Raw genomic sequence first — 57,671 nt, forward strand, 5'->3', positions numbered from 1 at the left:
AAGGTAATGATTAACTTACATCTTCGAGAAAACGAAGTAAAAAAACGACCTGAAATACCAACGCATGCAACGCTATGCATGTGTAACCGGATCCCATTCCCGTGGGAGAAGGGAGTTGGTTATGCTAGAAAGAGCGCAGGGTGGATGCCTTGGCACTAAGAGCCGATGAAAGACGTGATAAGCTGCGAAAAGCTTCGGGGAGGAGCAAATATCCGATGATCCGGAGATATCTGAATGGGGAAACCCGGCTGGACAGACTCCAGTCATCCATACGCCAATCCATAACGTATGGAAGGGAACCCGGTGAACTGAAACATCTAAGTAGCCGGAGGAAGAGAAAACAACAAGTGATTCTGTGAGTAGCGGCGAGCGAAAACGGAAGAGCCCAAACCGGAATGCGTGCATTCCGGGGTTCGGACCGCGTAATTGATCTGATAAGTTTAGCAGAATGGTTTTGGGAAAGCCAGCCAGAGAGGGTGAAAGCCCCGTAAGCGAAAGACGAGTCAGCAAGGCGGGATCCAGAGTACCACGAGACACGAGAAACCTTGTGGGAATGAGCGGGGACCACCCCGTAAGGCTAAATACTCCTTAGTGACCGATAGCGCATAGTACTGTGAAGGAAAGGTGAAAAGGACCCCGGGAGGGGAGTGAAAGAGAACCTGAAACCCTGTGTTTACAAGCTGTGGAACATCTTTAAATGATGAACCGCGTACTTTTTGTAGAACGGTCCGGCGAGTTACGCCATCTGGCGAGGTTAAGTTCTTAAGGAATGGAGCCGAAGTGAAAACAAGTCTTAATAGGGCGTGAAGTCAGATGGAGTAGACCCGAAACCGGGTGATCTATCCATGTCCAGGATGAAGTTGCCGTAAAAGGCAATGGAGGTCCGAACCCACATCCGTTGAAAAGGGTGGGGATGAGGTGTGGATAGGGGAGAAATTCCAATCGAACCCGGAGATAGCTGGTTCTCCTCGAAATAGCTTTAGGGCTAGCCTCATGAGAGTCTTTTGGAGGTAGAGCACTGAATTCCCGCGGGGGCGTCAAAGCTTACCAAAGGATATCAAACTCCGAATGCCAGTAAGATGATTCATGGGAGTCAGACTACACGAGATAAGTTGGGTAGTCAAAAGGGAAAGAGCCCAGACCTGCAGCTAAGGTCCCAAAATGTGTGTTAAGTGGAAAAGGATGTGGGATTTCAAAGACAACCAGGATGTTGGCTTAGAAGCAGCCATACATTAAAAGAGTGCGTAATAGCTCACTGGTCGAGAGGTCCTGCGCCGAAAATGTCCGGGGCTGAAACACACTACCGAAGCTCAGGAATTAACGTAGTTAATTGGTAGAGGAGCATTCTTAAAGGGAAGAAGCAGTACCGGAAGGAGCTGTGGACTTTTAAGAAGAGAGAATGCCGGAATGAGTAGCGAGAGGAAGGTGAGAATCCTTCCGGCCGAATACCCAAGGTTTCCAGAGTAAAGCTGATCTGCTCTGGGTAAGTCGGGGCCTAAGGTGAGGTCGAAAGACGTAGCCGATGGACAACAGGTTGAAATTCCTGTACTGCAGTATAACAGAACTGTGGGGACGCAGAGGGAGAGCACTAGCGGGAATGGAATCCCGTGGCAAGCGAGGTAGGAGTCGCGTTGGCAAATCCGCGTGACAATCCGAAGACGTGATGCATACCGAACAAAAGTAGGGAAATGTGTGAGCCAGCTGCCAAGAAAAGCCGCTATTGTTTGTACTGTACCCGTACCGTAAACCGACACAGGTAGGTGAGGAGAGAATCCTAAGGCCGACGGGAGAAGCATTGTTAAGGAACTCGGCAAAATGACTCCGTAACTTCGGGAGAAGGAGTGCCAGTGAGAGCTGGCCGCAGAGAATTGGCCCAAGCAACTGTTTAGCAAAAACACAGGTCTATGCAAAACCGTAAGGTGAAGTATATGGGCTGACGCCTGCCCGGTGCTGGAAGGTTAAGGGGAGAGGTTAGCGCAAGCGAAGCTTTGAACTTAAGCCCCAGTAAACGGCGGCCGTAACTATAACGGTCCTAAGGTAGCGAAATTCCTTGTCGGGTAAGTTCCGACCCGCACGAAAGGCGTAATGATTTGGGCACTGTCTCAACAATGCACCCGGTGAAATTGAAATACCAGTGAAGATGCTGGTTACCTGCGCCAGGACGGAAAGACCCCATGGAGCTTTACTCCAGCTTGATACTGGGATTCGATATTGTATGTACAGGATAGGTGGGAGGCGAAGAAGCATTGACGCCAGTTGATGCGGAGCCGCTGTTGGGATACCACCCTTGCAGTATTGGATTTCTAACCAGCAGCCGTGACCCGGCTGGGGGACAATGTCAGGTGGGGAGTTTGACTGGGGCGGTCGCCTCCGAAAGGGTATCGGAGGCGCTCAAAGGTTCCCTCAGAATGGTTGGAAACCATTCGAAGAGTGCAAAGGCAGAAGGGAGCTTGACTGCGACACCGACGGGTGGAGCAGGTACGAAAGTAGGACTTAGTGATCCGGTGGTATAAAGTGGGATTGCCATCGCTCAACGGATAAAAGCTACCCTGGGGATAACAGGCTTATCACTCCCAAGAGTTCACATCGACGGAGTGGTTTGGCACCTCGATGTCGGCTCATCGCATCCTGGGGCTGAAGTAGGTCCCAAGGGTTGGGCTGTTCGCCCATTAAAGCGGTACGCGAGCTGGGTTCAGAACGTCGTGAGACAGTTCGGTCCCTATCCGGCGTGGGCGTAGGATATTTGAGAGGAGCTGGCCTTAGTACGAGAGGACCGGGCTGGACTGACCGCTGGTGTATCTGTTGTTCCGCCAGGAGCATGGCAGAGTAGCCAAGTCAGGAAGGGATAAACGCTGAAGGCATCTAAGCGTGAAGCCCCCCTCAAGATGAGATATCCCAACGAAAGTTGTAAGACCCCTTGAAGACGACAAGGTAGATAGGGCAGAGGTGGAAGTGCAGTAATGCATGGAGCTGACTGTTACTAATCGGTCGAGGGCATAACCAAGAAGGTAGGACAGGGTAAAGAAGAATGGATGGAGTAGAGATTTAAATTTGTATGTGGTTTTGAAGGTACATGAAAGTATCTTTAATATTCCTCGATAGCTCAGCGGTAGAGCATTCGGCTGTTAACCGAAGGGTCGTTGGTTCGAACCCAACTCGGGGAGTTGAAAACTGTAAGCGATTGCTTACAGTTTTTTTCATTTCATAGGAAATTCCGAAGGAACTGTATCGATGATATTTATCCGGACACCATAGGTGGAGTCGGTCAAATTTAAATATAATAAAAGATTCAGTCTGATTTAGGCTGGACAGCTCTGCATATTTGTATTATAGTAAAAACAGTATTTCAAGGATGATTGCGTAACAATGCTTGTTGCGTTATCATCCTTTTTGGATATAAGGAGGCAGGATAATGAAAAACTTGCATCAGGAATGGTAATTCTGGCAGGGATACTTTGGGGAAGCATGGGAATTTTTGTCCGCAAGTTTGAAATTTGGTTTTTTAAGTACAGTGCTTGCATTTTGCCTGTATACTGCCGGTCCTAAAAATTTAGATAATGGAAAAGCTTCTATTTTGGCATCAGTTGAGCCAGTTGCAGCTACCTTGATTGGTGTAATACTATATAAAGAAACCTTATCAGCAGGAGAAATATTCGGCATTCTTATTTGGAATTAGGATGTTAAATGAAACAGCTATTTCATAATCGGGATGCCTTTTGCAACCCGGCGATAAATCTTCCATATAATGGTGAATGGAAGACTGATACAAATATAAAGTGTAGAAAAAAGACCTGCAAAGCCTCCAATTATAACCAAAAGTAACATTCCAATATTCATGCCTCTCTCACTCCAGTTCTTTGTATTTCTTTTGATAAAGTCATTTTATAAGAAAATATGTAATTTGAAAAGAGATTGGAGTCAAATGAACGATATTTCCACTGATAGTCAGGGTACGTTTTTCAAAATCGAGTATTAGCTCACCACATTTGTAAGGGTGGAAGAGTTTGATCTGAAGAGGTATTCATCCGGGTACTGTGTCTGAGTGAGGTGCGGATACGTGCAAGGAGTTCGGCGGAACCGAATGGCTTGGTGATATAATCATCCGCGCCAAGATCGAGAGCTTTTACCTTTTCATGTTCATTTGTACGGGCAGAGATGACGATGATTGGACAGTCGGACCATTCACGAACCTGCCGGATGATTGTCTGATCATCCATATCCGGGAGCCCAAGATCAAGGAGAATGAGATCTGGACAGATAGAATTTATCAGCTGAAGACCTCCAGTACCGGTTATGGCGGTTGTTACTTTATAATTGTGCCCATATAACAGCTTTGTAACAAAAGTAAGGATATTTCGTTCGTCTTCTATAAAAAGGATATTTACTTTTGGCTGCATGGAATGTTTTCCTCCTTTGCTTTTGGTAATGTAAACAGAAATAAAGCACCATTGGTGTGGTTTTTGGCTTCGATATAACCATTGTGTGCGTCAATGATCGTTTTGCAGATTGATAAGCCGATTCCCATACCCTTGTGGGAGTCAACGGAACCAGTATTGTGGCAGATGCCACTGAAAATATCCGGAATAACGTCCGGGTTCAGACCATGTCCGAAATCTTTGACACAGAAGGTTACGTGGTCTGGATGATCAGTGACGGTAAGCTCCGGAGTCTTGTTACACTGATAAGATGGAACCATCAGACAGAAGAGAGGAAGTGGTTGCTGTGGTGAGCAATATAATGATCAACATTCCGATAAATGTGACCGGATAGCCGCTCAATGTGAAATTCAGTCGGAAAAACGGATAGGTAAAGAAGAAATTGATACAGATTACGGAGAAAACAGAAGAAAAGAGCCCGAGCAGGTATCCGTTCGTATATCGTGCAATCAAGATTTGGGCAATAATATAAAGTAATGCGATGTTTGCAGTATTTTCAGAAACGAATGAGAAAAAAGAAAGGCAAGTGCGGTCGCGATGCCAAGTAGTGTGAGTGTAAAAAGTGTATTGTTATGTAATAATTTATTCATAGCAGATAATCCTCATAAATAAACAAAATTTTCACAAAAAACTATCATATTTTCTCGCAAATGTCAGCAGAGATAAAAAATCATAACAAAATCCAGGCAAAGAGGTTGACATGGCAAACTGTATGTGATATTGTTACAGTATAAATTGTAATTAAAAAAATTACAGTTCAACATATAAGAAATGAGGGGAGAAGCGTGACAAGTGAATTTGCAATAGCGGTTCATGCACTTGTATTTCTGGATCGCAGCAATGCTACTATCGCAAGTGAAGAACTCGCAGATAATGTATGTACAAATCCTGTATGCATACGCAAAGTGATGGGAAAACTAAAAAAAGCCGGTCTGATCGAGACAAGAGAAGGCATGGGAGGCGGTTACCGGATCGCAAAAGCAAATTCGGATATTACGCTGAGGCAGATCAGTGATGCACTGGAGAATACGCTTGTAAAAGCATCCTGGCGTTCTGGAAACCCGGATAAAAAGTGTTTGGTTGCAAGTGGGATGTCTGTAGTTATGGACGAACTTGTAACAGGGATGAACAGGAGCTGTAATGATTATCTGGAAAGAATCACGATCCAGAAAGTAGAGGAACGGCTTACTGCCATTAAAGAAGAAAAAGATAATGAAACAGGAGGATGTCTATCATGTCAGTAATCAATTTAACAACAGAGAATTTTGAAGAAGAAGTATTAAATGCAAAAGAACCAGTACTGGTAGATTTCTGGGCAACATGGTGTGGACCATGCCAGACAATGGGACCGGTTGTTGACGAACTCTCACAGGAGCTTACAGATGTAAAGGTAGGTAAGGTGAATGTGGATGAGCAGATGGCGCTTGCCAGAGAATATAAGGTAATGTCAATTCCGACATTTCTCGTATTCAAAGATGGAAAGGTCGCAGAGAGAACTTTAGGAGTTCAGGAAAAGAGTGAACTGGAACAGCTGATTCGGTAAGCAGAATATAGAATAAGTTATCTAAGGATGTGCCAAGGCACATCCTTTTTGTAGTTTGCGCACCATGGGCGCGCTCTAACGGGTGAAAGTCGTGTGTTCTGCAAGCTGTTATCAGCTTGCCAGTGAAAGTCTGGTCAAGGTAATCGCCAGTGAGCCTTGTAGCGAACCTCCAATGCTTTTGGGTGACCGATTGTGTTGAAGCGAGGTATGCCTGTGAGAAACAGGTGCAAAATAGCAGTCCGTAACATAAAGTGAATCCTGTAGCATCGTTACGTTAGCCTTGTAAGGGACAAGAGGGAGTCGAGTTACTGACTTTCTGACGAAGACCATGGAAAATGTGGGGATACTGGAGTACAGCATTGAAGAACCCTTCGGTGTAGAGGGAGCGGAATGTTATGAAAGTTGATAACGGAACAGAAGAGATCTCATATCATCATATAACCACAAGTATGTAACTGAGGATATAAGCACGCATGCGAAATTTCTTGGGAAGTGGTATGAGAAGTCGGAGGAGCCCATAGTATCTATGAACTATTGGTAAGAAAAACAATGGGAGAAAAGGGGCTCTGCTTTAATCAAGATTAACGGGAAGGTAAGGGATAGTGCATGCCAAACATTGGACAACAACACTCAATAGAAAAATCACGACAACTTCAACGTAATCTATACCTGGCAGCCAAAAAGGATAAGCAACGCAGATTTCATGCGTTGTATGACCGTATCTTTCGCCTGGATATTTTGTGGCGGGCATGGAAAGAAGTACGAGAAAACAAGGGGAGCGCTGGGATTGACGGCATTACCTTTGAAATGATTGAGGAATACGGAGTAGAAGAATACTTGTTGGATATTCAAGAGGATTTAAAGAATAAGAAATACAGACCTAAGCCGGTAAAGAGAGTATACATTCCAAAACCGGATGGGAAGCAAAGACCATTGGGAATACCGACTATTAGAGACAGGATTGTGCAACAAGCCTGTAAGATAGTGATAGAACCTATCTTTGAAGCAAACTTTCTAGATAGTTCTTATGGATTTCGCCCTAAAAGAGATGCAAAACAGGCTACAGAAAAAGTGAAAAAAGAATTATATAAAAACTGGTATGTAGTAGATGCAGACATACAGGGATACTTCGACAACATCAATCATGAAATACTACTGGGATTATTAAATCATCGCATCAGTGATAGAAGGGTCATTAAGTTATGTAGACAGTGGTTACAAGCCGGAGTCATTGAAAATGGGAAATATTATCCAACGGAAAAAGGCTCACCGCAAGGAGGAGTCATTAGTCCGTTGTTAGCAAATATCTATCTTCATGTATTGGACTCCTACTGGGAAAACCATAAGGAACTGGGTGTCATAGTCAGATATGCAGATGATGTAGTGATTATGTGCAGAAAAAGAACAGATGCAGAATTAGCGTTTGAGCATCTGAAAAGAATAATGACTAAGTTGAAACTGACGTTGAATCCGCAGAAAACGAAGATTGTAGATATGAATAAAGAGAGTTTTGACTTTCTTGGATTCTGCTTCCAGAAGTTTGGTAAAACCAAAAGTGGAAGGAAGTTGCCGCATATGATGCCTAGTAAAAAGGCGATAAAAAAGGTAAAGGATGCAGTCAGAGTAATTACTTGCAGAAAATCAGCTTATGAGGGTCTGGAGCAGAAGGTGGAGAAATTAAATCCACTCATAAGAGGATGGAGAAACTACTTTCAGCATGGAAACTCAACAAAACGATTTAAACAGCTCGATGAATTCGTGTGGATGAAGCTATGGAGACGGGTGTACTACAGGCGAAAACAGAAGAAATACAGAGAACATGTGCTGTATGGATTTCGAAAGTGGTATGCAACCAGTGGAATAGAGTATTTTTATTATCTAAATAAGAAAAGATATGTGGCAGTCTTTTGAATGTTGCGGGAAGAAGATTATCGGAAAGCCGTGTGAGGGAGAACCTCATGCACGGTTTGAGGTGGCAGGCGATGGAAACGGAAACTACCGCGCCATCGCTTGACCCTACCCGAATACGCCTAGGTAACAAGGAAGTATATAGCCGAACAGGGTGTCCATTGTGAGGTGGAATCTGAAGGAAGCTGTAGTAAAGAACTAGATGCAAGAATTTGTTATAGGCTGCGTATGTGTATCTGGAAGCAATGGAAAACCCCACAGAATCGTATAAAGAATTTGATGAAACTCAGAGTTGATAAGGATACAGCTTGGATTACGGCATACACAGGTAGTCGAATCGCTTACATGTGTCACCGAAGAGTTATGAATTTTGCAATAAACAAAGAAAAATTAACCCGATTTGGACTAATGGGACTTATGGCAATTGATTATAAGAAGCCGGTAAAAGTTATTTCAGAAGATGAGAAATTTATGAAACAGATTGAGAAATGGGCTGTTGAAGAATAAGAATGGATGAGCTGAAAGATGGGAGAGCATGGGGATTTTGCTCTCCCGTTTTGTTGCGAAAAAAAAGAAACGCTGTAAATTCAACGTTTCTCCTACTTTTTACTTAATGCCGCAGACCGGAATCGAACCGTTTTACTTAATCTCAAATACTGATAGAAAGGGGCTTTGAAGACTTCATCACGGTTGCGGTGTTCAAAAAGTGTTCAAACGTTTGTCGCATACAAACTGGAATTTGAAAACCACAATTTTATAAGTGGTTATTAACCCTCACAGGGTTTTAATAAAATCCTCCAAAAGCCTTGAAAATTAAGGGTTTATAGCAAAATGCTCACCTTAACTTATTATACGATTTCACACTGTTTTATTCTTCCCTTGGAAGCTGATAAGGGCAAACACAAGGGCAAGAAAATCTGATAACAAGATATAACAGAATGTGGCAATCGGAGAACTGCGACGTATGTGCGAATATATTATACTGGAGGATTTATTATATGGACAAGTACATTTTTGATAAAAGCAACGGTTTGTGGTATGAATTGCAGGGTGATTATTATATCCCTTGTCTGATACTTGCCGAAGAAGAAACACAGCCTATCGGCTTATGGGGACAACGCCACAAGCAGTATCTGAAAGAGCATAGGCACATTGTTTACACCACGATGCTGATTGATGGGACACTTAACCGCTATCTTGCAGATATTAACCAACAGGCGGAGCAAATGTTCCACAGATTGATTGAGGAAATGGTTCAAAAGCAGGGTGTGACAGAACAGTTAAAAGCAGAACAGCCTATGGAATGGATAGGATTGATGAATAACATACAAGCTTATGCAAGAGAAATTGTGAATAATGAAATAATTTTTTCATAGGATTAACGATACGAGGGCGAAGATGCTTCTACACATCTTCGCCCTTGGTTTTTTTATAGTCAATTTTTATTTCGCTTTGCGCAATACCAATAAAAATCGATGAATTTTTCCTTCAATACAACCGTTTTGCTCTAAAATTTGTTGTGCATACAGTAATCTGTTCTTGCAATTATCTACAGAGAAATTAGGAAATTCCCACTCTATAATATGCGCAAACCAAACAAGTGCACCTATATCAAAAAATTTGATTGGTCTGAAGCATTCCTGTGCATCCAAAATGTCAAAACCTACATCACAAAAACGTTTTTTAACTATATCAAGATACTGTTCTGGAAATGGAAGTTCAGTTTTTCCTAAGAGAAGCTCCACCAATTCACGGTCATTTTCAGCCCCAACCTGTTCAGTGATAAAAATTCCTCCACATTTCAAAACACGATGTATTTCTTTGGCATTAAAATCACCGTGACGATTAATGACAATATCAAATTCATAATCACCAAATGGCAACATATCCTTTCCATCACCTGCACGAAAATCAATACCGAGAGGGAGCAAGGTTTCTCTGCATAGCTGAATATTTGGGGGATAGGCTTCGGTTGCACTTGTCTTTACATAAGGATGGCGGAGAGATAACAAGAATTCACCACCACCAGTATCTATATCCAGCAGTTTCATTTCTGGGTTTAAGTAATCCAGTATGATGTGTTGATAATTCCAAGGCAAGTCCGTTTCTTCCGTATATCTTCCCTCAATGTGAGAAAAATCCCATCCATGGATATGTGCAACACTTTCTTCTTTTTTCCAAATGTCTATCAATTCTTTTTCTTTCATCGTAACTACTCCTATTTTGAATATTTTTGTTTTGTACATCAATTATAGGTGCAGCCAACTGACAACATCATAAAATAAGCTCGATACAATCTGTTGCCAGATTTACAACTGCACCGAGTAGTTACCTCGAATAAATCTCATTGTGTGAGTTCACCGCCTTTCGAATTGCCTTGTATCAGTGTATCACTTTTTGAACAAAAAAGAAAGTATCCTTAAAATGATATATTTCAAAACATAATTCTTGCCATTGGTTTTCAGTCAAATTTGTCTATGTAAGACCGCAAGGCAGGTTGCCCTGCGGTGTTGATTTCCTATGTCGTGATTATCTGTCCCTGTCTTGGGATTTCTTTCTCTGCTTCGGCTGAGCGTTCTGTTTGCCCTCTTCCTGAAGCTGTCTGAGCCTGTTACGCACACTTTGTCTTTCGGGCGGTCTGTGCTGTTTCTCGGCAGGTTTCCGTCCGTTCTTGACTGCCTGCTCCCATTCTGCAAGATCTTGGTTATACTGTGTCACAATAGCCTCTGCTTTGCGGTAAGTTTTCATAAACGCCTGTACATCAGGATAACCGTCATCTTTTAGAATATCGGGGATTTTATCCAGTTTTTCAGCAAGTTCGGTTTCAGTCTGCTGTATCTGCTTTTCCAGAGCCTTACGATCCTTGCCCTTGAAGATACCCGTTGTTTCTGCAAGCTGCTGTCGCAGATTCGGAAGTGTGACCTCCTGTATCTTCTTGATTGCTTTCGCCTGTTTCTGTACCTTTAGCATAAGGGTCTGCATTGTGCGGAACTCGTCCATATCCATATTGAGGACTGGCTTGGGTGGCATATCCTTTTCACGGATGATGGCTTGCAGAAATTCCTTTGCCTTGCCTACGATACCTCGGAACAGGTTTGGAAGCCAACCGTTTTCACGGATGGACTGACCGGCTTTGTCGTGGATTTCGGTCTGCTTGATTTCCAGTATCTTTGCTTCTTCAATGCCCGATACAAGAGCCAAATCCGCTGTTCTGTTCCATTCCTGCCTTGCGGTGTTATCTGCTTCGATTTCGGTAGCCTTGGGATTATTCTTACCTATCTTTTTTGTGGGGAGATACACGCTGTTCTTATCAAACACTTTCAATCGCTGTTCGGGATCTGAAATGTGGGAATTGATAAGCTCCGTGTAAACCTCTTTTGCTTCTGCTATGAACGCTTCTGTTTTGAAACGCTCGTCTTTGGTTGTGAATAAATGGCTTTCGTAAACTTCCCCCTTTTTGATAACGGTACAGCCTTTTCGGACTTGACCGTTCTCGTCTGTGATTTCTTTCTTGGTTCGTACCCTTTTTCCTGTTTCGTCATAAAATACGCTTCTGGTGGCAATCTTGATGTCAGGTTCGGGAAGCAGTTTCCTTTCACTGAATATGAGGTGGATGTGGTAATTGGTCTTGCGTTTGTTATGATGCAGAGCCGATACACATTCCACTCCGTACTGCTGTCTGAATTTGTTCGTAAATTCTTCAAGCACCTGCTGCGGGTCAAAGGTGGTGTAAATCTCTGGCAGGGCAATGATTAACTCCCTTGCTTCAATACCCTTTCCTGTTGTTCCGCTTCGTAGGAACTCCTGCTGGCTTTCCCTGGCGAGATTGTTCCAAAAGGTATTGTCGGCGGTACGATAGGTGGCATAAAGGTTTTCCTGTTTGGCGTGGCTCGTGATATATGAGATTCTTCCCTTGACATTGGGCAGCTTCGACATCTGAATGAACGAATGTCTTGCCAAGCTTTTGCTCCTTTCTTCGCTGAGAATACCGTACTCATTACGCAACCGACTTGTCGGGTGCGGCTGTCACAGCTATCGGTGATTGGTGGGACAGCAATGGAAATTGCGGTGCAATTTCCTCTGTATCATAGCTGAGGTGATGGTGTCCAAAGCTGTGATACAGGCTCCCCGCAGGGGCGAAATACCCAGAGTACAAATCGCAGATTTGTGCGAGGGGTGTATTTCGCTCTCAAACGCCGAGGGCTTTGTAGAACGGTCATTCCACTTTTCGTACATCATTGGGATTTAGTAAATTCCTGCCCTGATTGACCGTCATAAAACGCTCCAGTGTATCCCTGCGGATAATGGTCTTACGTCCGACTTTCAGAACAGGCAGTTTGCCCCAGTCCACCAGTTTTCGCATTGTGTTCCTACCGATACCTGTACATTCTGCTGCTTCCTCGATAGTTAAACCCATTTTAATTGCTGTCATTATACATCCCTCCTTTCAAAATACTCATTTTGCAACCCTGCGATTATCATTATACTTATTTTGCTATTTCTTGTCAACTTATTTTACAACCCATTAAGATTGTTTTTTAACTTTTATCGAGAAAGTAGTTGCAAAATAGGTTTTGATATGCTATACTTGTATTCGTCAGGAGGTGAAAACCTTGAAAAAAGAAATTACATTCACCGCAAAACAGGTTGGTGAACGAGTGAAAGAACGTCGAACAGAATTGAATCTTACAATGCCGGAACTCGGCAAGCGTATCGGAGTGAACAAGTCAACGATACAGAGATACGAAGCAGACGGCGTAGACCCAAAGAGAACAATGATTATCAATGGACTTGCAGAAGCACTGCTTACCACTCCTGAATGGCTCACAGGTCTTTCAGAAGATAAGGAATATGACAGCAGAACGCTTTGTGAAAAGGACTTGGAAGAACATATCAAGAAGTACATTGATATAGTGTCTACGGTTGTGAATGGCGAACCGCACCAACAGCTCCTTACCACATTTCTCGGAAAGATGATTGATTTGTATTCCGTTCTCTGCTACCACTTCTCCGACGCTATGGCAGAGGTTGACCGTGTGGCAGAAGATGAAGGACTGAAACAGTCTCTCCGCAGATATGCGATTGAATCGGGAGCGATTACAGAGCGAGTTTACCATAAAGAAATGGAAGCACCGATTGAGGATATGAAACGATTCTTAGACGGAATTTTACATATCTACGATGAAGGACGCACCGCTGTAAAGATGAGTGACCTTTTCGGGATAGTAGCGGAAGCCGAAGCAAGGCTTGCCGAAAAAGAATAATTCCGTGGCTCTTTGACAATGAAAAAAGCCGATTAAGAACAATCGGCGGATGTGACATTATTTACTTTACGCACACCATACGTCACAGTTCCGATTGCCACGGATAGAAAGGAGACTATTTATCAATGGCAAAAGGATCTGTAAGAAAAAAGGGCAAGAAATGGTACTACCGCTTCTATGTAGAAGATGAAAGCGGAAAAATGGTACAGCGTGAATTTGCAGGCACAGAAAGCAAATCTGAAACAGAGAGTCTGCTCCGCAAGGCAATGGAGGACTACGAAGCGAAGAAGTTCGTGGCAAAGCCTGAGAACACCATTGTGGGTATGCTGCTTGATATGTGGGTGGAGGAAGAACTGAAACCCGGCAATCTGAGCAACGGTACAGTAATGGCATATATGGGAACAGTGAACAGGATAAAGAAATATCCTATCGGCGACAGAAAGCTGAAAACGGTCACTGCGGAACATTTACAGGCATTTATGGACTTCCTTACTTTCGGAGGACAAAACCCTGATGGAACGATAGCAAAGGCACTCAGCAAAGGGTATCTGAGGTTATTCTCAGCAGTATTGCAGGGAGCATTCCGATTTGCGGTATTCCCGAAGAAACTGATTTCCTTTAACCCTATGCAGTATGTGGTATGGAGGGGAAAGAAAGAGGAATACGAACTGTTTGCAGACGAGGACGGCGAAGTTGACAATGCACCTACCATTGACCATCATCAGTTTTTAATGTTGGAGGACTTTCTGAAAAAGAAAGACAATCCTGCATTGCTCCCGATGCAGATAGCCTATTACACAGGACTTCGTATCGGAGAAGCGTGTGCTCTGACTTGGCAGGATATCAACCTTGACGGACAGTACCTCACAGTGCGACGCAGTATGCGATACAACGGGCAAAGGCACAAGACAGAGATAGGTGCTACCAAACGCAAGAAAGTCCGCACCGTGGACTTCTGCGACACTCTGGCAGATATTCTCAGAAAGGCAAAGACGGAACAGCACAAGAACCGCTTCAAGTATGGCGAACTCTATCACCTCAATTACTACAAAGAGGTAAAAGAAAAAGGCCGTACTTACTATGAAGTCTACAGCCTGCCAAGAACGGAGGAAGTACCTGACGGATACAAGGAAATATCCTTTGTCTGCCTGAGACCTGACGGAGCATACGAGTCACCGAGTACGGTTGGTGTTATGACAAGGTCGGCAAAAAAGAAACTGGAAGGGTTTGAAGATTTCCATTTTCATATGCTGAGACACACATTCACCAGCAATCTGCTCTCCAACGGTGCAGCACCAAAGGATGTGCAGGAACTGCTCGGACACGCTGACGTAAGTACCACAATGAACATTTACGCTCACTCTAAGAGGGAAGCGAAACGAACTTCCGCAAGACTGCTTGATAAGGTGGTCGGGGAAACCTAAACAAAAAGTTTCCCTTGTTTCGGCTCATAAGGGCAAAAACAAGGGAAAATACATAAGGAACGAGTATTAAAATGCCGATTTTCCTTGAAAATACAAGGGTTTCGGAGGATTGATTAGATAAACAAGAATTTGACAAGTACCTTATAGCTTCATATTTTCAAACCTATATATCAATTTTTTCTTGATTTAATCATAAAAAATGCTATACCAGCAACTATTATGTATCCGAACAATGAAATAACAGATGATTCAATTCCAAACTCACCACCTGTGATGGCGAAATATTTTGAATTAAGTACATATGTCATTACAGAATATTTATCCATTTTTTCCCCAATGGCTAATCCTCCACCAATAATCACAACGTTCCAGATAGCATGAACTATTCCACTATTCCAAACTGAACCACTTTCTATTGCAATCATCGAAAACATAACGCCTACCATCGTTCCGGCGATAATTACTAATAAACAACTGCCTATTGAAAAATCCTGTCCAAGAACATGTACAATACCAAATAACATTGATGGAACAATTACAGCCACCTTAATATTCCATCTTTTCTTTAATGCATTAAGTATAACTCCTCTAAACACCATTTCTTCAACAAATCCAGCCGCTATTCCGGTAAATGCAACCCCTGCACTTAAAGTATTGAACATCTGATTTTCATTCATATTTGAGGATACATACTTACCGTTGAATATTAAAAGATAACTTCCTTTTATAACAAATGGTAATAATACAGCTATTAAAATCCATCTTATTTTAATAGCAAATTTAGGCATTCCGAAATCCGAAGTCGGCAATTTAATAATTTTGCTAATAAACATTTTCAGAATAAGATATGTCAATCCAACATATATAATTCCAGCGGTAATATTACAAATGCCAGTTGGAATTTTTATTATAACAAACATACTTGCAATGGATTGTGCAATAATCTGTGTGATTATTAAAATAAATATGGCAACAAATGATGTGCTAATTGCTTTTTTTGTACTCATTTTATTTCTCCTTTATAACTTTCGATTGAACAAAATCGCTGCGCGATGGCCGGCCAAGGCTGTGGCGCAGTTTTATTTTTATTAAAAAGCAGTGGAATTACTTTTCATAATCCGTTATTGTTAAGTTACCACACGAAACAACTGAACTAAGAAAGCTCCACTGCCTATGATAAGAATAACATTTTCCAGTCTCTTCCGCAATCGGAATTATGACGCTAATGCACCTCCGAATAGGTAGATGTAATTATTAACACTACTTATTCTGGAGGTTTTATTATGTATAAAGATATTTTTGAATCCATCCGCAATGAAGCGGAAAAACGTAACCTGCGTGAAAGAACTATTCAATTGTATTGCTCTGATGTCAGTTACTTCCTTCGTTGGATTGGAAAAAATGTTTCTGATCTTACACTTGAAGATGCGGAAAGTTTTCTTACTGCCAAACGTCTGGAAGGAAGGTCTCCTGAAACTCACAATCACTATCGATCTGCAATCAAGTTCTTATATAAAAAGGTGCTGAAGATTCTCTGGGATGATGACACTGTTCCGGCTATGAAAAGAGAGCGAAATCTTCCTGCTGTTCTATCCCGTGATGAAATAAATGCAATCATTGACGCCACTCCGAATCTGAAGCATAAAGCGATTATTGCAACTATGTATTCTTCCGGATTACGTGTATCAGAGGTTGTTCATCTTCATTATGATGACATTTCACGTACCAACATGACAATTCATGTTCGTGAAACCAAAGGTAGAATTGACAGGTATACAATTCTGTCTCAAAAAAATTTAGACCTTCTCACAGAGTATTGGTACAAATGTGGTCGCCCTAAAGATATCCTTTTCCCAAGTTCCTGGTCCGGTGGATATCTTGATATAGCCAGTGTTAACCAGTTCTTTAAGAAAAGTGCTAAACTCGCCGGCATTACCCGTCATGTTTCCTCTCATGCGTGCCGTCATAGTTTTGCCAGCCACTTATTCGAAAATGGCACAGATATAAAATATATCCAGTCACTTCTGGGACATGTTGATCCTCGCTCTACAGATGTTTACCTTCATGTGAGCAACAAGACACTTCTTGGAATCCGCAGCCCGTTCGACAACCCGGAAGGTGGTGAATCATGAGTAAGGATTGTACGATTCAGGATGTTTTTCATCGTTTTTATCCATCTTTTGAATCCACACATAGTATTTCTCCCGCTCAGCGAAAGGCCGCTTATCACATCATGAATTGCAAAACAGGTGCCTTTGGTGTGAATGTAAGCGTATGCGAGGACTGCGGCTGCATATCAGTCCACTATAACTCCTGCCGTGACAGATGCTGTCCTATGTGTCAGGAATTTCCAAAAGAAAAATGGGTAGATGCACGGCGTGAGGATATCTTAGATGCTCCTTATTTCCATGTAGTTTTTACAGTTCCAGAAGAACTTAATCCCATTATCTACAGCAACCAGAAATTCTTATACACTGCTCTTTATCATGCAGCTTCAGATACTCTCAGTGAACTTGCTGCTGATAGTAAATATCTTGGGACTGATATCGGCTATATTTGTATCCTCCATACAAGAGGAAGCACCATGAATTTTCATCCTCATATCCATGCGATTGTTCTTGGTGGAGGGCTGGATGTGAAAAATCATTGGAAAGACAACGGGAAAGATTTTTTTCTTCCGATTAAGGTGATCTCCAAAACGTTTCGTGGAAAATATATGGCTGAACTTAAGCAGCTCTGGGAAAATGACAGGCTTGCTTTTCAGAATCTTGGTATTTCATCATAAAGTGTTCAAAGGTGTTCAAACATTTTAAAACAAAAAAATAAGAGAAACGCTGTAAATTCAACGTTTCTCCCATTTTTAACTAATGCCGCAGACCGGAATCGAACCGGTACGGGTATCACTACCCACGGGATTTTAAGTCCCGGGCGTCTGCCAGTTCCGCCACTGCGGCATATCATTATAAATTATAATGAAAATGGGACCAATAGGGCTCGAACCTATGACCCTCTGCTTGTAAGGCAGATGCTCTCCCAGCTGAGCTATGATCCCGAAAACTGAATAATCAGTTAAGCGACCCGAATGGGACTCGAACCCACGACCTCCGCCGTGACAGGGCGGCGCTCTAACCAACTGAGCCATCGGGCCATATGAAATTGTTAAAAAAGTGGACCTTCAGGGACTCGAACCCGGGACCGATCGGTTATGAGCCGATTGCTCTAACCAGCTGAGCTAAAGGTCCAAATTAAATACGTCCCACTAAGGACAAAAGCCGATGATCGGACTCGAACCGATAACCTGCTGATTACAAATCAGCTGCTCTGCCAATTGAGCCACATCGGCATATTGCTGTGTATATACAATTGGCTTAAACCAAGTGACTCCGACGGGAATCGAACCCGTGTTACCGCCGTGAAAGGGCGATGTCTTAACCGCTTGACCACGGAGCCAAAACTATTTTGGCGAACTGTTTTATAACAGTGACCGAAAATTATAATAGCATAACTATATGATTTTGACAAGTGTTTTTTTGAAAAAAATAAAATTTTTCGACTAAATTTTTAGCTTAAGGAGAAAATGAGGAATATCTGTGTCGGAAAGCTGAAAATTCATAAGATGAAAAAAAGAGCCGATACAAAACTGTATCGGCAGAGTAGAGAGAAGATATATATAAAAGGTATAGGTCAAAGACATATGCCTGATTTTTTAGGCGGACATCCTGATAATCTTACAGAGTTTATATCATATAGGATTACCGGCGTCCCTTAACTTTATGCATTTAGTATAACGGGAAATTATGGAAAGAATGTGACGGGCAGATAAAGAAATCCTGAAATATCTTAAAAACTTCTGAAGAAGAGATAAATTTCAGCAAAACAGTTGACGTATATAGATTATCGATATAATATGAAGGTACAAAGTATATAGATAATCGATATAAGGAGGGAGAAAGAAATGGCAGTTGATAAAAGTCTGATATCAGGGAGTACGACTCTTTTGATCTTAAGCCTTCTGGAAGAGAAGGATATGTATGGATATGAGATGATCGATACGTTGAAAGGAAAGTCAAACAATGTATTTGAACTAAAAGCGGGAACCTTATATCCGCTACTGCATTCTATGGAAGAAAAGGGATGGCTTACCGTATATGAGCAGGAGACCGGTGGAAAGATGAGGAAGTATTATCGGATTACCAGAGATGGGAAAAAGCAGTATCAGGCAAAAAAGAAAGAGTGGAAAGAGTATTCGGAAGCTATTTTACAGGTGATCGGAGGTGTGTGTTTTGGAACGGCGTGATTATCTGGAATTGATGACCGGTCAGATCCGCTGCAAGAAAATGTGTCCGGTTATTGCAAGGGAAGTAGAAGATCATATTGAAGATCAAAAGCAGGCTTTTATGGCAGAAGGGATGAAGGAAGAAGAAGCTGAGAAGGCAGCTGTGGAGGAGATGGGTGACCCGGTGGAAGTCGGAGTGGAGATGGATCAGATCCACAGACCGAAGATGCCATGGAAAGCAATTTTTGTAATCGCTCTGATGCAGATTTTAAGTGGAATGTTTGCAGCTTTCTTTTTGAAACAGAATGAAAGTTATGGATATATCGCAGGAATCCGGCAGATATTCTGGCTTGCGATGGCATTTTCGGTTATGATCCTGGTGTGTTATATGGATTACAGCTGGATCGGGAAGCACGCAAGGCTTTTGGCAGGCAGTTATCTGTTGTTTATGGTTCTGATGAGACATTTTTTTGCCCTTCAGATTAACGGTGCAGTAAGATGGATTGGAGTCGGCGGTTTCAGTGTAAGTCTTTCGCTGATGAGCTGGCTGTTTCTTCCATTGTATGGTGCAGTGTTGTATCGGTACCGGGGAGAAGGATATGGTGCTGTTCTTAAAGCCATAGTCTGGATGCTGCTTATCGCAGGGATTCTGATCACCTGTCCGGATCTTGTGATGGCAGGGACGGTTGGACTTTCCTGTGTCTTTATGCTGATGCTGGCACTGGAAAAGGGATGGTATCAGGTTGCGGTTACAAAGGTGATGACCGGAATAGGTATCAGTGTTGTTGGAGTTCCGGTTGGCATACTGGCATATTTTTTCTTCTTTGGTGCGGAATATCAGAAAAGCCGTATCCTGGCGATGTTTGCAGTGAATAAGTCACAAATGATGAAAGGGACAACGCTTGGGGCAGTACGGGAACTGCTGTCGAAATGTATGGCAGTTGGACGCGCCACCGGAGTAGAGGACTTTTGGACTGGGGACCGTATCAGTTCCGCGGATTATATGATGCTTGGAATTGCGGGGTATTGTGGAATTCTTGTGATGGTTCTTTGTATTGCAATAATTGCCGGTTTGCTGTGCTGGTTTTTAAGAAGCGCGCTGAAGCAGAAGAACCAGCTTGGTATGATGATGGGATTTGGCTGTGTGATGGTTCTGGCAATTCAGTTTCTGTTATCACTGCTGGCGAACATTGGGGTATCCAGGTTCGGTCAGGGAGCCTGGTGTCTGTTCTTCGGATATGGACGAAGTGGCCAGATGGTTTCAGCAGTATTGATGGGAATTTTGCTGAGTATTTACCGGCATCAGAATGTAACTCCTGAGCTTGTAGTTGAAAAAAGAGCGGTGGCGAGCTAAGATAGAAGAAAAAAGAGGAGGAACAAGATGCTGGTTTGTGATTATATTGTAGAGAGAATCGATGGAGATTATGCGATGCTGAAGCGGACCAATCTGCCAGAGGAAGAGGCAAAGATGGTAGCAAGAGCACTTCTTCCGGAAGAGATCCGGGAAGGAAGCCGCCTTCATTATGAATTACTTCAGTATACAATTGTTGAATAAAGGTACGGAAAATGTGTGTGCCCTGGGACTGGAAAGTGCCGGAGCACACTTTTTTCAAAGTGTAATTTTCTGTTTAGAAATTTTTCAGAAAATATTAAGGAAAATGGATGTGCATATTTAATAAAAAGAGAGTAAACTCTACTTCCGAGGTGAAGAATATGGATAAGATTTCGGTAGTAGTACCATGTTATAACGAAGAAGAGGCATTGCCTGTTTATTATAAAGAAATGTGCCGTGTAATGGACGAGATGAAGAATGTTGTATTTGAACTGATTTTTGTAGATGATGGTTCATCAGATGCGACGCTTGGTATCATGAAAGACCTGAATGAAAAGGATAGCAGGTGCAGATATCTTTCATTTTCCAGAAACTTTGGAAAGGAAGCTGCGATTTATGCAGGACTGAAAGCATCGGAAGGCGATTATGTTGCACTTATGGATGTAGATCTTCAGGATCCACCGACGCTATTACCTGAGATGTATGAGATCCTGCAGGAGGATGGATACGACAATGTAGCGACAAAAAGGGTCACAAGAACCGGAGAGCCACGTATCCGTTCTTTCCTGTCAGAAAGCTTTTACAAATTTGTCAATGCTATTTCAAAGACAGAGATTGTAGATGGAGCGAGAGATTACCGGCTGATGAAGCGGAAGATGGTGCAGGCAGTTCTGGAAATGAGCGAGTATAACCGTTTTTCAAAGGGAATCTTCGGCTGGGTTGGATTCCGTACAAAATGGCTGCAGTACGATAATATTGAGCGCTCTGCCGGAAAAACCAAGTGGTCCATGTGGAAGCTGTTTAAATATTCGGTGGAGGGAATTACTGGATTTTCAGTGGCACCGCTCTCACTGGCTTCGGTAGTGGGTGTACTGTTCTGCGTGCTTTCCTTTATTATGATCGCAGTAATCGTAATAAGGACGCTGGTCTGGGGAGATCCGGTATCCGGCTGGCCGTCACTTGCCTGTATTATTTTCATGGTCAGCGGAGTACAGCTTCTCTGTACCGGAATTGTAGGGGAGTATCTGTCAAAGACTTATCTTGAGACGAAGAAACGTCCGATTTTTATTTTAAAGGATTCCAGCGATGATAAGGAGCAGAAGCATGAAAGAACGTAGAAAAGGTGTGCTATGGGAAATGGCACTGATCCTGCTTACGGTTGCCGCCTGTCTGTACTCTACAGGCGCAGGAAATATTTTCGGGGCAAAGGTGGACTGGAGCAGTCAGCACAGTGTGTTCCCGGAATATTTCCGGCAGCAGTTTTATCGTACAGGGCAGTTTTTTCCTGAGTTTGCATTAAATATTGGCGGTGGTCAGAATATTTACAATTTTTCTTATTATGGATTGTTTAGTCCGGTCGTTTTGATCGGTTATCTTCTGCCGAATGTGAAGATGTCGGATTATATGATGGTGGCAAGTATTGTCTGTCTGGCAGCAGCGGTTATAATTTTGTACCGGTGGCTGAAAAGCCGGGAATTTACAGCTGCGGTAAGCGGGATGACAGCGCTGATGTTTCTTTTCGCAGGACCTATGATCTATCAGTCGTCGCATCAGATTATGTTTGTAAATTATATGCCATTTCTTTGTCTGACATTTTTTGGAATCGACCGATATTTTGAACAGAAAAAATCCGGTCTGCTGATCGGCGGAACCTTTCTGATGATCATGACAAGCTTTTATTTCAGCATCGGTGGAATACTGGCGCTTGGTCTATATGGAATTTACCGGTATGCAAGGACAAAAGAGCGGGCAGAAGAGATGATTACGGTAAAAGGATTTCTAGGTGACGGACTGCGGTTTGCAGGAAGGATTCTGACGGCAATCATGCTTGCAGGAGTTCTTCTTGTGCCGACTGCGATGGCTCTTCTCGGGAGAAGCGGAAGCAAGGGAGAAAAAACAGATATCTGGCAGCTTCTGACACCGCAGATCAATTTGGAAAAATTTCTGTATGGGGCATATGGACCGGGACTTAGCTGTCTGATGCTGATTATTTTGCTGACCGGACTTTTTTATAAAAAGGCTTATGAGAAGATCCTGTCGCTTGGTTGTCTGGTGGTGCTGACAGTTCCGTTTTTTTCGTATCTGCTCAATGGTGCACTTTATATCAGACCGAAGTCGCTGATCCCGTTTTTGCCGCTTCTGTGCTATCTTACGGCAAAATATCTGGAGAAGCTGAAAAATCAGAAAATAGCGAGAATCTGGATGCTTCTTCCATGTCTGGCAATTATCATATATATTTATCTGAAGAAGGATGATGTGAAAAGCGAAGTCCTTTGGAAACTACTTTTGCTGGATGCGGTCATAACACTGTTGATCTGCGTGGCACAAGCGTATAGTGCATGGATTCGGAAGTATCTGACAGTAGCCGTTCTGGGACCGGTGATCCTGAGCCTTATTGTTACCGGAAGCTATTCCTGGGAAAAGAGTGGAAATCTGGAGAGCAGGAAAGCGTATGAGGAAGATACCAGCCGGTCTATCGGGAAAGCTGTGGACAAGGCAATTACATCAGATAGTGGATTCTACCGGGTCGAGCAGGTTGGAAATGAAGAGGAAAATGCGGAAAATCTGAATCGTGTGTGGAACAGTGAGCAATATATTACATCCCTGTATTCGTCTTCCTATAATGCTGATTACCAGAATTTCCGTAAAAATGATTTTCAGGTAGAGCAGCCGTACCGAAATTTTCTGATGCAGTCGGTTTCGCAGAATCCGGTATTCAGACAGCTGATGGGAGTGAAATATCTGATCTCCAGTCAGAATATACCGGGATATGAAAAAAAGTGGATGACCGGGGGAGGGGATGTGTACTGTGATGAAAATGCAGCACCGATTGCCTATGAGACGGATCAGACGATGTCGGAAGCGGAATATGACAGACTGGATTTCCCATATAATCAGCTGGTATTTACCAGATATGCTGTGACAAAGGACGGAACTGTATCGGCAGGACAGGTGAAAGAAAAACTGGCAGAAGACATAGAGAAATGTGATTTTCGGATTCCGGAAAAGAATAACGGGATTTCACTGGTTGTCCCGACTGAAAACGGATATCAGGTGAAAATGAAAAAGGAACAGGAGTTCGAAGTGGCTGTCCCGGAACAGGAAGAGAAAGATGGAGTTCTGTTTGTACAGTTTCGAATCGAAAATAAAAAACCGAAAGAGGATATCGAAATATCCCTGGAAGGAGAGCGCAATAAACTTTCGTCAATCCAGCATGTGTATTATAACAGAAATACCGTATTTACCTATGCAGTAGGACTGGAAAAGGGGCAGAAAACGGTCCGTTTATCTCTTGGAAAAGGAGAGTATACGATTAAAGATATGAGTGCATATAACGGCGTATTAAATGAAGATACCGGTCTTTATCAGAGTGTATTCAGGGTGGATAAAGAGCAGACGAAAGGGAATCTGATCCAGGGGAGAATCAAAAATCAGAAGGATGGAATGTTCATTACGTCCATTCCGTTTGATAAAGGGTTTGAAATGACGATAGATGGCGTAAAGGTGAAATGTGAAAAAGTGAATAAAGCGTTTCTGGGATTTCATCTGGAAGCAGGAAAACATAAAATCAGAATTTTGTATCATGCGCCTGGAGTGACAGCAGGAAAGATACTGACAGGTCTTGGCGTTCTGATTGTGATCGCAGGGGCAGTAAGAAAGAAAAAATGCGCGAAGTGAATCTTTAAGATTCTGAAATAAAAAAGGATACAGTCTTAGAGCTGCATCCTTTTTTTATTTGACAGAGAATTCCGAAGAAGCTTGCTTTTGCCATCCATGTATCTGCAGGTAGTAGTTTACTCCTGACGCTTGATCTGAAAATGAACGGCATCATCAGACCAGATCTTATCGGTATATCGGATTTCGATGGTAGACCAGTTCAGTGGGACTTCCAGAGAAAGATATCCTTCCAGGGTTTCGCCGGGAGCGATCGTTCCATCGAGCTTTGGCTGGTCGCTTGTGGTTGCAAGAGCAGTAAATGCAGCTGCACTGTAGTCAAGTTTGGTATCGTCACAATAATTTTCAAAGCTTGCCATACTGCTGATGACCAGATCATCAGATGTCTGATTGACAATTGTCATATGGACAAACATAAATTCATTGCCTTCTGTCGGGACAGACCAGTCATCTCCTTCGGATTCTACGTAGCTGTCCATCGTGATCTCAATGCCATTGTATGCGGCGGTCTCATTTTGCTTATAGATCTCTTTGGTGGCATCAGCTGTCTTCTTCGGTGTTGAAGTGCCGGAAGAATTGTCAGAAGAAGTGTGCATTTTGGAAAAAAAGGATATAACCGCAATAATGATCAGGATGAGAATCATGATGATAAACGGCAGACTTTTTTTGTGTTTCTTTTTGGGGTTTGTTAGCTGGTCTGGTGAAGTTACATCATCAGAAGATGCATCGGACTTTGTGCCTGCAGTATCGTTTTTGGAAACTGGCGTTGGTTTGGCAGCAGGTTCATCTGCCTGACCGGAGCTGATAACTGGTTCTGGAACTGGAGCATGCTCCTGTACGGAGGATTCATTTCCGGAAAAGGGTTTGTCTGTAGAAACTTTTTCAGTCTCTTTTTTTTCAGTGGTTTTCTTCTGAGCTTCTGCTTCTTCTGCTTCCGGAACATTTTTACGCATGCTGCGCATGGCAGCAGCTGTGCTGTGGTAGATCTCCGGTCCGTTCAGGGGATCGTCGAAAAAAGCCTGCTGTCTGGTAGCCGGGCGCTTTTTTCCGGAAACGGATCCATGCTTATGAGCAGAAGATCTGGCACTTCGGGTATCTGTATCATCCGGAATCACAGCGGATGCCGGAAATCTTTTACGGCAGGTATCACAGAGATATTTGCCGGGATATTTTTTGCTGGGGCGGACTTTGTGACCGCATACAGGGCATTTCATTCTAAGTTAAGTCTCCTTTATGATTCAAGTGTTCTGTTTTTTATTATAGGGGAAAATCCTGTCAAAAACAAGGAGGTATTCTTGTCGAACAGACAGAAAAGTGATATCATACTGACTAAGTAACGTGGCAGAAAGTCGAAGCTGTCAGATACAGGAAAACAAAAGAAAGCAGGGAATGATATGACATATCAGGAAATGATGGAAAACGCAAAATTATCTATGGGGTTTTACTGCAAAGCCTGTCCGGTTTGTGATGGAAGAGCATGTAAAAACCAGATACCGGGACCGGGCGCAAAAGGTGTTGGTGATACTGCGATCAGAAATTATAAAAAGTGGCAGGAGATCCGCGTGAACATGGATACGATCTGTGATGGCGGAGAGGCAGACACTTCTGTGAATTTATTTGGAAAGGAATTTAAGATGCCGTTCTTTGCAGGACCGGTTGGAGCCGTGAATCTGCACTACAGTGACAGGTATGATGATGTTTCTTATAACAATGTACTGGTATCAGCCTGTGCAGATGCCGGAATCGCCGCATTTACCGGAGATGGAGTGAATGCAAAGGTAATGGAGGCTGCAACGGAGGCAATCCGTGAAAATGATGGATGCGGGATACCTACAGTAAAGCCTTGGAATCTGGATACTGTCCGGGAGAAGATGGAACTGGTGAAGAAGTCAGGAGCATTTGCGGTAGCGATGGATATTGATGCGGCAGGACTTCCGTTTCTGAAAAATATGAATCCGCCGGCAGGAAGCAAGAATGTACAGGAGCTTTCCGAGATTGTGAAGATGGCTGGAAGACCATTTATCGTCAAAGGCGTGATGACAGCGAAAGGCGCGAGAAAAGCAAAAGAAGCAGGTGCCGATGCGATCATCGTATCTAATCACGGAGGAAGAGTGCTGGATCAGTGTCCGGCAACTGCAGAAGTGCTGGAAGAGATTGTAAAAGAAGTGAACGGTTCTATGAAGATTCTGGTTGACGGAGGGATTCGCTCCGGTACAGACATTTTCAAGGCACTTGCACTTGGTGCTGACGGTGTACTGATCTGCCGGCCGTTCGTTGTAGCGGTCTATGGCGGTGGAGAAGAAGGTGTGAAGCTTTACATTGATAAGCTGGGAGCAGAACTCAAAGATGCCATGCAGATGTGCGGTGCACATTCTGTTTCAGAAATTACAAGAGATATGGTAAGATATTATCAGGACTAGAAAAATACATGCAGGAGGATAATACAATGGGAATGAGAGTGAACGCAGAGCTGCCATTACCGGCAGACCTGAAAAACGAATATCCGTTATCGGATAAATTAAAAGCTATCAAGGCGAAGCGGGATGAAGAGATCCGTGATATTTTTACAGGGAAATCAGACAAATTCGTGGTGATCATCGGACCATGTTCGGCGGACAATGAAGATTCGGTATGTGAGTACGTGAACAGGCTTGCAAAGTTAAATGACAGAGTATCGGATAAGTTGATGATTATTCCAAGAATCTACACGAACAAGCCACGTACAACCGGAGAGGGATACAAGGGAATGTTGCATCAGCCGGATCCGGAGCAGGCACCGGATCTGCTTGCCGGAATCATTGCAATCCGTAAAATGCATATCAGAGCCATGCAGGAGACTTATCTGACAGCAGCAGATGAGATGCTTTATCCGGAGAACAGAAGTTATCTGGATGATATTCTTTCTTATGAAGCGATTGGTGCGCGTTCGGTTGAGAACCAGCAGCACCGTTTGACTGCGAGCGGAATGGATATCCCGATTGGGATGAAGAATCCGACAAGTGGAGATTTATCGGTAATGCTCAATTCTGTTGTTGCAGCACAGGGACCGCACCGCTTCATTTATCGTGGGCAAGATGTGACGACAGGTGGGAATGATCTGGCACATGTGATCCTGCGGGGCGGCGTGGATAAATATGGTACAACGATTCCAAACTACCATTATGAGGATTGCAAGAGACTTCTGGATATGTATGAGCAGAAGAATTTGAAGAATCCTGCAGCGATCATTGATGCCAATCATTCCAATTCTAACAAGCAGTACAAAGAACAGCTCAGAATCGTAAGTGAGGTACTGCACACAAGAAATTATGATCCAAAGCTGAAAAAACTGATCAAAGGTGTAATGGTAGAAAGCTACCTGGTAGAAGGAAGACAGGATATCGGCGGAAATATGGTATACGGTAAATCGATTACGGATCCGTGTATTGGATGGGAAGATACAGTGAGACTGATCGATAAGATTGCGGAAGATTGTTAATTGTAAAAGAAGTGTATCAAGGTTGAAAAACTTTGATACACTTTTTTTGCAGAAATGATTGCAAAATTACAGTAAGATATATTTTCAGGGCAGATAGAATGTATGTTGTAAAAACATAAATTGTATGTTAATGAGAAAACTTCTCGAAAATTTCTATAGACAAAATCCCACTAATATAGTAGACTATAGATAGTTAGAAAAAGCTAACTAAAATAAATTTAAACAAACCCATACAAGAGGAAAACAACATGAACTGGATGCAGAAAGATGTACAGACATCTGCTCAGATGGAAATTGCATGGCAGTGTGCTCCGGTATTGACCGGTGTAAAGCCATCCAATATTCTGACCTTGAAAAATGTAAGTGAAAAGGAAGTTGCGGAAAGTCTGAAAGAGATGGGAATTTCATACAGCATGCTTTGCGACAGCGGAGCCCGAAAAGTATGGCTGATCTACAGAGAAGAAGAGATCCTTGAAATCCTTGAAAAAAAAGAATACAGCGAATTTCTTGATACACTTGGCTATCGGGGATTTGAGTTTCCGCAGATGCTTCAGATCATGAATCTGAGATTTGAAGGATATCAGCATGGAAGTGCAGAATTTCCACATGAACTTGGAATTTTCCTCGGATATCCACTTGCAGATGTGAAAGGGTTTATTGAGCACAACGGAAAAGATTTCCTGTATCAGGGATACTGGAAAGTGTATGAGAACGTGGAGGAACGCAAGAAAATGTTTTCTATCTATAACGTTGTAAAAGAGGAATTTATCAGGGAAATGCAGGCAGGGAAGGATCTGTGGCATGCAGCAAGAAGTGTGAGACAGCCATTTGACATACAGCCTGCATAAATGAAGAAAACCTGGTAGATGATAGAAAGAAAAAAAGAAAGGAAGAATTTAAAAATGAGTGATATTTGTGTAGCATATTGGAGCGGAACAGGAAATACAGAAGCAATGGCACAGGCAATTGGAGCAGGAATTACAGCAGCAGGGAAAAGTGCTGATGTAGTACCGATGGAAACTATTTCACCTGCTGATTTGAAGGATCAGACTGTTTGGGTACTTGGATGCCCTGCAATGGGAGCCGAGGAACTGGAAGACGGAACGGTAGAACCGTTTGTATCTGAACTGGAAGGATTTGCATCAGGAAAGAAGGTTGCCCTGTTTGGATCCTATGACTGGGGCGACGGCGAATGGATGCGTACATGGGCTGAAAGAATGGAACAGGCTGGCGCACAGATCGTCGGCGGAGAAGGACTTATCTGCCACGGAACACCGGGAGCAGATGCAATAGATGAGTGTGAGTCACTCGGCAGGGAGGTGGCTGGCTTATAAGAAATACGAATACCTTTTAAATAAAACAGAAAACCGAAAAAAGTTAAATAATCAAATAAAATTATAATCAAATCAAAAACAAATAAAAAACAAAAATTAAAAGCTAAATAATCATCAAAAAAGAGCCGCTCCGTTTCTGCGGGGCGGCATACAAAAAAATCACAATCATTATTAAAATTAAGGAGATGGATAAGAATGAGCATTGTAATTGTAGGAGGTCATGACAGAATGGTCTGTCAGTATAAAAAAATATGCAAACAGTTTAAATGTAAAGCTAAAGTATTTACGCATATGTCTGCCGATCTGAATAAGCAGCTTGGACAGCCTGACCTGTTTGTACTTTTTACAAATACAGTATCGCACAAGATGGTAAAAACCGCGCTTGATGAGGCAAAAAGAAGCAATGCGAAGGTGGTTCGCTGCCATACAAGCAGTGGTGCGGCTCTGACAGAAATTTTAACACAGGAAGCAGGAGCAGCAGTTTAAAGCATGAATTTATTTACCGGGATCATGATCCCTTTTATTGGAACGACGCTGGATGTGGCACTTGGATAGAATGCAGAGTGGAAAAGCGAAAAGAAATGAAATGAATGTGTCCTGGTATGAAAATTATCTGGGCACTTTTTATATGTGCCCAGCTTGGCACATACAAAAAAGAGGTCTTTCTCACGAAAGACCTCTTACAGCGTGCGTTAGAGGATTCGAACCCCCGACCTTTTGGTCCGTAGCCAAACGCTCTATCCAGCTGAGCTAAACGCACATTTATATTGTGTGTTGAACTGTGTTGCTCAACAACAAAATTGAGTATACATCAGAAAAAATAATATGTCAAGTATTAAAATGAAAAAAGTTCAAAAAATCTTGACCTCATTTTTGAACGGGGCGATTAAGGAAAGTTTGCTGGCTCTTATTCAAGATAAGGACAGATCTGATTCCATTTGGTAAGCAGGCGTTCCTTTGACCAGGCTGCATTTGCCGGACTTGTGGACGGCAGGCAGATTGCTTTTTGCTGAGTTTGTGGAAAACAGTATTTTTTATATAAGCGGTCTGCAGTGCCACCGTTGGTGAAAATCTGCCGGATGGATGCCGTCTGAAGAATCTCTGTAAGGTCATTGGGAACGACATTGCGGATACTGCTGTCACTGGAGCCTTCGATATCACAGGAGGCGATCACATCCCAGACGGCAATGTGGTGTGCAAGGAGCAGTGATTTTTTTTCTTCTATGCCGACAGGAAGTGGTTCATCTGTAAGTGTGGCAATAAGATTCCAGAAACGGTTTCTTGGATGCCCATAGAAAAACTGACTTTCCCGTGATTTTACAGAAGGGAAGCTCCCAAGGATCAGAATGCGGGAGTCGGTGTTAAATACAGGATGGATTTCGTGAAGTACATGTGAAGATTCAGCCATAGGTATGCCTTCTTTCATAAATATATTCAATAAAAGGATAAGCGATACGGGAGTGAAAAGCAAGTGGGAAAAAGTACAGTCTGGGTTACTGTTCACTCCCGTGTCAATCACTACGCTGATTGGCACGGAGGATGCACGTTTTATCTTGAATGGCATCTCGCCCATCGCCAAAGGCGATTTAAAATGGCGAGATGCGTTGCTGGTCACAGGTACTGTGAACAGTAACCAGTCTGGCAGAATGCACAAACCCTGGAATCCCTGTGACTGTCAGGAGATTATAGAAAATAAAAAGATTAGTGACTGGTTTTGGAATAAAAAGTTTGTGAATTATTGAAAAAAGTTCTGCTTGTAAAGTGGCGGATGTCAGTGTATAGTGAAGTCACTCTAATTCGATTCTAATTTTATTTTACAGGAAATTGCATCCGGTATAATGAAATACTCTGAAGATACGCCGGGTGACATTCTCTATTTTGAAACAGATCACAAGAAAAGTATATGATATCAGACACATGATTCAATGTGGCATTTTCGGGACAAGTTAATATGAATGAACAGACACAGGGAGGAACAGGATGGAAGAAAGAAAAGACTATGCGGTACTCCGTTTTGTGGATCAGAATGGCTGGAGTTATATGGTAAATGACTATGCAAAGGGCTGTTCTTTGATGGAGTATATCAAACAGGGGACCCGGGTGGAAAAAGAAACAGTATTGGACTGGATCAGACAGCTTTCAAAACAGCTGGAACAGTATTATCGTTGTGGAAATGAGGATGCGGCGTATGGATATGTGAACCCATATGCAGTGATCATAACCGGAGACGGCATGCTTTGCCTTCTGGATATCAATGAACCGGGAAACGAGGAACTTTTAAAGCAGATGAAGAAGAAAAAGCTTCGTATGCTTTTTGTAAGGAAAGAAAGGGTTCTTTCGCAGAAGACAGAACGGTCGGATGATCTGTATGGTCTGGCAAAGATAATGGAATTTACAGCAGAAAAATGTCTGGATCCAAAGGCATTTACACGGAAAGAAGAGCGAGTCTGGAAAAGAATGCTTGGAAAGTGTTATAGCAGTGGGAAAAATGCCATAAAAGTATTGAAAAATATGCAAAAAGAAATTGGTTTTCTGGAAAGGGAAATGGAAAGACCGAGGGATAATGTTTCGGCAAAAAAGATTTTGCTTGCAATTCTGGCGGTTTGTATCATGAGTGCAGCAATCATCGGAGGGACAGTGAAAAAGCCGGAAACAAAAGCGATTGCAGCGGATCAGGATCAGCCAGAGGCGGGAGTTCAGGAAGGAGTAAAGGAGAAAAAGGAGACAAAAGAGGTTGTGGAACAAAAGGGGGACAGTCCTTATCTGGAAATGGGACTTATTTATTATGTAGCGTGGGAAGATTATGTGAATAGCCTGGATAGTCTCGATAAGGAAATGCAGGAGACAGAGTTTTCCGATGCATACCGGGTAGTCATAGCGAGTCTGGAAGAAGGGAGTATACAGCAGGAGGATGGATTAAACGCAGAAGATGCAGTAAAAAAAATATTAGATGAATTGGAGAAACGTGCAGAAAAAATACAGATGAAAGTGTATTTGTACCAATACCCGCTATTGAAGGTAAGTGTTCTGGAAGAGAGTGAAAAATGGCACAGGCTGACAAAGAGAATTGGTGAGGAGATGATTAGAAGACAGGCGTGGTATCGGTGGGATACAAATGGAGAAAAGGAGTGTGAGGTCAGAAAATATCTTGCAGAAAGCTATTTTAAACTTGGTGAGAATTTAAAAGCAGCTGAACAATATGAACAAATCAGAAAATTAGAATCGAATGAAGAAGAATTAGAAGAGATTTATGAAAAGCTGCAGTTGATTTATGAAGAAGCGCAGGAATATGAGAAAGTGTGGGAGATCAGCAGAGAGGCGGTTGAAGTATTACCGGATTCAGAAAGGTTGTGGATGAACTATCTGGAGCGTTATTGTGAAAATCCGGAAATGGAAAGAGAATTATGTGCAGAAGCAGTAAAAAAGGCAATCCAGGCAGTTCCTGAGCTTGCAGAATCAGAAGCGTTTAAACAGCTTCAGGGAAAATATAAAATTGTGATCGATGGAGAAAATATCCGGGTTGGAGAATAAAACGCTGAAAGAAATTTTTGAAAAAGTCCCATAAAAGGGAGGATGCCGGGTGACTTAAAAGCCCCCGGCATGTATTATGAAAAAGTTATTCTATTATTAACTTCTGCACGTCTTATTAAATGATTTGTTTGAAATCTTTCCTGTTCATCATTTGATGATTCTAGTATATAAAACACTTGTGAAGAAAGAGTGTTTAACAAATGAAGGATTTTTGAAAGATAAATGAACAAATTGTGAACAAGACTATTTGCGGAATGCGAAGTATGGAAGCCCATCTTTCATAGGTACTTCTACACTTCCCTGGATCAGTGGGCGGGCATAAGCGATGAATTCATCTCCGATGTCGGAACCGTCTTTTGTGATCCATTCTTCAGGAACAGCTTTTTCTTTATTGCAGATTTCGTTTACGTCTGCAGTTCCGAATTCAAGGATGTATGGGTCATCACTCTTACGGATAAAATTGATCATCTTTCCTGTTTCACCATCTAAAGCAGCACTTACAGCAAAACGGCCGGAAGCAGCGGCTTCGTCCAGATCTGTGGCAGATAAACAGGAGGAAGAGCATCTCTGGCAGACATTGAGCTCCACAGAGCGTACTTTGATACCAAGCTTTTCTTTTACGAGATTTTCAAGATACTTTCCGGAGCCGGTTAGCATTTTATGACCGAAAGTATCTGTGCCGACATCACTTGCAAGCTCGCAGACAAAGGTTCCGTTACCATCGTTGATTCCTTCGGAAATGCAGACAACGAGATTAGAAGTTTTAGTAAGCTTTTCTTTTACCTTTTCGATAAATGCATCCGGGGAGAAAGCAACTTCCGGAAGATAAATAAGAACCGGATTATCGCCTTTAAATTTGCGGGCAAGAACGCTTGCGGCGGTCAGCCATCCGGCATGGCGTCCCATGATCTCGACGATGGTGACAGATGGTTTATTATCATAGACAGAGGCATCAATTGCAATTTCGCGTACTGTAGAAGCAACATATTTGGCAGCACTTCCGTAGCCAGGGGTATGATCGGTCAGAACCAGATCGTTGTCGATGGTTTTCGGAACTCCGATGATGCGGATATCACTTCCGACTGTTGCTGCGTAGCGGGATAATTTACTTACGGTATCCATAGAATCATTTCCGCCAATATAGAAGAAATAGCTGATTTCTTTTTCGGTAAATTTCTGGAAAAGTTCAGGATAAACCGGATCGGAAAGATCTTCCGGTAATTTATAACGGCAGGAACCAAGATATGAACCCGGTGTGGTGCGGATACGTTCCAGTTCGTCATTTTCTTTTAAAGGTGCCATGTCTATTGTGTGATCGGCAAGAAAACCTTCGATACCGTTGACCATACCGATGACATTATCAATCTCCGGATTTGCCAGACCTTCTGAGACAACACCATAGAGACTTCCGTTGATTACAGCAGTAGGACCACCTGATTGTCCGACCAGTAAATTGTGATTCATAGTTGAAATCCTCCTCTTTATTCATAGTAATCATATAGCTTTAACTATAGCCGAAAAATGTGAAATTTACAATATCAGTTGGAAAACAAAAAAAAATAGGCTATACTAGGAACGTGAGCTTTAAATTGAGAAGGAGAATACACATGAAATATATATCGTTTGCGATTCCGTGTTATAACTCGGCAGCTTATATGGACAGGGCAGTGGAATCTATTTTAAAAGGTGGAGAAGATGTAGAGATCATCATAGTTAATGACGGATCAAAGGATGATACTTCAAAGATTGCACATGAGTATGAAGAAAAGTATCCGACGATCATCCGTGCAGTTGATAAGGAAAATGGTGGACACGGAGATGCGGTCAATGTAGGTCTTGACCACGCAGAGGGAAAATATTTTAAAGTGGTGGACAGTGATGACTGGGTAGATGAAGAAGCATTATACAAGATTCTGGATGTTCTGAAAACGTTTGAAAATGAAGAAAAGCAGGTGGATATGCTGCTTGCCAACTATGTATACGAAAAAGAAGGAATGGAGCACAAGAAAGTGATTGAGTACAAGAATGTGCTTCCACAGGAAGAGATTTTTGGCTGGAATGATGTGAAACATTTCCATCTGGGACAGTATATTCTGATGCATTCTGTTATTTACCGGACAGATTTCCTGAAATTATGTCAGCTCAGGCTGCCGAAGCATACATTTTATGTGGACAATATTTATGTTTACTATCCACTTCCGCATGTGCGTAAGATGTATTATATGGATGTGGATTTTTATCGTTATTACATTGGAAGAGAAGATCAGTCTGTCAATGAAAAGGTGATGATCAGTCGTGTGGATCAGCAGATTTTTGTCACAAAGAGTATGATTGATATGTATGATATGCGCAAGATTTCTAATAAAAAACTGCGGACCTATATGACTAATTATCTTGCAATTATGATGACGGTGTCTTCGATTCTTCTGATTCGTTCCAAAAATGCAGAGAATCTGGAAAAGAAACGGGAGCTGTGGCAGTATCTGAAGAAGAATCACTACGGAACTTATTGGAAGATCCGTTACGGAATCCTTGGACAGACCATGAATCTTCCGGGCAGATCAGGAAGAAAGATTTCGTCTCTGGCGTACATTGTGGCGAGAAGAATTGTCGGATTTAATTAAAATTCGTTCTTGACATTTCCGAAGAGAAGACTATAATAACTGTTAAAGAAAATATGGTTCACCAAAATTCGTTGATGAGAACAAAGTCATATCCGTCATTATTTTCAGAGAGCCTGTGGATGGTGTGAACAGGTAATAACCGGATAAGGATATCCTCTCTAAGAAGCGGGTCCAAAGCAGAAAAAGTATCTGCAAGTAGACTTTGCCGGGATCCACCGTTATATGGATAGCATATGTTGGTATGTGAAGTGCCGCAGATTATTATCTGTGGAATTAGGGTGGTAACGCGGATTTTATTCGTCCCTTTTCAGATTGATTCTGGAAAGGGACTTTTTTGTTGCTGTGTATACAAAAAAATCCTGTGAATTTTGTTATCGGAAGATTAGAAGAACAGTTTTGCGTGGACGAAAAGAAAAAGGAGGAAACTGTAATGAAAGCATTACAAAAAGCAAGCAAATTTTTATCAGACTATACATCATTGGTGGTAATCGCTATTGCAGTAGTCACATTCTTTGTACCGGCAATGATGGGATGGGTAAATAACCCATTGTTCGTTGATCCGGTATCCAACAAGTTCACCTGTCAGTCGATCATCATCGGAATCATCATGTTCAGCATGGGACTGACACTGACAACCGAAGATTTTAAGATTCTGGCACAGAGACCTTTTGATATCTGTATCGGCGCAATCGCGCAGTATCTGATCATGCCATTTCTTGCATTTGCACTGACGAAAGTACTTCAGCTTCCGGATGGAATTGCACTTGGTCTGATCCTTGTAGGCTGTTGTCCGGGTGGTGTATCCTCCAATATCATGTCTTATCTGTGTGGCGGAGATGTGGCATTTTCCGTAGGAATGACTACGGTATCCACAATCATTTCACCGGTTATGACACCGCTTATGGTTTCACTTCTTGCAAGCGGAACGCATATTACGATCAAAGGACTTCCGATGTTTGTATCTATTGTTGAGACCGTTATTGTTCCGGTAGCTTTTGGATTTTTACTGAATTATCTGTTTGGAAAGAAAAAAACATTTACAGAGCTTCAGAAAGTGATGCCTGGAGTTGCAGTACTTGGACTTGCATGTGTAGTTGGCGGAGTGGTTTCTTCGCAGGGAGACAAATTCTTTGAATCAGGAGTTGTAATTTTTGTGGCAGTATTTCTTCATAATGGACTTGGATATCTGCTGGGATACGGCGCAGGAAGACTGACTGGTATGAATACTGCAAAGAAGAGAACGATCTCCATCGAAGTTGGAATGCAGAACGCCGGACTTGCTACCAACCTTGCAACCACAACGGCACAGTTTGCGGTTGCACCGGAATCCGCAATTATCTGTGCTGTATCCTGTACATGGCATTCTATTTCAGGAACACTTCTCGCAGGATTATTTGCAGCATATGATAAGAGAAAAGCAGGAAAGCCTGCAAATAAAAAGCAGGCTGCAGAAAATGTAGCATAAAATACAGAAATAATTTCGGAATGATCGTCATAAAATATCAGGAATAACTTACAGGGCGTAAGAAGATATGGAAGATCAGAAACTGGAAAATCTTTTAAATCTGGCACTTGGAGCGACGGAAGAAGAAAGAGAAAAATCATTGAACCTGGATGTCGGGTATCATCCGATTGACAGGGAATGGGAATTGATTATTAAATATTCGGGCAATCTGGATCAGGTAAGAGCCTTGGCAATCCAGGTGGTTGAACTTCAGAATGAGTACGCGATCATTCGAATCAGCCAGTCCAGGATTGATTTACTTTCAGATATTCCTGAGGTAGAATATATAGAGAAACCGAAACGTTTATTTTTTCAAATAGCAAATGGGAAGCGGGTATCCTGTATCAATGAGGTGCAGGATACCCGCTTTCTTGATATGCGTGGACAGGGTGTACTTGTGGCGATAATTGATTCGGGGATTGATTATGCGAATGAAGATTTTCGGAATGCAGATGGAACGACGAGAATACGGGTGATGTGGGATCAGTCATTAAGACCGAATGCGGATGAAGAGAAGAATCCACCAAAAGGTTATTGGATGGGAGTGGAATTTACCGAGGAGCAGATTAACAGGGCACTTGAGGCTGACTCGTCAGAGGAAAGGAGAAGAATGGTACCAAGTCAGGATATATCCGGTCATGGGACTGCAGTTGCAGGGATTGCTGCCGGAAATGGGCGAGGAAGCGGAAATCTGTATGCCGGTGTGGCACCGGAGAGTGAGCTGATTGTGGTAAAAATGGGGTCGCCTATGCCAGACGGATTTCCACGGACGACAGAACTGATGCAGGCGATGGATTATGTGGTGAGGAAAGCACTGGAATTTCGGATGCCGGTGGCGATCAATCTAAGTTTTGGAAATACATATGGTTCTCATGACGGCAGGAGTCTGGTAGAACGGTATATTGATGATCTGTCGAATTTCTGGAAGAGTGTGATCTGTGTAGGGACCGGAAATGAAGCAGCAAGTGCCGGGCATACTTCTGGAGTGCTGCAGAAAAGAAAAGAAGAAAGAATACAGCTCGCAGTACAGGCAGATGAACCAACATTGAATATTCAGATCTGGAAAGCGTATACGGACGAAGTGGAAATTTCATTTGTATCTCCTGCGGGGACGCGGATCGGTCCAATACAATCTGTTCTCGGTTCGCAGAGATTCCGGATCGGGGAAACGGAGATTTTATTATATTATGGAAAACCGAGCCCGTATAATGTCGCGCAGGAGATTTATATTGATATGATTCCGGTGACAGATTATATTACGTCGGGAGTCTGGCAGATCATTTTGAATCCGACAAGGGTTGTGGAAGGGCAGTATGATCTGTGGTTGCCAAGTGAGAATGTATTGAACCGGGGGACAGGATTTTTGTATCCGGATGAAGAAGTGACCTTAACGATTCCTTCGACTGCAGATAAAGTGATATCGGTGGGGGCGTATGATGCGCTTACTTTTTCCTATGCATCTTTTTCAGGAAGAGGATATACCTGGCAGGATGAAAGGACGAAACCGGATCTTGTGGCACCGGGAGTGAACGTAAGGACGACAGCAGTTGGCGGAGGGGTGACAGTGGTGAGTGGAACTTCTTTCGCAACGCCGTTTGTGACAGGAGCATCGGCACTTTTGATGGAATGGGGGATCGTAAGAGGAAATGATCCGTTTTTGTATGGGGAGAAGGTGAAGGCGTATCTCCGGCGCGGGGCGAGAGAGTTGCCGGGATTTGGAAAGTATCCGAACCGTGAGGTGGGATATGGACGACTCTGTTTGGAGAGAAGCCTGCCAGATTAAAATGTTATATTTATAATAACACCTCGAAAAACAATCTGAAAACATAGCTTTATTCAGTTGTTAATCTTAAATTTGTTCAGTTAATAGGTAAAAAGAAAAATTATGCAACATACACAACTCAAAACTGCATATGCACAAAAATAGGGCGATTTGTAAAAAATGCTTTACGCTGATAGAGTGATAGAGTATAGTGGGTTTAAACAAATTAATATTTTGAAGGAAGAAGGCAAAATGGATGGTCAGTTAAAAGTAGCAGCTGTTCAAGTTACAGTCGAACAAAATAATATTAAGAAAAATATGGAAAACGTTGAGAAAATGGCAATGAGTCAACAAAATCGATGGAGTTGACCAGAGATTCGAAAAAACCAAAAATAAATTAACAAGTAAGGAGACAATGTATGTCAGAACAGGAAAAGAACACTGAACAAGGTGTTCACAAGCGCCGCACAAGGTACAAGGGAAAATATCCACGAAAATTTGAAGAAAAATACAAAGAATTACAGCCGGAGAAATATCAGGACATGATTGCACATGTTATTCAGAAAGGAAATACACCTGCCGGAATGCACATTTCGATCATGGTGCAGGAAATTCTTGACTTCTTGAAGATCCAGCCGGGAGAGGTGGGATTTGATGCAACGCTTGGCTATGGCGGACATACAAAAGCAATGCTGAAATGTCTGGAAGGAAAGGGGCACATTTACGCGACAGATGTAGATCCGGAAGAATCTGCAAAGACAAAAAAACGTCTGGAAGAACAGGGATTTGGGGAGGATATTTTAACAATCCGTCTTCAGAACTTTTGTACTATCGATGAGATTGCAAAAGAAGTTGGGGGATTTGATTTTATTTTGGCTGATCTGGGTGTGTCTTCCATGCAGATTGACAACCCGAAGAGAGGATTTTCTTTCAAAGTGGACGGACCTCTGGATCTGCGACTGAATCAGGAAAAAGGGATCAGTGCAGCCGAGAGACTGGATACAATTTCAAGAGAAGAACTTGCCGGGATGTTATATGAAAATTCGGATGAGCCGTATTGTGAAGAACTGGCAAAGGCAATCACCGAAGAAATCCGGAAAGGACACCGGATTGATACTACGACAAAGCTACGTCAGGTGATCGAACAGACCTTGTCTTTCCTTCCGGAAAATAAGGAGAAAAAAGATATCATCAGGAAGACCTGTCAGCGGACTTTCCAGGCACTTCGAATTGACGTGAATCATGAATTTGAAGTACTCTATGAATTTATGGAAAAACTGCCGGGCGCTTTGAAACCGGGGGGAAGAGTAGCGATCCTGACGTTCCATTCAGGAGAAGACAAACTGGTGAAGAAAGCTTTAAAAGCAGGATATCGCGAGGGAGTTTATTCCGAATATGCCAAAGATGTAGTCCGACCTTCGGCAGAAGAGTGTGCACAAAATGGGCGTGCAAGATCTACGAAGATGCGCTGGGCTGTGAAGGCGGAGTAAAAGTAAGTGTAGGCTGATTAGAATATTGACAAAACAAAAATCAAGGATCATAATGCGGTGCAGGAAGAAAAGTTTTTGAATGTGTTAAAATCCAGAATGGTAGATGGGATCATTTATGTCAGTTCGGATTATGCGACCAGTAACAAGCTACTTGCAGATTTATCAATCCCAGTTGTATTTATTGACCGTAAGATTGAAAAGAGTGGTAATATGGGAAGTGTGCAGATTGATAATTATCAGGCTATGAAGGAAGTCGCTGAGTATATCAGTAAAAAAGGATGCAATGGATCGGATTGAAAATATTCTTGGATTTAAGAGATTTGAGCGTCACGTTGGATAAAAAAAGAAGAGTAGAAAGATGCTGCAAAGTTATCAAAACAGATAACAGAGCGGCATCTTTTGTTATTTGAAAAATGATTAAAATATATAACAGAAAATTATAAGCCGATTTGTACTTTAGTCTACAAATTCAGATGCCGGCGTGATATACTGTATGGAAAAGTTATGAAATATCTGGTATCAAAACGGAAGCAAGGAGGAAAGAAAAAGTATGAACAATTTTTTGCCACAGAAGAGGGGAATGCAGGTTGCCTGGATCATAGTGGGCTGTCTGATCTACGCAGTTGGTCTGAATGTATTTATTATCCCTATGAATTTATACAGCGGGGGAGCAGTTGGTCTTGCACAGCTGTTAAGTTATGGAGCAGGACAGATCGGGATTAAGGAAATTGCAGGTCTGAACCTGTATGGTATCATTTATTTACTGCTCAACATTCCGATTTTATTTATTGCATGGTTTAAAATCGGAAAGACATTTTTTATAAATACAATCCTTGGAACGGTAGGAATCAGTTTATTTACTTCAATCGTACCAACTCCGGCAACAGCAGTGATCGCTGATCCGGTTATTGGAATCATCATCGGTGGTGTTGTAACCGGAGCCGGAATCGGAATCATGCTGACGGCAAAAGGAAGCGGTGGTGGAATAGAGGTTATCGGTATCTGGATGGCGAAAAAATATGCGGGAATGTCCGTTGGAAAACTGGGAACCATCTTCAATCTGATACTGTATGCCATTTATCTTTTAGTTTTTGATATCTCAACGGTGATTTATTCGGTTGTCTACCTGTTCTTCTACACGGTAACTCTGGACAGGATGCATTTTCAGAACATCAATGTGAGAATGCTGATTTTCACGAAGAAGAAGGGAATCGCAGAGGCAATCATGAAAGAAACCGGACGTGGTGTTACGCAGTGGAATGGTGAAGGTGCATTTACGAGTGAAGACAATTATGTTCTGGTGACGATCGTGAATAAATTTGAAGTAGAAGATATCCTGAACATGGTGTATTTACTGGATCCGGAAGCATTTACTACGGTAGATGAAGGGGTTAAGGTGTACGGAAACTTCCAGAAGAGAGTTTAGGAGTCAGGAATAAATGTATAAAATACTGATTGTTGAAGACGATAACACGATCGCAGAGCGGCTGGCATCGCATTTGAAAAAGTGGAATTATAAGACAGTATGTGTACGTGATTTCAAAAATGTAATGGAAGAATTTAAAAAGACAGATCCACAGCTTGTAATCCTGGATATCGGGCTTCCGTTTTACAATGGATTCTACTGGTGCCAGGAGATCCGGAAACTGTCCAATGTGCCGATCATCTTTCTGTCATCGATGAATGACAACATGAATATCGTGATGGCAATGAACATGGGCGGAGATGAGTTTATCGAGAAGCCGTTTGATCTGAATGTAGTGACAGCAAAGGTGCAGGCGGTGCTTAGAAGAGCATATGCACTTCAGGGAACGGCAAATATCATTGAGCATGGAGAAATGCTGCTGAATTTGGGAGATGCATCACTTACAATAGCCGGGCAGAAGATTGAACTCACCAAGAATGAGTTCAAGATCTGTCAGATGTTTTTTGAGAGCGCAGGAAAATTTGTGACCAGAGATGCGATCATGACCAGACTCTGGGAAAGTGACGAATTCATCGATGATAATACACTTACAGTAAATGTGGCGAGACTTCGGAAAAAGCTGGAGGAAGCCGGAATGCATGATGTGATCCGGACAAAGAAAGGAATCGGGTACATGCTGGTATGACAGAGATTTTAAGGGCATTTTGGAAAGAAAAAAGACCGGAGAGAATAGCGGTTCTTGTTTCGGGCATTCTCTTTGCAGTCATCTTCTGGATCTATGAAATTCCGGTGGAGATTGCAGGATATGCGTTCCTTCTGGTGATTTTATGGAATGTGATCTGGTTTACACTTGTTTTCATACGATATGAAAAAAGACAAAGAATACTGGAAGAAAATCAGGGAAAAATCCGGACAGAGGCAGGAGGATTTCCGGAGGCAGAAAGCCGGGAAAGCGAAATGTACCAGGAATTGATCCGGCAGCTTTACGAAGAGAAAAAAGAGCTGGAATCCTCTGTGCAGATTGAAAAACAGGAGCTGTCTGATTATTACAGCATGTGGGTTCATCAGATCAAGACTCCAATTGCAGCACTCGGTGTCCTGATCCAGAGCGGGGAAGAACTGGAAGAAGTACAGGAAAGCCCGAAAGCACAGGAACTTACCCGAAGCATGAAAATGGAGGTGTTCCGGATTGAACAATATGTGGATATGGTACTCACCTATCTCAGAATGGGTTCCGCAACCTCCGATTACGCCTTCCGGATCTGCAGCCTGGAAGAAATCGTCCGCCAGGCAGTCCGCAAATATTCCCAGATGTTCATCATGACCAGGACAAGACTTCACCTTGAAATCCAGGATCAGAAGATCCTGACCGATGAAAAGTGGCTGACCTTCGTCATCGAACAAATTCTCTCCAATGCAGTTAAATACGCAAGAGGCGGAGAAATATCAATCTACACAGAAGAAAAAACTCTGGTGATCTCCGATAACGGAATCGGCATTGCAGAAGAGGATCTCCCAAGAATCTTCGAAAAAGGCTTTACCGGCTACAATGGAAGAGCGAATAAAAAATCCACTGGAATAGGATTATATCTCTGTAAGACAATCATAGATCGTCTCCATCATACTATCTGGATTGAATCAAAACCAGAAAAAGGAACAAAAGTATACTTAAATTTTGACCGTGAATCCAGACGAATAGAGTAATGGAGTCTATCGGTACAAAAACGAAAAAACTTCCAACAACGGAACAGAACTATGATTTACTTTTGGGTAAGGATCTATCAGTTGCAAAAAGTTTATCCATTTGAACAAAACAGCCGCCAGAAAAAATAAATATGGAAAATTCCATGTTTGTGCAATGGAGATGAAACACAGGAATCATGGAGGCCATTGCCGAACATGATTCCCGTCCTAAGTGGTTCATCGGAATGGTTTGCACAAAGGAATTTGGAATATTTATTTTTTCTGGCGGCGTCTCTTTCACCAAATGAGTCTTTTCCAACCCGATCCTTACAAAAATGTAAGAAACCCCACACAAATTGTCATTTACTTCGATGGAAGGAAATCCCTTACTTTTTTATAATGACTTTATCAAATAAAAAAGAAGGGCAGGTCATAAAAACCATGGCATTACTTGACGTAAAGAACGTAAAAAAGATATACACAACCCGTTTCGGAGGAAATCAGGTAGAGGCGCTGCATAACGTCAGCTTTTCCGTAGAAGCAGGCGAATATGTAGCAATTATGGGAGAAAGCGGAAGTGGCAAAACTACACTTCTGAATATCCTGGCTGCACTTGATAAGCCGACTGGTGGAAAGGTTTACTTAAAAGGGAATGATCTCAGCAAGATCCGGGAAAAAGAGATGGCAGCATTCCGGCGGCAGAATCTTGGATTCGTCTTTCAGGATTTCAACCTTTTGGATACACTAACCCTGAAGGATAATATTTTCCTTCCGCTGGTTTTGTCTGGAAAGAAATACACGGAAATGGAGAGTCGGATCGCGCCGATCGCAGAGCAGTTGGGAATCAGTAAGCTTCTGAACAAATATCCATATGAAGTATCCGGTGGACAGAAGCAGAGAGCAGCCATTGCACGTGCTCTGATCACACAACCGCAGCTGATCCTTGCCGATGAACCGAGCGGTGCGCTTGATTCCAGATCGACGGATGAGCTTCTGGGACTCTTTAATGCGATCAACGATAACGGGCAGACGATTGTCATGGTAACGCACAGTGTCAAAGCAGCGAGCACGGCAAAGAGAGTCCTCTTCATCAAGGATGGGGAAGTTTTTCATCAGCTTTACCGTGGCAATCTGACCAGTGACGAGATGTACCAGAAGATCACCGACACCTTGACGGTTCTCACTACAGGAGGTGAGCACCGTGAATAGATCGATTTATACAAAGCTTGCCATTTCCAATCTGAAAAATAACCGGAAGACATATATTCCCTATGTACTGACTGCCATTTTAACGGTGATGATGTATTATATGATGGCGAATCTGGCGGCAAATTCGCCAATGAACCAGGAAGCATTACAGATTATTTTAAGTCTGAGTGTTCATGTAATAGAAACATTTGCACTGATCTTTCTGTTTTACACCAACAGTTTTCTGATCAAAAGAAGGAAAAGAGAAATCGGAGTGTATCATATTCTCGGAATGGGGAAACCGCAGCTTGCGAAAATGCTGGTGATCGAGACGGTTGTAACCGGTGCGGTCAGTATCCTGGGTGGAATCTTTTTCGGAACTGCGCTTGCAAAGCTGATGTATGCACTTTTGAAAAGAATGATTCATTATGACGATAAACTGGCATTTCGGATGTCATGGGAGATTGCCGGAAATACCGTTCTCTTTTTCACACTGATCTTTGCATTGACTCTGATCTATAATCTTTTGCAGATCCGGCTTGCCAATCCAATCGATCTTCTGCATGCGGGAAGTCAGGGCGAGCGCGAGCCAAAAACCAAATGGTTCCTGACTATGGCTGGAATCATTTTCCTTGGAATCGGTTATTACATTGCGATTACGACAAAAGAACCACTTAAGGCGCTTCAACTTTTCTTTGTCGCAGTAATCTGTGTCATTATCGGAACCTATGCGCTTTTTACAGCAGGAAGTATTGCTTTTTTAAAGCTGCTTCGGAAAAACAAAAATTTCTATTATAAAACAAAGCATTTTACATCCGTATCCGGCATGCTTTACCGAATGAAGCAGAATGCAGTCGGGCTGTCAAATATTTGTGTACTCAGTACTATGGTTCTGGTGATCATTTCGTCTACCGTATCTTTGTACATTGGAAAGGAGGATGTCTTAAGAACAAGGTATCCGCAGGAAGTGTATATCACAAATTCGGTATCTGATGATGTGGAAAATAAGAAGCTGCATGACATGGTGGAAAAGATCTGCCGGGATAATCAGGTAGAGATCACAGATGAGAAGAGCTGGCATATGGCAGAGCTTGTTAAGATAAAAAACGGAGAAGAATATACTTCTGCTATGATAAAGGATAATTCGTCATCTGATATAGTGTTTTTTGATGTGATTAGGTTGGCAGATTATAATCAGCTGACAGGCGAAAGGATGGAGCTTGGGGATAAGGAAGCTATTCTTTTTACAAATGGGGAAAATTACGGAAAGGATAAGATCAGGATTGATGAGGAAACATGGATGGTCAAGAAGGAACTGGATACTGCACCTTTTGGAAAGAAGAGTGATTCTAATACAGAAAATGTATATTATATGATCGTCAGTGATGAAAAAGAGTTTATGAAAGATTATCTGGAAAAATACCAGCTCGAGGCAGAGGACAAACCGGTAAAATGGAGGGAGTCATTCAATTTAAGGGGCAGCGAAGATCAGAAGCTGAAAGCTGTCAAAGAGCTGAAAGCACAGGCAGAAAGTGAATTTGAACATACTGGCGTACAGGGAAGATATCTTGAAAAAGAGACTTTCTTTGGTCTGTATGGCGGTGTATTTTTTATTGGAATGTATCTTGGAAGCCTGTTCCTGATGGCAACGGTGCTGATCATTTATTACAAACAGATTTCCGAAGGCTTTGATGACAGAGAACGCTATCAGATCATGCAGAAGGTAGGGATGAGCAAACGCGAGGTCAAAAGCTCGATCCGCAGCCAGATCCTGATGGTATTCTTCCTGCCGCTTGCGATGGCAATCATCCATATTGCAGTTGCATTTCCGGTGATCACAAAGCTTTTAGCCATATTTTATCTGAAAAATACAAAGCTGTTCTTCGGATGCACTGCCGGTACAGTGGGAATCTTTGCCGTCTTTTATGTGATCGTATTTGTGATAACAGCAAAAGAATATTATAAAATCGTTGAATAGAAGAAAAAGACAAAAAGGTGACGAAAGTCATCTTTTTGTCGTATACAGAGGTATTTCTTGCTAAGAACGACCGTTCTGTAGTAGAATACAGATAGACTAATTGAAAAGGATTGCGAGAGTGCAAAGCACGTAGCAATCTGGTATCAAAAGGGTTAAAATACCTTTTGACCTCAACATCATTGAAAAGATAAAATTACAGAAAGCAAGGGATGTATAAATGATAGAAAAAGGGCTGGTATATGGAAGATTTCAGATTCTGCATCTCAAACATGTGGAATATATTCTGGCGGCAAAGATGCGCTGCAAAAGGCTTTATATAGGAATCACTATGTCGGATGATCTGCACGTATCAGGGGGGGAGGAAGACAATTACCGGGTAAGACGGAGCGCTAATCCTCTGACTTATATTGAGCGTTATGAGATGCTTCGTGATACGTTGCTCAGTTTCGGAGTGCCGAGAGAAGAGTTTGAGATCATCCCATTTCCGATTGACAGAGTGGAATATCTGGGGCAGTATCTGCCGGAGGGTGCGGTCTGCTTTATGAGTATCTGTGATGAATGGACTGCGAACAATGAGAAGCGTTTTGAGAAGCTTGGAATTCCGGTGGAAGTTCTCTGGAGAAGGACTAAAGAGGAAAAAGGGGTATCAGGTTCCCAGATCCGGCAGAGGATCCTGGCAGATGAAAAGTGGGATGATCTGGTGCCAAAGACCGTTTTTGATTATGTTCTTTCGCACGGAATTGATGACAGGATCAAGTTTTCAAAATAAAGGAGAAGCTGAAAATGCAGGATTGGGAAAGATTTGGAGAAGAGATCAGACGAACCGTGCAGGATGCTGTAGACTCGCAGGATTACCGGAGGCTGAACCAGACGATCACGGATACGATCAACCGGGCAGTGAACGGTGCGGTAAATGGCGCAGAACAGGGCATGCGTTCTTTTGGAAATGCGTTTGATCAGGCAACGAGAAATATGGGAAGAGGTCCGGGAGGACCGCGTAGAAGATATGGACAGATGGGCGGGGCTGACAGATGGGGAAGACCGCCTGGAGGAGGTGTACCTCCGTTTGGAACTTACAGGTGGAGCGGAACGGATGGAAATGGAAGAGCATGGAATCCGGATATGCAGGACTATAAGGCGGAATCAAAGGGCAGCAGCCGGTATGGATACAGCAATGCACAGCAGTCACCTGTCTTGTATGGATCGACGACGGGAACAAAGGCAGGCGGAATTGTCATGATCGCAGCAGGCGGAAGCATGGCACTTATATTTCTGATTCTGTTCCTTGCATCTTGTATTGCTTCTTTGCCGGAAAGTCCGGGGGCTTTATGGATCATGCGTGCGGTATTTGGACTGTTTACGGCAGCAAGTGGCATGATCACAGGATGGGGCATTAAGCTTCTGAAACAGGTTGGAAGATTCAAGAACTATAGCCGCAGGATTGCAGGCAGAGAGTATTGCAATATTTCGGAGATCGGAAGCAATTCCGGAAAATCCATAAAATTTGTGACAAAGGATCTGGAAAGAATGATTTCCAAAGGCTGGTTCCGTCAGGGGCACATGGATGGTGAGAAGAAATGCCTGATCTTGTCAAACCGTGCTTATGAAGAATATTTACAGATCGAAACCCGCAGACAGCAGTCGAAAGCGGAAGAGCCGGTAAAGAAAGAAGAGAAGACACAGGAAAATACAAAAGAAAAAGAAGCAAAGAATGAAAAGCTGGCACCGGAGGTGCAGAAGATCATTGACCAGGGGGATGCTTTTATCAGAAAGATCCACGAGTGTAATGAAGCCATTCCGGGAGAAGAGATTTCCGCAAAGATCAGCCGGATGGAGATGCTGGTAGACCGGATCTTCGACCGGGTGGAAGAAAATCCACAGTCAGTTTCGGATATCCGTAAGCTGATGGAATATTATCTTCCGACGACGATCAAGCTTCTGGAAGCATATGAACAGCTTGACAGACAGCCGGTTGATGGAGAAAATATCCAGACTGCAAAACGTGAGATTGAGGCAACGCTCGATACTTTAAATACGGCGTTTGAGAAGCTTTTGGATGACCTGTTTCAGGATACCATGTGGGATGTCTCATCGGATATTTCCGTATTGAATACCATGCTTGCACAGGAAGGTCTGAAAGAGGACGGAATGAAAAAATAAAGTCGCAGGAGGAAGAAGAGTATGAACGATTTTGAAGAATTTAATGTGACACCGGAGCTGACGCTGGATCCGTTCCAGGAAGAAAAAAAAGAGACTCCGCAGATTTATCAGGAGGCAGAACCGGAAACACCGGAGATCGTCCTGACACCGGAAGAAAAGAATATGGTCAGTGCATTTGCAGAAAAAATTGATCTCGCCAATTCGAACATGATTCTTCAGTACGGAGCCGGAACCCAGAAGAAGATCGCAGATTTTTCAGAAAAAGCACTGGAAAATGTAAAAACAAAAGATCTTGGAGAGGTTGGCACACTGTTAAGTGATGTGGTGACAGAACTGAAAGGATTTGATGAGGAAGAGGAAAAAGGATTTCTCGGAATCTTCAAAAAAGGCGGAAACAAGATCCAGGCAATGAAAGCCAAATATGCAAAAGCAGAAACCAATGTAAACAATATTGTCAAAGCACTGGAATCTCACGAAGTGCAGCTTATGAAAGACATTGCGCTTCTGGACAAGATGTATGAAGTGAACCTGACATATTATAAAGAATTGGCCATGTATGTGCTTGCCGGAAAGCAGAAGCTTGCCGAGACAAGAAACGGCGAACTACAGGAACTGAAGAATAAAGCGATGGCAAGTGGACTTGCCGAGGATGCACAGGCAGCAAAAGATCTGGATTCCAGATGTGAACGTTTTGAGAAAAAGCTGCATGATCTGGAACTGACCAAGACAATCGCCATGCAGACCGCACCACAGATCCGTCTGGTACAGGGAAACGACACAATGATGGCAGAAAAAATCCAGTCTACACTCGTCAATACGATCCCACTCTGGAAAAGCCAGATGGTACTCGCCCTTGGTGTAGAACATTCCGCACAGGCAGCCGCAGCCCAGAGAGAGGTCAACGATATGACCAATGAACTCTTGCGCAAGAACGCAGAAAAGCTGAAGATTGCTACTGTAGAGACTGCCAAAGAATCCGAGCGTGGAATCGTAGATATTGAAACCTTAAAAGCAACCAATGAATCGCTGATCGCAACCTTCGATGAAGTCATGCAGATCCAACAGGAAGGCCGCCAGAAACGTCAGCAGGCAGAGGTGGAAATGCAACGCATCGAAGCTGAACTGAAAGCGAAGCTGTTACAGGTCCAGGGGTAAGCGTTTGGTGGATGACATACAGGCCGGAACAAGTAGATTCTGTTTTTTTATGAGGAGAAAGCGGCGAAGAGTCCGTAGGTAAAAAGGCAGCCGGTAATTTTGGATACCGGACTGATTCGCTGAATAATCTTGATGATTATTCGGCTCAGCAGTCCTCTGGATTTCGTGTATGAAACACGAAACCAGATCCAAATTACCGGCTGCCTTTTTACAACGGACCCTAATCGCCGCTTTCTAACATAAAAAAACAGAATCTACTTGTCCCTGCCTTGCTGTATTCCACGGGGGGACGCCTAGAGGCTGCCCCCGTTATGGGGTGGGTGCGAGTGAATGGAATAGTAGATAGTAGGAATAAAGTGCTTGTGTGAATGTTTCTGAAATTAAAAGTTATCAAGACATAGACATAAAGGACTCCGTTTTCTGTGATTAGAAACGGTGCTAGAGTCCGTTAGAAAAAATGCACCAGTAATTCGGATCTGGTTTCGTGCTACAAGCACGAAATCCAGAGGGCTGCTGAGTGGAATAATCATCAGGATTATTCCGCGAATCAGCCCGGTATCCAAATTACTGGTGCATTTTTTCTCTACGGACTCTTCACCATTTCTACCCACAGAAAACGGAGTCCTTTATGTCGTCCCTTTTGTACATTTATTCAATAACAGTTCCGGTTTTACCCTTCAGAGCATCTTTCAGAGTATCAAAAGAAGTAATCAGAGCACTTCTTCCCTCTTTCTTTTCTATGAATCCTACGGATGCCTGGAATTTTGGAAGCATGTTGTAGATTCCGAAGTGTCCTTCATCCATATACTGCTTAGCCTGTTCTACGGAGATATTATCGAGTTCTTCTTCATCTTCTTTTCCGTGGTTTAAGCATACCTTTTCCACACTGGTCAGGATGATGAGTTCATCAGCATCAATCTGTTCAGCAAGCTTGCCGGCAGTAAGGTCTTTTTCGATGACTCCGCTGGCACCTTTGAGGTGATTGTTCTGCTGGAGTACCGGGATTCCGCCACCACCGCAGGCGATTACGATATGTCCTGCATCGGTAAGGGTGCGGATGGCATCAACTTCTACGATATCAACCGGGTTTGGAGAAGCAACGACACGGCGGAAGCCCTGACCAGGAACTTCTACTACATAATTGCCCTTTTTACGTTCAGCGGCAGCGTCTTCTGCGTTCATGATACGTCCGACAATCTTGGTTGGTGTATAGAATGCTTCGTCATATGGATCAACAGTTACCTGTGTGATAACGGTGCATACGCTGCGATAGATGCCGCGTCCGATCAGTTCTTCGCGAATCGCATTCTGCAGGTCGTATCCGATGTAACCCTGCGACATAGCAGAGCAGACTGACATCGGAGAAGCGGTATAATCCGGATGATTGGTGCTGAATTCGTTCATAGCAGTATGGATCATACCAACCTGAGGTCCATTACTGTGTGTGATTACTACCTGGTATCCTTCTTCAACAAGATCTGCAATGGAAACTGCAGTTTTTTTAACGGCAACCTTCTGCTCTGGAAGTGTGGTTCCGAGTGCGCGGTGTCCTAATGCAACAACAACTTTTTTCTTCATATTACATCCCTCTGTTTCTCAGAATTTGAATTGTCTGCGTATGAAAAACATATAACGCAGACAACAGCGATAAAAAATATATAAAAATTATAGTATTTTTTTATGGAAATTGCAATCATTAGTTGGCAAAAATGCACAGTATAAAAAGGAATTACTGGTGGGCAGAAGCTAAATGGCACAAGGACGGAGATTTTTAGAAAACATGCTGACAACAAGGGGAGATGTTCATATAATATAATAAGAAGTCCGATGGATGGTGCAGTATGAAAGAGGAACGGATTCGATTTTGCGGATTAAAAGAACGTGAGGTCATCAACATATGTGACTGCAAGCGGCTCGGGTTTGTTGCAGATCTGCAGATCAATATCTGTTCAGGGTGTGTGGAAGCATTGATCGTACCGGGACCGGGAAGAATCTGTGGATTTCTTGGGTATGATGCGGAGTATATTATTCCGTTTGAGTGTATTCGCAGGATTGGAGAGGATATTATTCTTGTGGAAATTAAAGAGGACAAATGTCTGAAGCCGTGTAAATAAGAAGATGTTGGGGTCAAAAGGTATTTTGCCCCCTTTGATACCAGATTGCTACGTGCTTTGCACTCTCGCACTCCTCAAAAACATTCGTAATCCGCTCATTTTTCCTAAAAAAATGGCTACTTACTCATGTTTTTGGCGGGGCAAGAGGTCAAAAATCCTCTTGCAAGCAAGCTTGCATCGGCTTTCTGACCTTTTGACCCTGGTATCATAAGAATAGTAAAAGAGGAAGAAGAGTACAGACTGCTCAGTGAAATAAATGAGAACAAGTAAAAAGACAAAGGAGAGAAGAAAAATGACAGCATTTTTTAAAGAAATCGAGCCGTTCCGGGGAAACGGAAACGAAAATGAAAAGGGACAGACGCTGGAAGAATTTCTGGAAGAGTATGATCCTTATAAATATAAGAATCCTTGTGTGACAACGGATGCAGTTATATTCTCCTGCAAAAGAAAGGTAGTGGACGGAGAATGGAAAGTTCTGATGGTGAAAAGGCGGAATCATCCGAGCATTGGCTGGTGGGCGCTGCCGGGTGGGTTTATTGAACTTCATGAGAATCTGGAAGATACGGCAAGAAGAGAACTGACCGAAGAGACCGGCGTGGCGGATCTTCCGATGGAGCAGTTTGCAGTCTATGGGAATGTGACCCGTGATCCGAGGGCACGGATTATTACATCGGCATATCTTTCGGTTGTGGATGAAGGGCAGGTAAAGGTGCAGGCTGGTGACGATGCGGCGGATGCAAAGTGGATGCAGCTTCATTGTCAGACAGAATCGGTGAAGGAGGATGGAGATTGGAAGAGAACCATTTATCGACTGGTATTGGAAAATAAAGAAGCAGAGCTTACAATTTCGGCGATCGTTGAAAAAAAGGAAAGAAGTGGACTGGTAAGAGAGACTTATTATAAGGTAAAAGAATCGGACCGGATCGCCTGTGACCATGCGGCACTGATCGTACAGGCATGGAAGCTGGTGGAAAGCCGGCTTATATAGCTTTTTGATAAAGTGTGAATTTGTTGACAACCCTGTATACAGGATTTATACTATAGACATTAAAAATGTGCGTGATTCGGCAGTAGAATCAATCAAGAACCAGACAGGAGGAAAAAAGATGAAGTGCCCGTATTGTGGTAACATTGATACAAGAGTCATCGACTCAAGACCGGCAGATGACGGAACGACGATCAGAAGGAGAAGATCCTGTGATGCGTGCAACAAGCGTTTTACAACCTATGAGAAGGTGGAGACCATACCGCTGATCGTGATCAAGAAGGACAACAACCGGGAGCAGTATGACCGTACTAAGCTGGAAGGCGGAGTACTCCGGGCGTGCTATAAACGTCCGGTAGCGGCAGCAGATATTCAGGCAACGATCGACTCGATCGAGACAGCGATTTTCAGCCGGGAAGAGAAAGAAATTCCGAGCAGCCAGATCGGTGAGATTGTTATGGAAAGCCTGAAAAAGCTGGATCCGGTTGCTTATGTACGTTTTGCATCGGTATACAGGGAATTTAAAGACGTGAATACCTTCATGGATGAACTGAAGAAAATATTAGAATAAAAGGGGAAAGACAAATGGAACGGAAAAAGACAGTATTGCTCTGCGTGACCGGCGGTATCGCGGCGTACAAGATTGCAACACTGGCAAGTATGCTGGTAAAGACAGGATACGATGTGAAAGTTGTGATGACACAGAATGCAACGAATTTTATCAATCCGCTGGTATTTGAGACGCTGACACAGCATAAGTGCCTGATTGATACATTTGACCGCAATTTTGAGTACAGTGTGGAGCATGTGACACTGGCAAAATGGGCAGATATTGTGATGATCGCACCTGCCACGGCAAATGTGATCGGCAAGCTGGCACACGGGATTGCAGATGATATGCTGACTACGACTGTGATGGCATGTGCCGAATGTAAGAAGATCCTTGCACCGGCGATGAATACAAGAATGTATGAGAATCCGGTCGTACAGGATAATTTAAAACTTCTGGAGCATTATGGATATGAAGTGATTCAGCCGGCAAGTGGACATCTGGCATGCGGAGATAACGGAGCCGGGAAGATGCCGGAAGCGGAGACTTTGTATGAATATATTTACCGGGATACTGCTTATGAGAAAGATCTGACCGGAAAGAAAATTCTTGTCACAGCAGGACCTACAAGAGAAGCAATCGACCCGGTGCGCTACATTACGAATCACTCATCCGGTAAGATGGGATATGCTCTTGCACGCGTTGCTGTGGCAAGAGGAGCGGATGTTACGCTTGTCACCGGACCGACAGAGATCAAAAAGCCGATGTTTGTGAAGATTGTTCCGGTCACGACTGCAAAGGAAATGTTCGAGGCGGTAAAGGAAGAGGCAGCAGATGCAGACATTGTGTGTAAAGCAGCAGCGGTTGCAGATTACCGGCCAAAGCATATTGCGGATGAAAAGGTGAAAAAATCGGACAGTGAGATGAGTCTGGAACTGGAAAAGACAGACGATATTCTGAAATATCTCGGAGAGCACAGAAAAGACGGACAGTTCCTGTGTGGATTTTCGATGGAAACCGAGAATATGGTTGAAAATTCCAGAAAGAAGCTTGAAAAGAAGAAGCTGGATATGATCGCGGCAAATAATCTTAAAGTTGCCGGAGCAGGATTTCAGGGCGATACAAATCAGATGACGCTGATCACGAAGGAAGATGAGACTGCACTTCCAATGATCAGCAAGGAAGAGACAGCAGCTTGTATTCTGGACAAGATTCTGGAGTGTATGAATAAATAAAAAAGCCAAAATGTATTGTATCTCGTAAAGAGAATAGTAACAGGAGGAAAAGAAAAATGAATCAAGGCAATGAACGTACTACATCCATGTCCAAAACAAAAGGACTCGTACAGATGGCAATCTTTGCAGCACTTATTGTAGTGCTGGCATTCACCCCGTTTATCGGATATATCCCATTGGGATTTACAAGGGCAACGATCATCCATATCCCGGTGATCATGGGATCTCTGATGCTTGGACCGAAGAAGGGCGCAGCGCTTGGAGGCGTGTTTGGTCTTACAAGTTTTATCAATAATACGATAAATCCGACATTGACATCATTCGTATTTACCCCATTTTACAGTTTGGGTGAATACAGTGGAGGGATCGGAAGTCTGATCATCTGTTTTGTGCCACGTATTTTGATCGGTGTAGTACCGTTTTATGTTTACCGTCTGGTTAAGAAGCTTTCAAAAAACAATGGAGTATCCTCTGTTGGACTGATTGCGGCAGGACTTTCCGGAGCACTGACCAATACGCTTCTTGTCATGAATCTTATTTTTGTATTTTTCAGAAATGATTATGCGGCAGCCAATGGTATTACCGTAAAGGCGGTATATGGATTTATTCTGAGCATTATCGGAATCAATGGGATTCCGGAGGCGATTGTAGCGGCGGTGATCACGCTGGTACTTGGGAAAACACTGATGAAAAAAGGGGTACAGGAAAGATTAGGAGTGTAAAAAATGATACTTGCGATTGATATAGGAAATACAAATATTGTACTTGGATGTGTGGATGACAACAAAACCTATTTTATCGAAAGACTTTCCACGATCAAGACAAAGATGGAACTGGAATATGCGATTGATATCAAGATGGTTCTGGATATTCACGGAATCAAACCGGAGAAGCTGGAAGGAGCGATCATCAGCTCGGTAGTTCCGCAGATTACATATGTTGTAAAAGAGGCGGCAGAAAAGATTCTGAAAAAAGAGACACTGGTCATCGGACCTGGCGTGAAGAACGGACTCAATATCCTGATGGATAATCCGGCACAGCTCGGAAGTGATCTGGTGGCAAATGCAGTTGCCGGAATTGCAGAATACAAAGCACCGATGATGATTTTCGATCTGGGAACGGCGACAACAGTTAGTGTGATCGATGAAAAGAAAAATTATATCGGAGGCATGATCTATCCGGGAGTGAATATTTCACTGAACGCCCTGACGGAAAATGCATCCCAGCTTCAGGGAATCGGTCTGGAAGCACCGAAGCGGATTGTCGGAAAGAATACGATCGAATGTATGAAGAGTGGTGTTCTCTATTCCAGTGCAGCGGCGATCGATGGAATTATTGACCGGATTGAGGAAGCGATTGGACAGCCGATGACTGCAATCGCAACAGGTGGACTTTCCAAGAAGATTGTTCCGTACTGCAAGAGAGAGGTCATACTGGATGACGATCTGCTCCTGAAAGGACTTCTGATCATTTACCGGAAAAACAGATAACAGAAAGGTGACAGGGACGAGGACTTATAAAGTTTTCGCCCCTTTTATAAAAGGATGAATACTTACCGGATAACAGTTGCCTATGATGGAACGGCGTATCGTGGATGGCAGAGACAGGAGAATACGGAACTTACTGTACAGGGAATTCTGGAACGGCGGATTTCAGAAATTGTAGGGAAAAAGATGGTGGTCAGTGGTTCAGGAAGAACGGATAGTGGTGTACATGCGTTAGGGCAGGAGTGCAGTCTGTATCTGGAACAAGAAATTGATATGGACAGTTTTAAGAAGCAGTTAAATGCACTTCTCCCGGAAGATATCAGAGTGTTGGATATCAGCAGAGAAAAACGGGATTTTCATGCAAGAAAGAGTGCGGTCGGGAAATGCTATGAGTATCAGATCGATCTGCGTGACAAGATGGAAGTATTTCATCGGAAATACCGGTTTCATTTTCCACATCCGGTCGATATCGCTGCGATGGAAAAAGCAGCAGAGTATCTGATGGGAACCCACGATTTTTCCGCCTTTACGGATTTGAAAGAGGACAAAGATACGGTACGGACGATTTATGCGGTTGGGATCGTGTATGAAAAGGATACACTTACGTTATCGTGGATCGGAGATGGATTTTTATATCATATGGTCCGGATACTTACCGGAACGCTTCTGGATGTGGGAATCGGGAAAATAAAAGCGGAAGAGATACCGGAGATTCTGAAAGCGAAAGACCGGAAGAAATCTGGTTTTCCGGCACCGGCGAAGGGACTGTTTTTAGGTCGTGTTTTTTATACAGAAGCGGAGCTTAAAAAAGCGGTACAGAAGATCAGCGAAAAATAAAAACCAAAGAAATGGAGGAAAGAGAAGAGATGAAGTTTATTTCATGGAATGTAAATGGAATCCGTGCATGTGTGCAGAAAGGATTTATGGATTTTTTTAAAGAGGCAGATGCGGATATTTTCTGTCTGCAGGAGACAAAGATGCAGGAAGGGCAGCTTGTACTTGATCTGCCGGAATATCACCAGTACTGGAACTCGGCTGTGAAAAAAGGATACTCAGGGACTGCAATTTTTACAAAGAAAGAGCCGTTATCGGTTACTTACGGACTTGGGATAGAAGAACATGATCAGGAAGGGCGCGTGATCACACTGGAATTTGAGGATTTTTATTTTATTACCGTGTATACACCGAACTCCCAGAGCGAACTGGCAAGACTTGACTACCGTATGACCTGGGAAGATGCGTTTCTTGCTTATCTTAAGAAGCTGGAAGAGACAAAACCGGTGATCTTCTGTGGAGATTTGAATGTGGCACACAAAGAAATTGATCTGAAGAATCCAAAGACCAACCGGAAGAATGCCGGATTTACAGATGAAGAGCGAGCAAAATTCTCAGCACTTCTGGATGCGGGATTCATTGATACTTACCGCTATTTCTATCCGGATAAAGAAGGAATTTACTCCTGGTGGTCCTACCGGTTTAAGGCAAGAGAAAAGAATGCAGGTTGGCGTATCGATTACTTCTGTACATCAAAAGCACTGGAAAGCAGGTTGGAAGATGCGAAGATTCTGACAAATGTATTTGGGTCTGACCACTGTCCGGTGGAACTGGATTTTAAGTAGGGGTGAGATCGATAAGCTGCGACATCAAATTGTAAAAAAATAAACTGATCAGATTCACTTTTGTGCGATGGAAACTGATCAGTTTATTTTTTTACAATTTTTCGTTCAGGGATAGTGGATGATTCTGTTTGAGGGAATATATAAAATTCTGCCTGCATATAAATATACATGGGTAATTTAGCTTTTGGGATGAGGAGGGACATGTATGGAACGGATTGGAAGTATCTGGACGATGATAGTTCGGTATTTGCTGCTGGTGATGTTTGGTGGAGTGATTGTCTGGGTGTGCA

53 protein-coding genes, 8 tRNA genes, 1 rRNA gene, 1 pseudogene and 1 other annotated feature (1 of these 64 running past the window's edge) are annotated in these 57,671 nt (G+C 42.9%); of the genes and pseudogenes, 45 read left to right on the top strand and 18 right to left on the bottom strand.

Going from position 1 to position 57,671, the window contains the following annotated elements; all coding sequences use genetic code 11:
* The first annotated feature begins 117 nt into the window (after positions 1-117).
* From PGW42_RS06020 to PGW42_RS06030, 3 genes are all read left to right on the top strand, one after another.
* Positions 118-3,004 (top strand): 23S ribosomal RNA (locus tag PGW42_RS06020).
* A gap of 88 nt (positions 3,005-3,092) precedes the next feature.
* Positions 3,093-3,164: transfer RNA gene (locus PGW42_RS06025), tRNA-Asn, on the top strand.
* Between the two features lie 311 nt (positions 3,165-3,475).
* Positions 3,476-3,676: an EamA family transporter gene (locus PGW42_RS06030; RefSeq protein ID WP_270204064.1), complete on the top strand. Its 201-nt coding sequence runs from the start codon at positions 3,476-3,478 to the stop codon at positions 3,674-3,676.
* Between the two features lie 301 nt (positions 3,677-3,977).
* Here the strand turns inward: PGW42_RS06030 and PGW42_RS06035 are convergent, their stop codons facing one another.
* The 3 genes from PGW42_RS06035 to PGW42_RS16100 are packed head-to-tail and all read right to left on the bottom strand — an operon-like array spanning position 3,978 to position 4,919.
* Positions 3,978-4,397: a response regulator gene (locus PGW42_RS06035; protein WP_270204063.1), complete on the bottom strand. Its 420-nt coding sequence runs from the start codon at positions 4,395-4,397 to the stop codon at positions 3,978-3,980.
* Positions 4,382-4,696 (bottom strand): sensor histidine kinase, encoded by a 315-nt coding sequence (locus PGW42_RS16095; protein ID WP_243006496.1) that lies wholly within the window; start codon positions 4,694-4,696, stop codon positions 4,382-4,384. The genes PGW42_RS06035 and PGW42_RS16095 overlap by 16 nt, the downstream gene beginning before the upstream one ends.
* Positions 4,674-4,919, bottom strand: a complete 246-nt coding sequence (locus tag PGW42_RS16100) for a DUF4118 domain-containing protein (protein ID WP_334304016.1) — start codon at positions 4,917-4,919, stop codon at positions 4,674-4,676. Before PGW42_RS16100 ends, PGW42_RS16095 begins: the two co-directional genes overlap by 23 nt.
* A gap of 302 nt (positions 4,920-5,221) precedes the next feature.
* On the opposite strand from PGW42_RS16100, the gene PGW42_RS06050 reads away from it, so the two are divergent.
* The 5 genes from PGW42_RS06050 (at position 5,222) to PGW42_RS06070 (ending at position 9,263) form a co-directional block, all read left to right on the top strand.
* Complete coding sequence (locus PGW42_RS06050) at positions 5,222-5,680, top strand: RrF2 family transcriptional regulator (RefSeq protein ID WP_117824793.1); 459 nt, start codon at positions 5,222-5,224, stop codon at positions 5,678-5,680.
* Positions 5,671-5,979, top strand: coding sequence for a thioredoxin (gene trxA / locus PGW42_RS06055; protein WP_117824792.1), 309 nt, complete (start codon positions 5,671-5,673; stop codon positions 5,977-5,979). The genes PGW42_RS06050 and trxA overlap by 10 nt, the downstream gene beginning before the upstream one ends.
* A 606-nt stretch (positions 5,980-6,585) precedes the next feature.
* A complete protein-coding gene (ltrA, locus tag PGW42_RS06060) occupies positions 6,586-7,890 on the top strand; it encodes a group II intron reverse transcriptase/maturase (protein ID WP_270204062.1) in 1,305 nt (434 codons plus the stop codon).
* A gap of 165 nt (positions 7,891-8,055) precedes the next feature.
* Entirely contained in the window at positions 8,056-8,394 is a 339-nt protein-coding gene (locus PGW42_RS06065; protein WP_118199774.1) for a hypothetical protein, read from the top strand.
* A gap of 491 nt (positions 8,395-8,885) precedes the next feature.
* Positions 8,886-9,263, top strand: a complete 378-nt coding sequence (locus tag PGW42_RS06070) for a TnpV protein (RefSeq protein ID WP_044998821.1) — start codon at positions 8,886-8,888, stop codon at positions 9,261-9,263.
* Between the two features lie 66 nt (positions 9,264-9,329).
* Here the strand turns inward: PGW42_RS06070 and PGW42_RS06075 are convergent, their stop codons facing one another.
* The 3 genes from PGW42_RS06075 to PGW42_RS06085 form a co-directional block, all read right to left on the bottom strand.
* A complete protein-coding gene (locus PGW42_RS06075) occupies positions 9,330-10,094 on the bottom strand; it encodes a class I SAM-dependent methyltransferase (protein ID WP_173826571.1) in 765 nt (254 codons plus the stop codon).
* Positions 10,095-10,416: 322 nt separating this feature from the next.
* Positions 10,417-11,847, bottom strand: coding sequence for a MobA/MobL family protein (locus tag PGW42_RS06080; RefSeq protein ID WP_117469313.1), 1,431 nt, complete (start codon positions 11,845-11,847; stop codon positions 10,417-10,419).
* 256 nt (positions 11,848-12,103) lie between these two features.
* Positions 12,104-12,319 (bottom strand): helix-turn-helix domain-containing protein, encoded by a 216-nt coding sequence (locus PGW42_RS06085; protein ID WP_008371081.1) that lies wholly within the window; start codon positions 12,317-12,319, stop codon positions 12,104-12,106.
* 181 nt (positions 12,320-12,500) lie between these two features.
* Between PGW42_RS06085 and PGW42_RS06090 the strand changes: the two genes are divergently transcribed.
* Positions 12,501-13,151 (top strand): helix-turn-helix domain-containing protein, encoded by a 651-nt coding sequence (locus PGW42_RS06090; RefSeq protein WP_044998824.1) that lies wholly within the window; start codon positions 12,501-12,503, stop codon positions 13,149-13,151.
* Between the two features lie 125 nt (positions 13,152-13,276).
* Positions 13,277-14,575 (top strand): tyrosine-type recombinase/integrase, encoded by a 1,299-nt coding sequence (locus tag PGW42_RS06095; protein ID WP_117469314.1) that lies wholly within the window; start codon positions 13,277-13,279, stop codon positions 14,573-14,575.
* 170 nt (positions 14,576-14,745) lie between these two features.
* On the opposite strand, the gene PGW42_RS06100 is transcribed toward PGW42_RS06095, so the two are convergent.
* Complete coding sequence (locus tag PGW42_RS06100; RefSeq protein WP_270204061.1) at positions 14,746-15,582, bottom strand: CPBP family intramembrane glutamic endopeptidase; 837 nt, start codon at positions 15,580-15,582, stop codon at positions 14,746-14,748.
* A gap of 276 nt (positions 15,583-15,858) precedes the next feature.
* Between PGW42_RS06100 and PGW42_RS06105 the strand changes: the two genes are divergently transcribed.
* Both PGW42_RS06105 and PGW42_RS06110 read left to right on the top strand, forming a co-directional pair.
* Positions 15,859-16,707, top strand: a complete 849-nt coding sequence (locus PGW42_RS06105; RefSeq protein ID WP_270235125.1) for a tyrosine-type recombinase/integrase — start codon at positions 15,859-15,861, stop codon at positions 16,705-16,707.
* Positions 16,704-17,336 (top strand): annotated as a pseudogene (locus tag PGW42_RS06110) (IS91 family transposase); the annotation flags it as partial. The gene PGW42_RS06105 and the pseudogene PGW42_RS06110, both read left to right, overlap by 4 nt.
* Positions 17,337-17,443: 107 nt before the next feature.
* On the opposite strand, the gene PGW42_RS06115 reads toward PGW42_RS06110, so the two are convergent.
* The 6 genes from PGW42_RS06115 to PGW42_RS06140 all read right to left on the bottom strand — a co-directional run bounded on the left by PGW42_RS06115 (position 17,444) and on the right by PGW42_RS06140 (position 18,025).
* Positions 17,444-17,529: transfer RNA gene (locus tag PGW42_RS06115), tRNA-Leu, on the bottom strand.
* 25 nt (positions 17,530-17,554) lie between these two features.
* Positions 17,555-17,627 (bottom strand) — tRNA-Val (locus tag PGW42_RS06120).
* A 22-nt stretch (positions 17,628-17,649) separates the two neighbouring features.
* Positions 17,650-17,723, bottom strand: a tRNA-Asp gene (locus tag PGW42_RS06125).
* 20 nt (positions 17,724-17,743) lie between these two features.
* Positions 17,744-17,817, bottom strand: a tRNA-Ile gene (locus PGW42_RS06130).
* A gap of 28 nt (positions 17,818-17,845) precedes the next feature.
* A tRNA-Thr gene (locus PGW42_RS06135) sits at positions 17,846-17,918 on the bottom strand.
* Between the two features lie 35 nt (positions 17,919-17,953).
* Positions 17,954-18,025: transfer RNA gene (locus tag PGW42_RS06140), tRNA-Glu, on the bottom strand.
* A gap of 505 nt (positions 18,026-18,530) precedes the next feature.
* Here PGW42_RS06140 and PGW42_RS06145 point away from each other — a divergent pair.
* From PGW42_RS06145 to PGW42_RS06165, 5 genes are all read left to right on the top strand, one after another.
* Entirely contained in the window at positions 18,531-18,872 is a 342-nt protein-coding gene (locus PGW42_RS06145) for a PadR family transcriptional regulator (RefSeq protein ID WP_055156014.1), read from the top strand.
* Positions 18,859-20,205, top strand: a complete 1,347-nt coding sequence (locus tag PGW42_RS06150; protein WP_270203691.1) for an FtsW/RodA/SpoVE family cell cycle protein — start codon at positions 18,859-18,861, stop codon at positions 20,203-20,205. Before PGW42_RS06145 ends, PGW42_RS06150 begins: the two co-directional genes overlap by 14 nt.
* Positions 20,206-20,232: 27 nt before the next feature.
* Entirely contained in the window at positions 20,233-20,406 is a 174-nt protein-coding gene (locus PGW42_RS06155) for a hypothetical protein (RefSeq protein WP_055247602.1), read from the top strand.
* A gap of 158 nt (positions 20,407-20,564) precedes the next feature.
* On the top strand, positions 20,565-21,521 hold the full coding sequence (locus tag PGW42_RS06160) for a glycosyltransferase family 2 protein (RefSeq protein ID WP_270203692.1): 957 nt from the start codon (positions 20,565-20,567) through the stop codon (positions 21,519-21,521).
* The gene (locus PGW42_RS06165; RefSeq protein WP_270203693.1) at positions 21,508-24,081 is read left to right on the top strand and encodes a YfhO family protein; all 2,574 of its coding nucleotides are present in this window, start codon (positions 21,508-21,510) and stop codon (positions 24,079-24,081) included. The genes PGW42_RS06160 and PGW42_RS06165 overlap by 14 nt, the downstream gene beginning before the upstream one ends.
* A gap of 116 nt (positions 24,082-24,197) precedes the next feature.
* Here PGW42_RS06165 and PGW42_RS06170 read toward each other — a convergent pair whose 3' ends face one another.
* Positions 24,198-25,292 carry a DUF4352 domain-containing protein gene (locus PGW42_RS06170; protein WP_270203694.1) on the bottom strand — a complete coding sequence of 365 codons (1,095 nt, stop codon included), beginning with the start codon at positions 25,290-25,292 and terminating at the stop codon, positions 24,198-24,200.
* Between the two features lie 180 nt (positions 25,293-25,472).
* On the opposite strand from PGW42_RS06170, the gene PGW42_RS06175 reads away from it, so the two are divergent.
* From PGW42_RS06175 to PGW42_RS06195, 5 genes are all read left to right on the top strand, one after another.
* Positions 25,473-26,498, top strand: coding sequence for an alpha-hydroxy-acid oxidizing protein (locus PGW42_RS06175; protein WP_117557218.1), 1,026 nt, complete (start codon positions 25,473-25,475; stop codon positions 26,496-26,498).
* Positions 26,499-26,524: 26 nt separating this feature from the next.
* Positions 26,525-27,556, top strand: a complete 1,032-nt coding sequence (locus tag PGW42_RS06180; RefSeq protein ID WP_118218508.1) for a 3-deoxy-7-phosphoheptulonate synthase — start codon at positions 26,525-26,527, stop codon at positions 27,554-27,556.
* A 248-nt stretch (positions 27,557-27,804) separates the two neighbouring features.
* Positions 27,805-28,404 carry a DUF3793 family protein gene (locus tag PGW42_RS06185; protein WP_118218510.1) on the top strand — a complete coding sequence of 200 codons (600 nt, stop codon included), beginning with the start codon at positions 27,805-27,807 and terminating at the stop codon, positions 28,402-28,404.
* 54 nt (positions 28,405-28,458) lie between these two features.
* Complete coding sequence (locus PGW42_RS06190) at positions 28,459-28,890, top strand: flavodoxin (RefSeq protein WP_117824252.1); 432 nt, start codon at positions 28,459-28,461, stop codon at positions 28,888-28,890.
* Between the two features lie 195 nt (positions 28,891-29,085).
* On the top strand, positions 29,086-29,376 hold the full coding sequence (locus PGW42_RS06195; protein WP_117824253.1) for a DUF2325 domain-containing protein: 291 nt from the start codon (positions 29,086-29,088) through the stop codon (positions 29,374-29,376).
* A gap of 200 nt (positions 29,377-29,576) precedes the next feature.
* Here the strand turns inward: PGW42_RS06195 and PGW42_RS06200 are convergent.
* A tRNA-Arg gene (locus PGW42_RS06200) sits at positions 29,577-29,650 on the bottom strand.
* A gap of 147 nt (positions 29,651-29,797) precedes the next feature.
* Complete coding sequence (locus tag PGW42_RS06205; RefSeq protein ID WP_270203695.1) at positions 29,798-30,298, bottom strand: DNA-deoxyinosine glycosylase; 501 nt, start codon at positions 30,296-30,298, stop codon at positions 29,798-29,800.
* Positions 30,299-30,870: 572 nt separating this feature from the next.
* Between PGW42_RS06205 and PGW42_RS06210 the strand changes: the two genes are divergently transcribed.
* Entirely contained in the window at positions 30,871-32,421 is a 1,551-nt protein-coding gene (locus tag PGW42_RS06210; RefSeq protein WP_270203697.1) for a hypothetical protein, read from the top strand.
* Positions 32,422-32,664: 243 nt separating this feature from the next.
* Here PGW42_RS06210 and PGW42_RS06215 read toward each other — a convergent pair whose 3' ends face one another.
* Positions 32,665-33,885 carry a 6-phosphofructokinase gene (locus PGW42_RS06215; RefSeq protein WP_270203699.1) on the bottom strand — a complete coding sequence of 407 codons (1,221 nt, stop codon included), beginning with the start codon at positions 33,883-33,885 and terminating at the stop codon, positions 32,665-32,667.
* A gap of 143 nt (positions 33,886-34,028) precedes the next feature.
* Between PGW42_RS06215 and PGW42_RS06220 the strand changes: the two genes are divergently transcribed.
* The 13 genes from PGW42_RS06220 to PGW42_RS06280 all read left to right on the top strand — a co-directional run bounded on the left by PGW42_RS06220 (position 34,029) and on the right by PGW42_RS06280 (position 49,391).
* Complete coding sequence (locus PGW42_RS06220) at positions 34,029-35,045, top strand: glycosyltransferase family 2 protein (protein WP_173826372.1); 1,017 nt, start codon at positions 34,029-34,031, stop codon at positions 35,043-35,045.
* A 62-nt stretch (positions 35,046-35,107) separates the two neighbouring features.
* Positions 35,108-35,353: a binding site (T-box leader), on the top strand.
* 122 nt (positions 35,354-35,475) lie between these two features.
* The gene (locus PGW42_RS06225) at positions 35,476-36,510 is read left to right on the top strand and encodes a bile acid:sodium symporter family protein (RefSeq protein ID WP_008369831.1); all 1,035 of its coding nucleotides are present in this window, start codon (positions 35,476-35,478) and stop codon (positions 36,508-36,510) included.
* Positions 36,511-36,577: 67 nt separating this feature from the next.
* Positions 36,578-38,332, top strand: coding sequence for a S8 family peptidase (locus tag PGW42_RS06230; protein WP_270203700.1), 1,755 nt, complete (start codon positions 36,578-36,580; stop codon positions 38,330-38,332).
* A 398-nt stretch (positions 38,333-38,730) separates the two neighbouring features.
* Positions 38,731-39,801 carry a 16S rRNA (cytosine(1402)-N(4))-methyltransferase RsmH gene (gene rsmH, locus PGW42_RS06235; RefSeq protein ID WP_117834686.1) on the top strand — a complete coding sequence of 357 codons (1,071 nt, stop codon included), beginning with the start codon at positions 38,731-38,733 and terminating at the stop codon, positions 39,799-39,801.
* 39 nt (positions 39,802-39,840) lie between these two features.
* Positions 39,841-40,098: a hypothetical protein gene (locus PGW42_RS06240; protein ID WP_256171008.1), complete on the top strand. Its 258-nt coding sequence runs from the start codon at positions 39,841-39,843 to the stop codon at positions 40,096-40,098.
* A 253-nt stretch (positions 40,099-40,351) separates the two neighbouring features.
* Positions 40,352-41,227, top strand: a complete 876-nt coding sequence (locus PGW42_RS06245; RefSeq protein WP_117557155.1) for a YitT family protein — start codon at positions 40,352-40,354, stop codon at positions 41,225-41,227.
* A 13-nt stretch (positions 41,228-41,240) separates the two neighbouring features.
* Positions 41,241-41,912, top strand: a complete 672-nt coding sequence (locus PGW42_RS06250; RefSeq protein WP_008371417.1) for a response regulator transcription factor — start codon at positions 41,241-41,243, stop codon at positions 41,910-41,912.
* Positions 41,909-42,931, top strand: coding sequence for a sensor histidine kinase (locus tag PGW42_RS06255; RefSeq protein WP_117824263.1), 1,023 nt, complete (start codon positions 41,909-41,911; stop codon positions 42,929-42,931). The genes PGW42_RS06250 and PGW42_RS06255 overlap by 4 nt, the downstream gene beginning before the upstream one ends.
* Before the next feature lie 420 nt (positions 42,932-43,351).
* Positions 43,352-44,119: an ABC transporter ATP-binding protein gene (locus PGW42_RS06260; protein ID WP_055262162.1), complete on the top strand. Its 768-nt coding sequence runs from the start codon at positions 43,352-43,354 to the stop codon at positions 44,117-44,119.
* A complete protein-coding gene (locus PGW42_RS06265) occupies positions 44,112-46,076 on the top strand; it encodes an ABC transporter permease (RefSeq protein ID WP_117557152.1) in 1,965 nt (654 codons plus the stop codon). The genes PGW42_RS06260 and PGW42_RS06265 overlap by 8 nt, the downstream gene beginning before the upstream one ends.
* 217 nt (positions 46,077-46,293) lie before the next feature.
* Positions 46,294-46,845, top strand: coding sequence for a hypothetical protein (locus PGW42_RS06270; protein ID WP_055156041.1), 552 nt, complete (start codon positions 46,294-46,296; stop codon positions 46,843-46,845).
* Between the two features lie 14 nt (positions 46,846-46,859).
* The gene (locus tag PGW42_RS06275; RefSeq protein ID WP_270203702.1) at positions 46,860-48,236 is read left to right on the top strand and encodes a 5-bromo-4-chloroindolyl phosphate hydrolysis family protein; all 1,377 of its coding nucleotides are present in this window, start codon (positions 46,860-46,862) and stop codon (positions 48,234-48,236) included.
* 21 nt (positions 48,237-48,257) lie between these two features.
* Positions 48,258-49,391, top strand: a complete 1,134-nt coding sequence (locus PGW42_RS06280; RefSeq protein ID WP_055262143.1) for a toxic anion resistance protein — start codon at positions 48,258-48,260, stop codon at positions 49,389-49,391.
* A gap of 648 nt (positions 49,392-50,039) precedes the next feature.
* On the opposite strand, the gene arcC is transcribed toward PGW42_RS06280, so the two are convergent.
* On the bottom strand, positions 50,040-50,969 hold the full coding sequence (gene arcC, locus PGW42_RS06285; RefSeq protein WP_117557150.1) for a carbamate kinase: 930 nt from the start codon (positions 50,967-50,969) through the stop codon (positions 50,040-50,042).
* A 278-nt stretch (positions 50,970-51,247) separates the two neighbouring features.
* Between arcC and PGW42_RS06290 the strand changes: the two genes are divergently transcribed.
* The 9 genes from PGW42_RS06290 to PGW42_RS06330 all read left to right on the top strand — a co-directional run.
* A complete protein-coding gene (locus PGW42_RS06290) occupies positions 51,248-51,505 on the top strand; it encodes a PRC-barrel domain-containing protein (RefSeq protein ID WP_055156107.1) in 258 nt (85 codons plus the stop codon).
* A gap of 292 nt (positions 51,506-51,797) precedes the next feature.
* Positions 51,798-52,493 carry an NUDIX hydrolase gene (locus PGW42_RS06295; protein ID WP_270203703.1) on the top strand — a complete coding sequence of 232 codons (696 nt, stop codon included), beginning with the start codon at positions 51,798-51,800 and terminating at the stop codon, positions 52,491-52,493.
* A gap of 118 nt (positions 52,494-52,611) precedes the next feature.
* A complete protein-coding gene (gene nrdR / locus PGW42_RS06300) occupies positions 52,612-53,061 on the top strand; it encodes a transcriptional regulator NrdR (RefSeq protein ID WP_022220817.1) in 450 nt (149 codons plus the stop codon).
* A 14-nt stretch (positions 53,062-53,075) separates the two neighbouring features.
* Positions 53,076-54,275 carry a bifunctional phosphopantothenoylcysteine decarboxylase/phosphopantothenate--cysteine ligase CoaBC gene (gene coaBC, locus PGW42_RS06305; RefSeq protein ID WP_008371456.1) on the top strand — a complete coding sequence of 400 codons (1,200 nt, stop codon included), beginning with the start codon at positions 53,076-53,078 and terminating at the stop codon, positions 54,273-54,275.
* A gap of 56 nt (positions 54,276-54,331) precedes the next feature.
* Positions 54,332-54,997, top strand: a complete 666-nt coding sequence (locus tag PGW42_RS06310) for an ECF transporter S component (RefSeq protein WP_055247641.1) — start codon at positions 54,332-54,334, stop codon at positions 54,995-54,997.
* Positions 54,998-55,000: 3 nt separating this feature from the next.
* On the top strand, positions 55,001-55,765 hold the full coding sequence (locus PGW42_RS06315) for a type III pantothenate kinase (RefSeq protein WP_008371460.1): 765 nt from the start codon (positions 55,001-55,003) through the stop codon (positions 55,763-55,765).
* Between the two features lie 54 nt (positions 55,766-55,819).
* Complete coding sequence (gene truA / locus PGW42_RS06320) at positions 55,820-56,599, top strand: tRNA pseudouridine(38-40) synthase TruA (RefSeq protein WP_117557148.1); 780 nt, start codon at positions 55,820-55,822, stop codon at positions 56,597-56,599.
* A gap of 29 nt (positions 56,600-56,628) precedes the next feature.
* Positions 56,629-57,381: an exodeoxyribonuclease III gene (locus PGW42_RS06325; RefSeq protein ID WP_022220816.1), complete on the top strand. Its 753-nt coding sequence runs from the start codon at positions 56,629-56,631 to the stop codon at positions 57,379-57,381.
* Positions 57,382-57,586: 205 nt separating this feature from the next.
* Positions 57,587-57,671, top strand: the beginning of a protein-coding gene (locus PGW42_RS06330; protein ID WP_270203704.1) for a hypothetical protein. Its footprint extends 671 nt past the window's final position; only the first 85 of its 756 coding nucleotides appear in the window; the start codon lies at positions 57,587-57,589; its stop codon lies off the right edge, out of view.

Origin of the sequence: Coprococcus sp. TM115-187, assembly GCF_027679115.1 — a bacterium.
Taxonomy (GTDB): domain Bacteria; phylum Bacillota; class Clostridia; order Lachnospirales; family Lachnospiraceae; genus Allocoprococcus; species Allocoprococcus comes.

Bases quoted from the DNA above. Each gene is read 5' to 3' on its own strand.
- PGW42_RS06035 (WP_270204063.1), bottom strand. From the start codon at position 4,397: ATGCAGCCAAAAGTAAATATCCTTTTTATAGAAGACGAACGAAATATC.
- PGW42_RS16095 (WP_243006496.1), bottom strand. From the start codon at position 4,696: ATGGTTCCATCTTATCAGTGTAACAAGACTCCGGAGCTTACCGTCACT.
- trxA (WP_117824792.1), top strand. From the start codon at position 5,671: ATGTCAGTAATCAATTTAACAACAGAGAATTTTGAAGAAGAAGTATTA.
- ltrA (WP_270204062.1), top strand. From the start codon at position 6,586: ATGCCAAACATTGGACAACAACACTCAATAGAAAAATCACGACAACTT.
- PGW42_RS06070 (WP_044998821.1), top strand. From the start codon at position 8,886: ATGGACAAGTACATTTTTGATAAAAGCAACGGTTTGTGGTATGAATTG.
- PGW42_RS06075 (WP_173826571.1), bottom strand. From the start codon at position 10,094: ATGAAAGAAAAAGAATTGATAGACATTTGGAAAAAAGAAGAAAGTGTT.
- PGW42_RS06085 (WP_008371081.1), bottom strand. From the start codon at position 12,319: ATGACAGCAATTAAAATGGGTTTAACTATCGAGGAAGCAGCAGAATGT.
- PGW42_RS06095 (WP_117469314.1), top strand. From the start codon at position 13,277: ATGGCAAAAGGATCTGTAAGAAAAAAGGGCAAGAAATGGTACTACCGC.
- PGW42_RS06100 (WP_270204061.1), bottom strand. From the start codon at position 15,582: ATGAGTACAAAAAAAGCAATTAGCACATCATTTGTTGCCATATTTATT.
- PGW42_RS06105 (WP_270235125.1), top strand. From the start codon at position 15,859: ATGTATAAAGATATTTTTGAATCCATCCGCAATGAAGCGGAAAAACGT.
- PGW42_RS06145 (WP_055156014.1), top strand. From the start codon at position 18,531: ATGGCAGTTGATAAAAGTCTGATATCAGGGAGTACGACTCTTTTGATC.
- PGW42_RS06155 (WP_055247602.1), top strand. From the start codon at position 20,233: ATGCTGGTTTGTGATTATATTGTAGAGAGAATCGATGGAGATTATGCG.
- PGW42_RS06160 (WP_270203692.1), top strand. From the start codon at position 20,565: ATGGATAAGATTTCGGTAGTAGTACCATGTTATAACGAAGAAGAGGCA.
- PGW42_RS06165 (WP_270203693.1), top strand. From the start codon at position 21,508: ATGAAAGAACGTAGAAAAGGTGTGCTATGGGAAATGGCACTGATCCTG.
- PGW42_RS06170 (WP_270203694.1), bottom strand. From the start codon at position 25,292: ATGAAATGCCCTGTATGCGGTCACAAAGTCCGCCCCAGCAAAAAATAT.
- PGW42_RS06175 (WP_117557218.1), top strand. From the start codon at position 25,473: ATGACATATCAGGAAATGATGGAAAACGCAAAATTATCTATGGGGTTT.
- PGW42_RS06180 (WP_118218508.1), top strand. From the start codon at position 26,525: ATGGGAATGAGAGTGAACGCAGAGCTGCCATTACCGGCAGACCTGAAA.
- PGW42_RS06185 (WP_118218510.1), top strand. From the start codon at position 27,805: ATGAACTGGATGCAGAAAGATGTACAGACATCTGCTCAGATGGAAATT.
- PGW42_RS06190 (WP_117824252.1), top strand. From the start codon at position 28,459: ATGAGTGATATTTGTGTAGCATATTGGAGCGGAACAGGAAATACAGAA.
- PGW42_RS06195 (WP_117824253.1), top strand. From the start codon at position 29,086: ATGAGCATTGTAATTGTAGGAGGTCATGACAGAATGGTCTGTCAGTAT.
- PGW42_RS06205 (WP_270203695.1), bottom strand. From the start codon at position 30,298: ATGGCTGAATCTTCACATGTACTTCACGAAATCCATCCTGTATTTAAC.
- PGW42_RS06210 (WP_270203697.1), top strand. From the start codon at position 30,871: ATGGAAGAAAGAAAAGACTATGCGGTACTCCGTTTTGTGGATCAGAAT.
- PGW42_RS06215 (WP_270203699.1), bottom strand. From the start codon at position 33,885: ATGAATCACAATTTACTGGTCGGACAATCAGGTGGTCCTACTGCTGTA.
- PGW42_RS06220 (WP_173826372.1), top strand. From the start codon at position 34,029: ATGAAATATATATCGTTTGCGATTCCGTGTTATAACTCGGCAGCTTAT.
- PGW42_RS06225 (WP_008369831.1), top strand. From the start codon at position 35,476: ATGAAAGCATTACAAAAAGCAAGCAAATTTTTATCAGACTATACATCA.
- PGW42_RS06230 (WP_270203700.1), top strand. From the start codon at position 36,578: ATGGAAGATCAGAAACTGGAAAATCTTTTAAATCTGGCACTTGGAGCG.
- rsmH (WP_117834686.1), top strand. From the start codon at position 38,731: ATGTCAGAACAGGAAAAGAACACTGAACAAGGTGTTCACAAGCGCCGC.
- PGW42_RS06245 (WP_117557155.1), top strand. From the start codon at position 40,352: ATGAACAATTTTTTGCCACAGAAGAGGGGAATGCAGGTTGCCTGGATC.
- PGW42_RS06250 (WP_008371417.1), top strand. From the start codon at position 41,241: ATGTATAAAATACTGATTGTTGAAGACGATAACACGATCGCAGAGCGG.
- PGW42_RS06255 (WP_117824263.1), top strand. From the start codon at position 41,909: ATGACAGAGATTTTAAGGGCATTTTGGAAAGAAAAAAGACCGGAGAGA.
- PGW42_RS06260 (WP_055262162.1), top strand. From the start codon at position 43,352: ATGGCATTACTTGACGTAAAGAACGTAAAAAAGATATACACAACCCGT.
- PGW42_RS06270 (WP_055156041.1), top strand. From the start codon at position 46,294: ATGATAGAAAAAGGGCTGGTATATGGAAGATTTCAGATTCTGCATCTC.
- PGW42_RS06275 (WP_270203702.1), top strand. From the start codon at position 46,860: ATGCAGGATTGGGAAAGATTTGGAGAAGAGATCAGACGAACCGTGCAG.
- PGW42_RS06280 (WP_055262143.1), top strand. From the start codon at position 48,258: ATGAACGATTTTGAAGAATTTAATGTGACACCGGAGCTGACGCTGGAT.
- arcC (WP_117557150.1), bottom strand. From the start codon at position 50,969: ATGAAGAAAAAAGTTGTTGTTGCATTAGGACACCGCGCACTCGGAACC.
- PGW42_RS06295 (WP_270203703.1), top strand. From the start codon at position 51,798: ATGACAGCATTTTTTAAAGAAATCGAGCCGTTCCGGGGAAACGGAAAC.
- nrdR (WP_022220817.1), top strand. From the start codon at position 52,612: ATGAAGTGCCCGTATTGTGGTAACATTGATACAAGAGTCATCGACTCA.
- coaBC (WP_008371456.1), top strand. From the start codon at position 53,076: ATGGAACGGAAAAAGACAGTATTGCTCTGCGTGACCGGCGGTATCGCG.
- PGW42_RS06310 (WP_055247641.1), top strand. From the start codon at position 54,332: ATGAATCAAGGCAATGAACGTACTACATCCATGTCCAAAACAAAAGGA.
- PGW42_RS06315 (WP_008371460.1), top strand. From the start codon at position 55,001: ATGATACTTGCGATTGATATAGGAAATACAAATATTGTACTTGGATGT.
- truA (WP_117557148.1), top strand. From the start codon at position 55,820: ATGAATACTTACCGGATAACAGTTGCCTATGATGGAACGGCGTATCGT.
- PGW42_RS06325 (WP_022220816.1), top strand. From the start codon at position 56,629: ATGAAGTTTATTTCATGGAATGTAAATGGAATCCGTGCATGTGTGCAG.